The following is a 57,671-nucleotide window of genomic DNA, read 5'->3' as shown; positions in this document are numbered from 1 at the left end:
TGGAGACGTATGGTAAGGGAGAGATGACTGGCAAGGCCGGCGGAGGCCAGTTCGCTGGTAAAGACCAGACGGATAGTGAAGACATAGCGAAACGTAAAGTCCGCGCCGGCACTGAGAGCAATCTGGATGCGCAAGCCGGAGGGGACTGCCCGAAGCGGGAAGCGGAAGAAGGCCGCAGGATTAATCTTCACGGCCGCGTTGGCCGCAGCCCCAGTCACAGCAGCAGCGGCTTGCCCGAGCCAGCGGCGATGCTGCTCTACGCCGCGCAGCTGCTTGTGCAAGCAGGCGCCTGGGGCGCCCTGCTGCAGCTGGTTCAGGCGGGCCGGCTGGACCTTGCCGGCCCCGAGGTGCCGCAGCCGCTGCTGTGCGGACTGCTGCGGGCACCAGCTTCCACTCGCGCGGCGCTGGCAGGCGCCCCGGCGGGTGCACACTCGGCAGCGGCCGGTGCGGAAGCATCCTTGGCCGGGCTGCTGCTTCGGGCCGCACTCGCAGAGTCGTGCGGCCGTTATGGGGCAGCTGCAAACCTGCTGACGCTTGCTGCCACCCTCTACCCGGGCCGGCCCGAGCCACCGGCTGGGCTGGCCTGCTTGCGGCATGCGCAGGCCAGCCGCGCCAGCGGGCGGGCCGCGGATCTGCCGCAGCCGCAAATGACGCTGGCGCTGCTGGCAGCGGCATGTGCGAATCCATCAATAAATGGGACTATCTTATAAACGAGTCATTTTCCAAGGAAGGATATTTCGCCTGATGCAGAGTAGGCGTATACACCTCCTGACTGCACGGCTAACGAATCATATTACACGTTAAATCTGCAAATTTGAGGCTCTTGTACTTGACCAATGCTACGATGTTTAATTTGTCCTCCTAATAGAGGAAGGGGTGTCCCGAGTCAACATGACTCATTGGACACCCCTGCCTAGATAATAATGAACTAATTAAGCCCTCATTACTACCTGATATACACCTGCTCCAGCACGTACCTGGAGCTTCCCTCTTCTTCTGCACTGAAGACGAAGTTAACGTACGTCGTACTGAATGCATCCCATCCTGGTGGCTGAATCGAATATTGAAAGGTCTGGAAGTATTCATTCTTTTCCCCCACATACGACACTTCCACACCGCTCAGCTTTACTTTCCGAAGCGCAGCCGCATAACTCTTAGATTTTGCAGCACCATTGGCTTCTCTGATGCCTTTAACCTGATCGGCAAACATCTTTTTGTAATATTCCTGCCCGTACAGGAACGAATCCGCAGGCGGGTTATACGTATATTTCTCGATATAAGCGTTAAAGGTATCGTACTTGTTCGTCTCCAGCGCCTTGGCATAAATATTCGCCACCTTCAATGCCTCGGCCTTCATCTTTGCCGTCATGACCTTATCGCCGCCCTTAAGCTCGATCAGATAAGCGGACTGCTTAGGCTTCACTGGCGCGGACGCTGCATCTTCCTTGGCTGCTGCTGTCGCTCCTTGACCAATAAACATCGTCTTCGTCGGGTTGCTCCAGCCGATCTCTGTTCCTACCGCGTCTGCAACCGCGCGAGCTGGAAGGTAAGTCGTGCCGTCATAGGTGATTGGCGTGACCTTGGAGCCGTCAGCGTTACGGGGTGTCCAGGAGCTGCCGTTCAGCTCAAACTTGATGTCATGGTTCAGGTATGCCGTGATCTTCTGTAGTCCCGTCGCGCCAAAAGCGCCCACTGCGCCGCACACGAGGCTCGTCGCCAGGACAGAAGCCACGAATACGGATTTTTTCATCTCGATAAACTTCTTCACGTTGTTTCCCTCTCTCGTAAATGATTCATGAATTAAGGATGGGACTAATTATTTCAGACTGTAGTAAATGAAGGATTCTTCATACTCTAGGTCTGGAGTCGTTTTGCGGAATGCCAGCACGCTCTGCTGACCTTTTGGTACGCCTACGATTGCCTTGCCTGTTACTTCGTAAGACTTCTTCTGCCCTGGAGCCACCTTCACTCCAACGGTTTGGTCACTATTATTACTGCTCAATGAGCCGTCAAAACCATAATCCTGTACTCCAATGACTGAACTTGAGTTATCAACAGCCCGTGTTCCCCAGATACTCGGTCTGAACATGCTTAAATACATATCCGTTTCCTCGCTGCCCGCTTTAAACCAGGCATTGCTGATCTTCATGGTAAGAGTCACCAGTTTATAATCCACTTCGTCGAAATTATCCGGGCTGGTCAATCCGAGCTTCTTGAATCCGTCGGCGGAGAGGGAAGCAACCTTGTTTAACGTAATGGTGTAAGTGGCGCCGTAGGAACCGTTAACCTCAGGCTTGTAGCTGTAAGTATCCGTGTAGGTATAGCTTGTACCAATCGCAATTGGATCGCTCAGCGAACCCTTATTCTTTGAAGTCCCTGCCGGTGCAGTGCCTGTGGAAGGACTAGCAGACGAACCAGCAGACGAACCAGCCGAAGTCCCTGACTGCGAACCGGATACCGCTCCTGTAGAACCGCCCGTAGAGCCTTCACCAATCGAAATGGTCTTCGTGCTGCCGTTCCAGCCGACTTCTGTACCTACCGCATCCGCGATGGCGCGGGCCGGAAGATATGTCGTGCCGTTGTACGTAATTGGCGTAATTCTGGAGCCGTCCGTATTGCGGGGCGTCCATGCGCTGCCGTTCAGCTTGAACTGAATGTCGTGATTCAACTGCGCCGTAATCTTCTGAAGTCCTGTTGCGCTGTAGGCACCCACCGAACCAAACACCAGGCTGGTCGCCAGAATGGTAGTTACAAATACAGACTTCTTCATCCGAATCTTCTTCATTTGACCTCTGATCCCTCTCTCTGTGCAATAATCAAGACAGTACATAAGGACTAATCAACGCTGCCGTTCAAACAGTGAAATCCGCCCAAAGCACTACCCATTACCAAATTATCGGTAGGTTTCCATGGGAATTTTATACTTACATGAAAATAAAAAAAGCCTGTTCCTACCCGCGAACGGATAGAAACAAGCTTTGTGAACTTTAATACACTAATTAACTGAAATACACTTGTTCCAGAATATACTTGGAGCTGCCGTACTGCTCCGCGCTGAAGACAAAGTTTACGTAGAAGGTGCTGAAAGCGTCCCAGCCCGGCGGCTGGATACCGTACTTAAAGGTCTGCGAGAACTCATTCTTCTCACTTACATAAGTCACGTCTATGCCGCTCAGCTTGACCTTCTTGATCGCTGCCGCATAGCTCTTCACCTTGGCTGCGCTGTTGGCTTCCTTGCCGCCATTGACGTACTCCGCGAACTGCTCCTTCAATTTCTCCTGGCCGGTGATGATCGGGGAGTTCGGAAGAGCTTTGGACGTGTACTTGTCAATATAGGCGTTAAAGGTCGTGAACTTGCCCGTCTCCAGCGCCTTGGCATAAATTCCTGCCAGCTTCAGGGCTTCGGCCTTCATCTTGGCCGTCATCACCTTGTCGCCGCCTTTAAGCTCCATGAGATATTGAGACTGCTTGGGCATGACAGGGGCTGCTGCCGCGTCTGCCTTGGCTGCTTCTGCTGCCCCTTGTCCGATAAACACGGTCTTCGTCGGGTTGCTCCAGCCGATCTCGGTGCCAACCGCTTCCGCAACCGCACGGGCAGGCAAATAGGTATTGCCGTCATAGGTAATCGGCGTAGCTTTGGAGCCGTCCACATTCAGCGGCGTCCAGGAGCTGCCGTTCAGTTCAAACTTGATGTCATGGTTGAGGTATGCCGTGATCTTCTGCAGTCCCGTGGCACCGAAGGCGCCTACTGCACCGAATACCAGACTCGTCGCCAGGACAGAAGTCACGAATACGGATTTTTTCATCTCAATAAACTTCTTCATTGCTGCTGTTCCTCTCTCTGTATGAATTAGGGAAGCCGGTAAATCTGTGGACTATTTCAATTTAAAATAAATGAACGAGTCATTGTATTCAATCCCCTGCGCTTGCTTACGGAATGCCAGCAGGCCCGGCTTGTCCTTAGGTACGCCCACAATAGCCTGTCCCGTCACTTCATAAGACTTCTTCTCACCCGGGGCCACCTTAATCCCGACGGTTTGCTCCCGCTCCTTGGTGTACAGCGAACCTTCGAAGCCTAGATCATTCGAGCCGATCACACTCTCGGTGCCATCCGTGCTGCGGGTACCCCAGATATTTGGCCTGTAGATATTCAGGTACATATCCTTCGCATCGGTGCCCGCCTTGAACCACGCATCCGCAATCTTGATCGTCAGGTCTACCAGCATGTAGTTAACCTCGTCTGTATTATCCGGCTGCTTAAGGCCAAGCGCTTCAAATCCGGCAGACGTGATTGGAGCGGCCTTGTGCACTGTAATCGTATAAGTAGCGCCGTAAGAACCGTTCTTCTCCGGCTTGTAATCCGATTTATCCGTATATGTATAACTGGTGCCAAGGGCTATCGGGTCTGACAGCGATCCCTTGTTCTTGCTTGCGGCAGTGCTGCCTGTTGTTGTTCCTGTCGTTGTGCCTGTGGAAGGAGTTGTCGGTGTACCGGTGACAGCCCCTGTGGAGGAACCTGCTTCGGCATCCGCCGCACCCTCGCCAATCGATATGGTCTTCGTGCTGCCGTTCCAGCCGATATCCGTTCCTACCGCATCCGCGATGGCACGTGCCGGAAGGTATGTAGTGCCTTCATAGGTGATTGGTGTGATCTTCGAACCATCTGCGCTACGTGGTGTCCAAACGCTGCTGTTCAGGTTAAACTTGATGTCGTGATTCAGATAAGCCGTGATCTTCTGCAGTCCTGTAGCACCAAATGCGCCCACCGCACCAAACACCAGACTTGTCGCCACGAGGGTCGCCGCGAACGCGGACTTCTTCATGCGAATCTTCTTCATTGCTTTCCCTCTCTCTCTTCATGTTGAACAATAACCGGCCTTAAGAGAAGATGTCGAACCTCTCAAAACCAAGCCAATTATACCACCGCATCCAAACCTTTACATGGGAATGATATCCTAGAAGCAAGCAAGGCCCGCTTTCTCCGGCACGGAGAAAGCAGGCCTTTTGACACTAATAGTTGTCGATTATTGTAATTTCACATTCACCTTCTGCGTCGTCACCAGCTTGCCGCTGTTGTCGTAGGCCTGCACCGCAATCTCAAGCTTCTTGCCCTTATAGGCGCGAAAATCAATCTCTGCCGTCCATGGCGGGGCAGATGCGGTTCCGACCGTGCGGCCGCCGATCTGGTAGCTTACCTTGGACAGCGTAGGGGCCCATGTCTTCACATAGCCGGACAGCTTCAGCTTGCCCGCCTGTATGGTGCTGTTGTTGACCGGCTTGTAGGAGACTGGCGCCTTCTCGCCGATCGAGCCCAGGTAGAATGGATGGGCCACGGATTCCTTGTATGCCTTGAGCAGCTGCTCGTTAGCCGACAGCATATAGTATTTGATCCGCGCTGTGGAATCGCCATTGCTGTCAAACCAGAACACGCCCTTTACCTTCGGATAGACCATTGGGAGGGAAGAGTAGAACTCCCGCAGCTTGTACACGGCCCACTTGGTCTTGTCCTGGCGCTTCTCGGGATACATGTAGGACACACCACCCTCCGAGATGAACACCGGCTTGCGCGCGGCATAGGTCTGATAGATGTGGTCGAACTTGTCCAGATGGCTCGATCGGTCTTCGCCCTGCTCCAGCGGATCAAGAGACGGATCGAAGATTGTGTACAGGCTCACGCCCACCCAGTCCACATAGGCGTCACCCGGGTAATACGATTCAATCGTGTAGGTCGGGTTCGCTCCGGGCGCCCAGACCATCGCAACATTGTCCTGCGCTTCCTCGCGGAACACCTTCGCAACGAGCCGGAACTTCTCAATATACTTCTTCGGATCGCCGTGCCACTTCACCCACCCGCCGTTCATCTCATTGGCGAACCGCAGGAACACGGGTGCCTCCGACTCCCCGATTGCCTTCGCCAGGCCGCGCAGGTAAGCATCATCCTTGACCTGATCCAGACCCTTGATTGGCTGCACGCCAATTTGCAGAGCCGTTCCGCTAGCCTTCGCCCGCTCCAGATGTTTTGCCAGCAGGGCCGGATCACTGCCATAGTTAAAATACAGCAGGTATGCCGCATGCTTCTTCCCCGTAAGCACCGGGAACTGCTCCGTGAAATACTTCCCCTTCTTCGGATCGTTAACCGCCTTGTCCAGCTCTGCGTAAGCGCCGATTAAAGCCCCGTTAGCCGGCACAAACTTCGTCCCGCCGTAAGTGGTTCCCTGCCCGGCCGGCTGCTCCACATACAGCTTCGCCGAGCTGCGAAGCAGGTTGGCCTTGCGTTTGGCCGCAATGCTTACTTGCGTCTGTTTCGCCTTACCCGAATATTCCGCCTCAAGATCCCAGTTCGCAACGGCTTCATCATAATGCTTCAGCCCCTTGTAGCAGTCGCCAATCCGGCGGTACATCTGCGCAGCGTTGCCATAGTCCTTATCCTTCACGAACACTGGCGCAATCTGCTTATATTGGGCTATCGCTTCGTTGTATTTGCCCCGCGCCTCCAGCTTCTGCGCTTCCTTGTAGACCGTCCACACACTTGCCGCCTGTGCCTTGCCCTGCTGCATAACCGGTATGCTCATCAGCAGTATGATCAGCACAAGCCCTATCCTTAGCGTCCATCCTGCTCTGTCCGTTGTCCTCTGTCCTTGCTGCACGCTGTCTCCCCCGTCTCCCCTGCCCGCAGGCAGAACTTGATGAATATTGTAGAATTATGTCATGTAAAGCAGGATTATTATACCAGCACTTACTTCCTAAGAAAATAAAAAAAGAGAACCGTAAAAGAGCGGTTCTCTTAACAAGCAGCAGTCCGCTTAGGACTTGCCGCAGCATTTCTTATATTTTACGCCGCTGCCGCATGGGCATGGCTCATTGCGTCCGATCTTGCGCCGCTCATCCAGCTGGATAACCTTGCCGCCAGCCGCTGCACCAGCGGCTGCACCTGAGGCCGCCCCCTGTGCCTGTCCCGCCGGTACCGGCTTCGCTTCAGGCTGAGGATTCAGCTCCAGCGGGGTATACCCCTTCAGGAACCACAGCCGGGTATTGTTCATCAGCTTCATCAGCAGGTCGATCAGCTGCCGGACCGCCAGCTCGTCTCCAAGCTCGAAGTCCCGCTCGATATCCTGCATGATCTCCGTAAGGGGATCGCCGAGCTTGATGCTGTAGGCCAGCATATCCACGGTATCTTCCGCGTCCGCACGGCTCAGCTCATAGTGATGCATGAAGTAATGGACCAGAGCCTGGAACTGCGGTGTCCGGTCGATGTAGTCCGGGTCTGCCGCCTGCACCACCTGCTTCTTCGTCAGCGGGTAGAAGCCGGCATCCTGTCGCAGCCCCTGCTCCGTGCGCACGCCTGCAATATCCGTTACATCCGCATGGGCAACCAGCTCATCCTGAACCTGAACAGACGCATCGTAACTGGCCGCATCCTCAATCACCTGACGGTAACGCTCTGTATCCAGCGCCTCCTCCGTGTAGAGAGGAATCAGCTTCGCCAGCTCATCCCAGGTCAGCACACCATTATAGTAGAGAATGCCCCGGGTCAGCTTGGCAAGCTCTGTATTGCGCTGAACACTGGCTTTAAGACCGGCTGTATCAGCCCGGCGGAAGCTCTCCAGCACTTCCTCCGGCATGACCAGCGTGTTAACGCCGTCCACCACGCCAGGGAACAGCAGTCCCAGACTGCGGAAATAGACGATTTGTTCATATATTAAGTCCGGCTGCTCCAGCTTCCCGTTCTTCCGCTCGGCTGCCTTCAGCAGATTGTACTTCGATTCATCCAGTGAATGCCACACGCGTTCCAGGCCTTCCGGCATCTGAGCCGCGATCGCCTCGCAGAGCTCCTGCTTCTTAAGGGTGCTTACACCCTTCACCTTCAGCTGCAGACTTGTCCGAACCCGGGTCAGATCATCCTTCGTCAACCGGCCCAGCGCCTCTGTAAGCCCTAACGGATAGCTGATTGCCGTCCACAGCGCGGCCTCTTCCTTCTTCCGCTTCGCAATCATGCGTTCCAATTCCTTCTTCTTATCTGTCTGCCCTTGCACTGCCATGCTACTCAACTTGTATAACGCTCCCTTCCAGACATCCGCACTGCGAGGAGGATGGCGGCCAAGCCGCCTCCCCTGCTGCTGTGCGATTTCCCTGCAAACCGCAGGCCCGCTTCGGCTGTATGAATCCGAGCAGGACCTGCCTTCTATGTAAACTCCTATGAGTATACCAGAATATTCTCCCCGTGCGGTAAAATGGGAACATTTTCATCAATCTATTCTGACCCTATTGACCCGGCTGACTCTCAGAAACCTCCATTAGAAACACCCGTTCGCGGAAGCCGCCGCGCCTCTCTTCCTTGTCCTTGCGGATCGCCTCCAGCTGCTCCGGGTCCGACCCGTGTACCGCTGCCAGAGTGTGCATAAGCTCCAGAATATCCGCCAGCTCCTCCACTGCGCTGCTGTCATCTCCCGCACGCATGTACTCGTCCAGCTCCTCGTACAGCTTCGTGCGAAGCTGCGCGCGGTATTCCGCTTCTTCCAGAATGCGGGTGCTGCATGTATTGCCGCTCTCTGCGATGATGGCCGGGATCCGGTCCCGCACAAGCTTGTTATAGGTAGGCATAACGTATTTACTCCCCTCTCATCCGCTTATTCAATCTCAGTGTCTGCAACGATGCACCCTTAAGTTAGCTGCCAAGCAACCTTAACGGCCTGCGTGTCGTCATATGATTATCTATCCGGTCAGTCCTCTTGGAATCATGATGAAGAAGCAGAGGTGAAGCCAGATGATCATCTGGATTAATGGCGCGTTCGGCTCAGGCAAAACACAGACTGCCTACGAGCTCCACCGGCGGCTGCCCGGCTCGTATGTGTTCGATCCGGAGAACGCCGGTTATTATATCCGCAAGAATGTCCCAAAGCAAGCAGCCCATAGTGATTTTCAGGATTATCCGATGTGGCGCGAATTTAACTATGCCATGCTGACTTATATCAGCCGCAGCTTCGACGGTCCCATCCTTGTGCCGATGACGGTGGTGAACCCGGTATACTTCCGCGAGCTGGTCGGGCGGCTGCGCCTGGACGGTGCCAGTATTCATCATTTCACCCTATTAGCATCTCCGGAAACACTGCTGAAGCGGCTGCGCAGCCGGGGCGAGGGGCCAAGCTCCTGGGCGGCGCGGCAGATTCACCGCTGCACGGAGGCGCTGACCGACGACCGGTTCGCGCAGCACATCGTAACAGACCAGCTCACTGTCGAAGCTGCGGCCGAGGCCATCGCTTCCGCGCTGGGGCTGACCCTGATGCCGGATCACCGGGGCAAGCTGGGAAGGATGAGGGACCGGCTGGTGACAAAGCTCCGGAATGTCAGGATCGGCGGCTGAGGCGATAAAGGGCAGGCCCAATGGGCCCGCCCTCTTCTCTTTCTCTTAATCCCAGTTACCCTTACCCCGACTGTCTCTTACACCAAATCCAGCACAAGCACGCTTACCGAATGCGCCGGCAGTGTGAGAACGGCAGATTTGCCATCAATTGTCACGCTGGACTCTGCTGGCTGAACCTTCTCGTCATTCTTCTTGTTGACGTTCGGGATGTTCAGCAGTGACTCGTCCCCGGTGAGCGTGACCAGCTTGGCCGCAGCAGCGACGTTCAGGTCCTTCAGCTCAAGCTCGGTTGTCTTGTCGGTGCCGTCAGCGTTCACAAGCTTCACATAGACATGCTTGTCATCCTTCGTGACGGAGCTGAACACATCGCGGTTGTATGCTTCCAGCTTGTAATCCAGCACCAGGCTCGATTCCTTGCCGTCTGTGTACGAGCAGACCAGACGGTCGCCTGTCCCCCCGCCAAAATTTACCGTAATCGCATATTCCGCGCCTTCGGTCAGCGGCTCATAGCTGCAGGCACGCAGGTTGCCGGCAGCGGAGCTGGAGGAGTAGTCGCCCAGCGTGTAGCCTTCGATGCCCTGCTTGTATACCTTCACGCCTGTCGCATTGCCGTTGTAGCCGATCGCGTATTCGATAACATCCTTCTTCTCCGGCGTGATGTCGGTCAGCCCGGCACCAACGAAGAAGCCTTCTGTACCCGCGCCCTTCACAGCGGTGACCTCTACCTTGTAATTGGTCCACTCGTCGTTCAGGATGTACAGGCCGTTGCGGCCGCTGCTCTGCGCCTTCAGCACAAGGCCGCGCTCTGCATCAACCGTATAGCCCGCCGAACCCGGAATAACCTGCCAAGCGGCATCCAGCTGCTGCGTGAAGTCCTGATCCAGCAGCACGCGGCCATCCTCATGGGAAGTCACCTTGACGCGCTTCACGATAACCTCCGCATTGCCTGCCGCGATCTCGATGCCGCCGCGCGGGATGAGCTCAAGCGGCTTGCCGCTGCGGTACGTCCGGAACGATGTGCCCAGCACCTTCTTGCCGGCATACTTCGCGAACAGCTGCTGTACATAATAGTTCGGCGTGAACCATACCGTCTCGTCGTCGAACCAGATGCAGTCCGGCGTCCAGCGGTAGGTGCCGTCGGTGAGCACCTTGTTGAACAGCGGCGCGTACGCGGTCAGCAGCACGACGTCAGCGTTATTTTCGAAGCCGGTCATCATCGCTGCTTCCGCAACCGCACCTGCCAGCGTGTTCTTGTCCGTGGACGCATACTCGCCGACGAATACCTTGGAGGTCTCGCGCAGGTTCAGGCTGCCGTCCTGCTCATAGGCCCGGTAATAATAGTTGTAGCGGTCCACGTTGTTCAGCAGGTACTCATTGGAACGGTAGTAGTGCTCATCCGCAATCGTATCCATGTAGTTCGGCTGCTTCTCGTACCAGGTGATCGTCTCCTCGTGGCTGTGCTTGCCGTCCGTGAAGCTGACCTTGGCTTCGCCCTCCAGGCGTCCGCTCAGGAACTTCCAGCCTTCCTGGTACGCATCGTCATCCGCCTGCGCGCCGACTGTCGAGATGATGTGAAGCTCATGATCCGGGTAAAACTTCGCCATATGCTCGTCGATCGCAGCCTTGAACACCTCGAAGTTCGCATAGAACTCCGTGCCCCAGTTCTCGTTGCCGACACCAAGGTAGCGGAGATCGAACGGCGCTTCGTGGCCCATCTGGCGGCGCAGTGCAGCCCATTCGTTATGCTCAAAATCCATACTGATCGCAAAGTCGATCAGATCCGTAAAGTTCTTGATGTAGTAATCGCGCAGTGCTCCGCCCGCCGGGTTGCAATAATCCGAACGCGCCTGGCAGAGTACGCCGCAGGCCATAACCGGCAGCGGTGTCGCGTTCAGGTCCTCGGCCAGCTGGAAGTATTCCATATAGCCAAGACCCATCGTCATCATGTAGCCCCAGACGTTGAAGTTCTCCTTGCGCAGCTCGATGTCGCGGACCGATTCCTTCCAGTCGTAGACGTTCTCCCAGATATGCGAGCCTTCGGAGATACAGCCGCCGGGGAAGCGCAGGAAGGTCGGGTGAAGGTCCAGCAGCGCCTCGACCAGGTCTCTGCGGAGACGGTAGTTCGGGTTGCCGGTATAGTTCGCATGCGCGCTTGCCGAGCGCGGCTCTTCGCGAACGCCCCATACCTCTTCCGGATAGAGCGAGACCATATCGATGGAGATGTCGCCGCTGAATTCGAGTGCCAGCTGACCAAGCACCGTACGGGAGCCGGTCAGGACGATTTTCGACTCCGCGCCATACTTCTTCCACGTGCCGCCGCCTTCGACTTCAATGACAGCTGAATCGCTGATGTCCCCGCCGTCCGGGTCCTTCAGCTGGATCGTGATGGTGCCCGGCTTGTCCGCCTTCGCCCAGATCGTGAACAGGTAGCGCGCTCCGTCGCGGATCGCCATCGCACAATAGCCGTTCGTATCGTTAAATCCGCGGTTATAAAGCGTCGCGCCGTCTGCCACTGTGACATAGTAAGCATTCGCTTCCTTGTCCTCCAGGCCAAAATGGTCATTCAGTCCGCCGGTATTGTGCACCTTCACCTTATCGGTGTCGCCGCTCCAGGCTTCCAGCGCATTGTGATTGCGGCCGGTGGAGACGCCATTTTCCCCGGAGTGGTGGTTGTAGGTGTCAAATGTGAACGCTTCGAACGAGCGGTTGCGCACCAGCTCCGCATAGATGCCGCCGTCCGCCGCATTGTTAATATCCTCATAGAAGAGTCCATACATCACTTCGCTGACGTTCATCAATTCCTTGCCGCCCTCGATGGTCAGCTTATACGGAGGCATGCCCTCCGGCATCACGGTAACCGGATAGCTCTTCTCAACCGTATAGCCTCCGCGCTTCAGAACAGCGGTCAGAATAACGCCCTGCGGCGCTTTCAGCTCCTTAACCGCACCTTCTCCTGTCAGTACCTCAGGATGGCTGGATTTCCAGCTGACTTCAACCTTGCCGCCCATGAGAGCAGATGGAAGTGTCAGATCCTTCGTTACAATGGAGGCCGGGAACGACAAGTACTTGTCGCGGGCCAGGTGGACGATCTGCTGATCGGTCAGCGAGTCGCACATGACCTCAATAACCTCGTCCTGGGACAAGCCTGCCGCATAGATGCGGAAATCGGAGAACGAGCCGGCAAAATCCGCATCCGCGTCATACTGCGACCGTCCGATGTAGTTGTTCTTGTACTGGGCCGCTTCATTAAACGTGGCGAACCAGGCGCGCAGCTTGGCATACATGCCGCTGGAGGTCTGGCTGATCGAGCCGTCCGTCGCAACCTCGCCGTTCACATAGAGAACCGGACCCGCGCTGCTGAGCGTGCCGTTCTTCGTGCCAATAACCGACATGGCAATATGCATCCACTCGCCCGTCGGGTAGGATTTGCCCGGATCAGCGACAATGTCGCCCTCCGCATTCAAGGTGGCGCGCATGTTGCGCGTCAGGAACAGGTAAGGGCCCTCAGGTCCTTGGCCAAAATCAAATATCCGCTCCCACACATTCGAGCCCTTGTCAAAATAAACCCATGTCGACACCGTCACGCCGGACTGGTCGCTTACACCTTCCAGCAGACCTGCCGGAAGCTGTATGTAGGATGTGCCGCTTGCTCCGCCAGGCAGCGTAACAGCCGGTCTGCCGCCAACGGTTGATGCCACAGGCAGCTGCCTGCCCGCCAATTCCGAGTCGTTGCCCTTCCCGGAGCTGTCCTTGCCGATTCGCTCAGCATTATCAAATTTGTACTGCGCAATCAACCGTTCTTTGAATGGTACATCTTCAAATTTCATCGAATGCGTCTCCTGTTTTCTAATGATTTTTTGGTAGTGTTGATCGATACGATCTCATCAGGCATGGTCGTGCTCTGGCTGTTCCAGCATGTCATGATAACGCTTTTATAATAACATATCTGTGAATCAATTAACAATTACGTAATGGATGTATGGCAGCGGGATTGGCTCCGCCGAAGCGCATTTTGCCCAGAAACCAGATAGATACCATAAATGGAAACAATAAAATTTGCGCAGCTATCACATTATTGTCGAAAGATGTCGATAACAACTATTACACAGATAATGAACAACAAGGAGAGACATCAATGAAAAAAATGTTCACGAGCTTGAGGTTCAAGCTGACGATTATTATCCTGATTCTCACACTGGCCCCTCTTGTCAGTCTTGCTGCGATCCAAATGGATCAATTCAGAAGCCAGCTTACCACCAGCATTAACGAGAAGGAGATTGCACTTGCAGAGAGTAATGCGGCTTCCACAGACCGCTGGCTCGATTCGAAGATAAACGCTGCACAGAAGCTGCTGACCGGCATTCCAAATTTCCATGAGCTGGACGTCCTTGGGCAGTTCACTGCCGCACAAGCGATCTTTAGCACAGATCCGGAAGTTGCGATGACGATCGTCGCCAATGCGGATGGTCTCATTCCGGCAGAGGACGGAACATTTACCGATGTATCGGACCGTCAATATTTTAAGACAGTCAAAGAAACGAAGGAGCCCGCTATAAGCGACCTTCTCGTTATCAGAGGCTCTGAAGATCTTGGGGTTACCGTAGCCGTGCCTTTCTTCGATGAGCAAAATCAGTTTCAAGGCGCCGTTATCAGCGTGGTATCCGTTGAAGCCCTGAAGATGTCCTTTGAACACATTAAGATAGGCGAGACCGGGTTTGGTGTTCTCTTGTCCCAAACCGGACTTCTGATGTACCACCCTGCAGAAGACAAGATCAACAAGACCTACCAAGAAACGTTTAAGAACGAGAGTGCCCTGCTGATGTTTGATAAAATGATGACGGAGGAGCGCGGCCTGGCCACCTATGCTGATGATGCAGGCATAACCAAGGTTGCTGCCTATGCTACCGTTAAGAAGACAGGCTGGAAGGTCCTCGTGACCGTCCCGGAAAATGAAGTATTCGCTGGACTTCGCAGCAACATCGACAAAACTATGGTACTGCTCGTTTCCGTTATCATAGCAGTGTTCCTGATCGCGATCTTAACTGCAGGATTCATTGCCAAGCCGATCAAGCGGCTGTCTGATTTTGTCAACGTTATGGCAGGAGCAGACTTCACCCACTCCCTGCCGGCCAAGATGCTGAAGCGCAAAGATGAGATCGGACAGCTTGCCACCTCAGTCGAACAGATGTCCGACTCCATTCGTGCGGTGCTGAGCCAGGTGGCTGACGAGACAGCGAACGTCAAAGTGACTATTGGCGAATCGACATCCAGCATGGGCGCGCTGGCCTCGCAGGTCGAGGAGGTATCCGCAACTACCGAGCAGATGTCAGCAGGCATGCAGCAAACGGCAGCAATGGCCCAGCAGATGAATGCTACCTCGAGTGAGATTAAGGATGCTGTAAATTCAATTGCGGTTAAGGCACAGGACGGCTCCTCCATGGCAGATGAAATTGCAGAACGTGCCCAGCATTTGAAGGAATCCGCGGTATCCTCCCGGAATTCCGCGCAGGACATGCGCAATGCCATCGACAGCGAGTCGAGGGCTGCCATTGAACAGGCGAAGGCTGTGGAGCAGATCCACATCCTGACGAACTCCATCCTGCAGATCACCGCTCAAACGAATCTGCTGTCTCTTAACGCAGCGATTGAGGCTGCCCGTGCCGGAGAAGCTGGCAAAGGCTTTGCTGTCGTAGCCGGAGAAATCCGCAAGCTGGCCGAAACATCGGCCCAGACTGCCAGTGAAATTCAGAACGTGGCGGGCCGTGTCATGGATTCGGTCACCGCTCTGACGAGAAGCTCCGAGAAGACGCTGACCTTCATCGATGAAACGGTGATCCAGGATTATAACGCGATGGTTGCCAATGGCGAGCAGTATTACAAGGACGCCGAGTCAGTTCAATACCTTGTGACAGATTTCAGCGCAACGGCTGAGCAGCTGCTGGCATCCATTCAGAATGTAGCGCAGTCCATCCAAGAAGTGACCGGCTCTAACAATGAGAATGCTGAAGGAACACAGAACATTGCTGAGAAGACAACGGAAATGCGTGTCCAATCCGAGCAGCTGGCCCAGCTCATGCTGCAGACAGAGGAGACAGCAGCCCAGTTATTAGCAGCTGTGTCGAAGTTCAAGGTTTAAGAATATACGCCCATAATGAAGAGGGAGCAGCTGCCGCATGCAGTCTGCTCCCTCTTATGTTAAACAATTAACTCTATTCCATTTCGTCCCCCGTCTCCTCAGACCAATAGGCCTGCTGCGCAACATGAATGGATTCCAGCTTGTGCATACGGAACAGAAAATCCGGCTTATGCTTGATCATGCTGCTTCCCAGGTCCAAGGAGCGCAGGTTCTTCAGCTTCTCCAGCTCAGCGGGCAGCTCTTGGATGGAGCTGTATTGAATCGTTAGCTGCTCCAGCTGCTTCAGCTCCCCAATCTCGGGCGGAATACGGTCAAGACCGATCTCCTCCTTCGGCTTCGGCCGCCAGCCGGGAGCGGGACGATCCGAGCTGCCGCAGCTGATGCTGAGCTCTCTAAGATTCTTCAGCTTGCCAATGGATGCAGGAAGGCCCTCCAGATCAGCGGTCATGATCCGCAGGCGCTCAAGCTTGCTAAGCTCAAACACCCCCTCCGGAAGCTGATACAAATCCTGCTCGAAAATCTCCAAATCACGAAGCTCGGTGAGCTCCCTGATTCGCTCCGGCAGCTCTGTCAGCCGATGACCGCTTACATACAGCCGGTCTGTCTGGTGCTTAATGGCATCCTCCAGCAGACAATCCAGGTCCCGGTGTGCCTCCAGCTCCAGGAATAGCCCTGTAATGCGTTCCATTAACACGACGGCTTCTTCTTCCGTTATATCCATCCCATACGTATCTTCATGAACAACCGAATACAGATAATCTCCCCCGCCCTCTCTCAGAAAACACAAGTCCTCCGGCAGATCAGGATACACCCAATCCGACAGGCGGTTGGCGGCTTGCTTCAGCACGGCTCCGCTCTCTTCACAGCATGCATAGATGTAGTAGGTTCCTTCAGTATAAAAGGCACTGCTGTACGTCTCCATCATCTGTCTGATTTCTTCCCTATTACTGCCAGGAAGCTTGATCGTCTCCACCAGGTAGGGCTCCAGCGCCTCCAGTATAGGATTGTACCGGCGCCACCCGCCATCGGCCGGAAACCTTCCTTTTTCCCCAAGCACAAACCGCTCCGAATTCCGGACAGCCAGATCAATGACCTGCCTGTAAGCTTCGCCCCTTGGATCTGTGTACATTCTCAAACCGTCTACTTCCTTCCTTCATGCAGATAGATCTTACTTGCCTGTATTATTTTCTAACGCTGACATACTGTTGTCACTGGGCCTCCCATATACTGATTATAGATCGTGAATCCGAAAGCCAAAGGAGATGTTCCTATGCCAAGCTGCGTAACCATGTACGAGTATCATGCCTGGGCCAACCAAACCATGCTCAACCGGATCGTTGAACTGCCTTCAGGGGTATACAATCAGGAAGTGAAGAGTATTTTCCCCTCTGTCGCCAAGGTAATGGCCCATATATACACAACAGACTGGACCTGGCTGACCATCATGAAAGGCACGCCGATGACCGAGGCTATGAAGCTTGCGGGACCCCATGAGGAAGAAGCGCTGAAGGCAAGTCCCCAGGAGCTCTCGGAGCTGTTCAAGCTTCTGTCCGCGCGATACCAAGAATTCTTCAGAAGAGAGACGGATCTTAATCGGCTGCTCCTGCTCGATAACCCCTACACAGAGGTGAAGGAAATCAGTCTGGACCAGATGGTCATGCAGGTGATGAATCACGGAACCTATCACAGGGGAAATGTCTCTGCTATGCTGCGTCAGATGGGCCATGCCTCGGTAATGACGGAATACGCCCTGTTCTGGTACGCTGGCGGAACGCCGAACGCTGCTTCGGCTGTCGGCGGAGGCCAGGGAGGTCATACATAAATTATAAGTGATTAGAATATAAAAGAAAGGCCGATTCAACCCTATGCTAAGTAACAGGGGATGAATCGGCTTTGATCAACGTAGTGTTTTAAGCTGCTTTAAGTTTTATCCCAGTGGAGGTTGTTACAGGCAGGGGGTTGTGAATAAAAGCCTTAGTTCCCGTACCCATCTGCCCCGAATCGTTGCTCGAGCCTTTTACATACAGCTTGCCGCCTATAATCCAGTACATGTTACTGTCATGCGCTTCTGCATAAGCAACATTTAAATATAATTTCTCAGCCTTAAGCGCATAGGAGTTGAACCCCATAACCAGCATCTCATTGCTGCTCGTAAGTAGCAGCGCACCGTTACGAGACGCCGTTATCGAACGATACTTCAGTTTTTTTCCAACACTCGTATATTCACTGTCAGTAATTCGGGTCGGTTCATTCGTAACATTGGTCGGAACGGTTAACTTACTTTTAACTTTCATGCCGAGCTGTCGTGCGGTATTGTCACCCCAGGCCCATACATCCCCGCCTTTATCCAGTGCAAGCAGGTAGTCACCATTCGCTCTTGCGGCAGCAAGAGTCGTTATGTTACGAAGGCCATTTAGCTGCTTTGCAGAAATTGGATCACCAACTGCGGTCTTTTTCCAGTACGATACCGTGCCATCCTTGCGCAGCGCATAACCATATTGACTGCCCATGGCAATAGAAGTGGCATCTGAAATTTGGCCAACGATGCGAACACTGCTTTGCTTAGTGTCTGATGTCTTGCTGCCTGCAATATTAGTCACCTTATCAATCAGATACACTTGTCCTGATACACCCAGCACAGCTACATTGCTTTCAAAGACAGATATGTCCTTAATGTTCTCCGGTATAACTGTGATCTGCTTTGGTGCTCCAGCTGACTCAATGCCAAACTGCTTCAGGTTGCCCCAGCCATACAGCGTCCCTTTCTGGTCCAGATATAGCGAAAACCCTTCTCCCGCAGCCAGTTTCTTTACACCCTGTGTCATAATGATATGTGTTGGACTCAAAACTTCCACACGTCCACTACTATCAATCTGTTTGCTCTCATTGCTGCCCCAGCCGTAGATAGAACCTGCACGGTCCAACGCGAGGACGTGCTTGCTGCTTGTCGTGACACTAACAGCATTTGATACCTTGCTGATCATTACGGGAGAGGAAGGAACAGGCACCGCTGCACTGACACCCAGCTGCCCGTGGTGATTGTTGCCCCAGCTTACCAAGTGGCCTTCAGCGTTCACTGCAAGTATATGGTCCGGCGAGCTGAATCCCGACTCCCCGCGTACGACTGCCTGCATTCCAGTCATTATGGATACCGGCTCAAAACTAAATCTTCTGCTCTTTTCTGTCCATTCATGATAGTTTCCGTTGTCGGCCAGTACATACGGGCTGTTATTAAACACAGCAGCAATACCTATTTCGACTAAGGCCGCCTCTACGCCTGAGCGATCCTCTTTAGATACATATGACCACAATTCCGCGTCATTACTCACCAGCAATGGATAGTTACTGTAAGTTGCAATTTGGCGAATAGGCGGGAATTCTTTGAGCTGCTGGGGCTTGTCCACTCTGCTAGAGCTGCCAATATTACTCAAATCCCCCCATGCCCATACCTTTCCGTTATTCTGCAGAGCTAGATATAAGGGTCTGTACAAGTTGGGATTCGAAATCTTTATACTTGTAATGCCCGATAACCCAGGAATTTTCTTGATGGTGATAACAGGGGGCGGATATTCACCGTTTACTTTGTGTACACTGCTGTTGACAGTCCAGCGATAAAGGGTGCCATCCTGCTTTAGAATGAGCCCATCACCAAATTTATCAACCGCAATTTCCCGTACACCCGACATTTTGCCGATTCGGACAGGGGCACGATCAATATTTAGGGGGTTCCACTGCCATATTACCCCTTGTTTAGTAAGAAGCGCACCGCACATACCAGTAGCGTCGATCTGGATAACATCAGGGATGGTAGAAATTACTTTAGGCTGTCTCCATGTGACATACAGGTCATCGGGGACCGATTTGTCAAACATCCCCGGCACATCCCCCCAGCCCCACAGCTTTCCTTTGCTGTCGAGGAAAAAAGATACCGAATTACCGGTAGCGAGACGCTTGGCAAGCTTTTCGGCTTTCTCGCCCATTTTCCGGGCAGTCTCAGTCGAGACAGCAAGCTGGGTTTTGTCCATACTTCTTGCGTAACTGTCGTTACGAGTAAACAAAGCAGGGTTATCCGACTTTAGCTCAATCGGGAGATCATAAGTACGTGCTGGTTTATTTCCGTATTTGTCCTTTACCTCAATACTCAGTCGATTATCTTTTAACTGCTCCGATTTAACTGGTGGTGTTCGCAAACGAAAATATCCATTCTTATTCACCGTTCCTTTAATTTCGGATAACTTAGTATCCACATATACCTTTCTTCCTTGCACTATAGTAAATTCCCCCGTGCTCAGTTCAACCGTCACTTCTTCTCCCGTTACTACGGGATCTCCCAATACACCGTCAACCGTGAGGGTGTTGTCGTCATGCTGGATTGCCCTAAAATTAATATACCTCCCTCCTTTGCCCTGGACGGAAGCCTGGCCGACCGGGATAACTAATAATACAGCTGCCAATAAGAGGGATAGCCAACCTTTTCTCATACTTTCACTCCTGCGCTCACAATATTTACCTACGGAGTTATTATCGGCACCAGGGGATAGATTCTGAACCGGAACCGATCTCACCTCATCACTCTGCCTGCAACCATTAGGCACAGATATAGCGAGTTACGGATAATACAGCATCTGTCATAACCGTTAGAGTAAAACTTGCACAAGCTGGCTATGTAATGGAGAATGCATACGCCAGAAAAATGAAAGTTCCGCCCACTAAAGTGAGCGGAACTCTCGTTTGTACCCAGAAGTAGCCTTATTCCTTGCGGTCCACGTAGAAGTTCTTGTCTCCGATTACCAAGTCCTCACCCTTGGCCCGCTTGGTGTTCTCCAGCACCCCGAAGAATAACTGCTCCCGCCTGCCGTCATTGAACGCCAGAATAATCGTGTTGCCCGAGATACGGTAGGTTCCCGTGCTCTCATCGCCCGATGCCGAATTGGTCACCGCTGATCCCGTATCAAGTGTGCCGAGCGAGAGGTCCTCGCTCTCGAATGTACCATCCCGCTTAAATACTAATAGTTCGGTCCAAGCGGTAGAATAGGTGGTTATCCCCACCATGCCCGAGTACCCCTTATGGACATACTCGCCGCTTAGCGTCATGCCCTCCTTGACTGGCTTGACCGGGTCCATCACGACATCGTTAATCTTGAGCTTTCCATCCTTTGAAATACTGACGGAATAGGTCTCGCCGCCGTTAACCTTCATCTTGCCATCTTTGATCGTGTACGTCTGACAGCCGTCCCGCTTGCAGTCAATCGTCTCGGGTCCGCCATGCGGCGGCAGCCCGACGAACACCTTACCGCCTGAGAAGAACGTGAACATATCGATACACAGGCCGCCGCATTCATAGCCATACATGTCGGCGCGCATACCGGTGTACATCCCCTGCAGCTTGCCTAGCTCGGGCTTGCCGCTTGCGGCCTTGTACTCTCCACTGCCATACTCGGCCGGCTTGCGGCCGTCCGGCTTAGGCGTCGGAGATGCCGGAGTGTCCGCCTTGCCTTCTGGTGAAGCGCCTGAGCTGTCGCTGTCACTTGGCTTTGGCTTTTTCGTATTATCGGGCAATTCTGCAGGCGTGGCATCTGGCTTCTTAGCCTCATATTCGGACAGCTTCGCCATCATCTCTTCCTTTGTTACGCCAAGCATCTCCAGCATCTCTTCCGTTATAATTGTAATTTCACGGTGGACACCATCCCAATAGACGATGGCCCCCGTCGCTTCCCCGATAAACCGCAGTGGAACCATTGTGCTGCCATCGATGATTGAGGCCGGCTGCTCAAGCTCCACCGCCGAACCGTTCACCACAGCTGTCTTCTTATCAATCTCCAGTTCTATGGTAAGACCAGGCTTCGTTCCCGTCACGAGCTTCCGGCTGCTATCCCATGCTACGTCGATTTTCATAGCCTCAAATAACGGGCGGAACTGAACGAGCGTTGTGCCCTTTACGACAACCGGCTCCACATCAAACTGAACCTGTGCCAAGTCAACGAAGACCGTGATTGGCGAAGCAGCCTCTGCCCGCTTAGGGATGAACAAGGATAAAGCACCATAAGTCAGCACCAGAACGATCAAGCATGCGATAAGCCTCTTCCACAGCGGCCCGCCCATTTTCCCGGTAAAATTTAAATTAGCAGCCTTCACAACCGACAACATCCGCATCCTCCTCTGCATGTTCGCAAGTTAAGATGCTACTATCGTACACAACGCTTCCACTCGCTGCCAGTTAAATCTTCTTAAGGTTTCATTAATACATTCTCTGTCCACTCTATTTCCTCAATTCACCCGCTCGAAAATCCACTGCTGCACTGTATTGTTCAGGTCTGACCACTGCCCGACATTGACGCCGTCCTCCAGGCCGCCGTTCGTGACATCCAGATTCTTGCCGCTGTTGCGGTTGCGAATCTCGAAGTACTGATTGTTCGTGGAGATGAAGCTCCACTGCTGGTTCAGCCCGCTGTTGTCCGTATACTGCGCAACATTCGCACCATCGGCTGTTGACCTGCCTGCCACATCCGCTACCTTGCCGCTATGGCTGGCGCGCAGCTTGAAGTAGCCGCCGGCCACCGGATCAAGCGCCCAGCGCTGGTCACCCGAACCGTTGTACGTCCACTGCAGAATGTTAGCCCCATCCGCCGTCGAAGCATTGTGGATAGCCAGCACTTTGCCGCTGTTGCGGTTCCGGATACGGTAGAAAATATCCCCCGTCCCTTCGCCAGAAGGACGCGCAATAGCTGTTGCCGGATTAACCGGCGCACCGAACACCGGCGTATCGCCGTTCCAGTTCACCTTCTGAATCCGGGTTGTCCGCTGGTCGCCGCAGCCTTGGCCGGAGCCGTCATTGGCGTGGTAGACGATCCAGTCTTCCGTGCCGTCCGGCGATTTTACGAAGCTGTTATGCCCCGGGCCGAACACGCTGCTTGTTTTCTGAAAGACAGGGTTCGGATTCTTCGTCCAGTTGCTGGCTACTGTCAGATCCGCATTGATGTTGGCCGTCAGCAGTCCGAGCTTGTAATCGTCGGTCCAGCAGCCGCTCGCCGAGAACGTCATGTGAACCTTGGAGCCGTGCGTAATGAAGGCCGGTGCCTCATTAACCTGCCCGCCGGATGTTTCCCAAGCGTTAGTCGGCGCAGAGATCATCGTGCCCCGTCCCTGAATCGCTGTCGGGCTGCTCATCTTCGCGATCATGATGCGCTGCGGCTGACCCGGCGCAATCTCGGACCAGGCGATGTACAGCTGTCCGTTAATGTTCGCCACCGTATGGTCGATCGACCAGTATTCGGCGGTATCCCGCAGCTTGATTGGTGCCGACCAGCTGCCCTCCAACGGATTTGCGCTTGTGTTGCGGATGACCCACATCCGCATGTTGGCATTGTTCGGCTCGCTGCTGCCCGCGGAGAAATAGAGATACCAGGCCCCGTTAATGTAATTCAGCTCAGGCGCCCAGATATTATTGGAATAACAGTTCGCTCCCGCGCAGTACGACTGGTTCTTGGTGAAGACCGTCTTGCGGGTGCCATTCCCGATTCCCGTCAGCGATGAAGAGCGGACGATATCGATTTTGTCCCAATTCTGCGACGTATGCACAAAATAATAATAGCCGTCCGTATGCCGCATGACATGCGGGTCAGCCGATGAATACGGCGCCACCGGATTAATGAAGGTCGTTGAAGCCGCGCCCGCCTGCAGCGGAAACACGCCAAGCCCAAGAACGAAAGCCAATACGAGCATCAGCATCTGCCTGCTCTGTCTTCTCATTATTTTATTCCTCCCCATCATGTTCTTCATCTGTTCAGCCAGCCTAACATGCAGACCAGCATACTGTACGGCCAGAACCATCCAAACCGCTACAGCAGGTTAACTGCCCTGTTCAGCTGTTCCCTTTCTGTTCAGCTGCCTCCTTTCTTATTTTTGTGAATACGCTTACATTTTTGTTACAGTTATATTATACCGGACACAAGAGGAAAATCAACCAGGAATTAACTAATTAATGCTTTTGCTAATCTGATTGATTGGCCTCTCATTTCGAAAACCTGCAAATGTGCATCTATATACCTGCTAAAGTAAGTTCAAGCGAGAAATGCCTGCGAAAGTGCATCTTTTTCGAGTCCCCAAATGCCTGCCTATCTCCTCCCTGGCTGAATTCCTGCACATTTGCAGGCTTTGCGTTTCCCTTCCGACGATCTATATTAAAGCCTGCACAATCGCAGGTTTATTTGAGGCAGTGGCCTGTGAAGGCTATCAGCTTAAACCAAGCCGCTCTCAACACTCAACAATTCATGCCTGCACACAAATAATGACGGCCCTTCTTGCATGTCTGGTCAATTCACACCCCTGTCTCGGTCTCCAGATCGGTCCGCAAGCCCGTTCTGGTATTCCAGCTTTGCCGCCTTATGGTTCCGCGGAACATAATATTTGCCAGCAGAAGTATTGGAGCCATCACGAAGAGAATGAATTTGAAAGCACCAGACAGACCAAAGAGGTCTGCTAGAAATCCGTACGCCGAATTACTCAGCATGCCTGTTACGCCGACCATAAAGTAAACAAACGATAATGTTGACGACCGGTATGCAGGTTGAATGGACTGATTGAGCAGCGAAAATTTACTGGCCGTATACATGCTCATGATCAGCGTGGACAGCAGGAAGAAGATTAATACGAGCCACCCACGGCTCGACACAATGCCATAAACAGCACCTAGAGCGAGGAAGGGGAGGATAGCGAGTACCGCTGCACCTGAAAGATAACGGCGAATTCGAGGCAGAATGAAATAGGTCATAAAAGCACCGGCAATAAAGCCCATCGTTGCAAAATAACCGATTTCTTCATTCGAAAACCCGGCGTCCTTCAGGAAGACAGGCAGGAAATTTTCGAGAGGAATATGTACCGCATCAATAGCAAAGCCGAGGATAACAAAATAATAAATAATCCTGGAAGCAAATATAGGCCTTAGATTATGAAGAGGATGCTTCCTCAGCAAGCTGGGATCCGCGTTCTGCTCCACGTTCAGACCTTGAGGAACCGATACGAACTTCCAGAGAAGAACGAGCGACAACAAACATGTAAAAGCACTGCTGCAAAAACAAAAGGCATAGCCGGCAAACGCTGACATCAGACCGGCACCGAGAGCAGATAAACCCAGAGCGATTCTGTAAAACAAGCTGTACAGCGCACTGTACCGGTCTTCATAGCCTGCGGGAATAGAATCGAAGAATAGAGCATCAATGGCCCCGGAGATTAAGCAGTAGCCGACCGTATGAAGGATAATGACCCCAACGACAACCTCGGCGGAATCCATATATAGAGTAAATATGCTGCAGCGGATAACCCGAGGCCGATCATCACGATGTTCTTCCTGCCCCAGCGGTCTGCAAGCAGTCCTGACGGAAATTCCAGCAGCATCTTGCATGCACTCCGTACCGCAAAGGCCAAGCTGATGGTAACGAGCGACAGGCCGCTTTCCGCCAGGAATACGGCAAATATAAGTGTGAAAAAATTGAGTTCATACAAAAAATCAATAAGTATAAGCCAGCGTGCTTGGACAGTCTGTTTATTGATCATAGACGTTGCTCCCCCGGAAAGATGGTTGCGTTAGTAAGGCACTGCTCTATCAGTTGTTTAACAATTACTCCAGTATTATACATACCTGCACCTAATAGGTTTGTTAAAATAATCATATCCAGCAAAAACAGCCCGCCCCCGGATACACCCGGGACGGGCTGTCTCTTTTACATCTATCAGCTAAACACTGCCTACACCATTACCTTGCAAATATCGTTCGTGAACGCCACCGGGTCCTGGATCGGCAGGCCTTCGATCAGCATCGCCTGGCCGTACAGCAGGTTCGTGTACAGGCTGAGCTTGTCCTTGTCGTTCGCATACGCTTCCTTCAGCGACTTGAATACCTCATGGTTGACGTTGATCTCGAGGACCTTGTCCGCCTTGATTTCCTGCGAATTCGGCATCGCGTTCAGCACCTTCTCCATCTCAATGGACAGATCGCCTTCGGTGGAGAGGCAGACCGGATGCGACTTCAGACGCTTGGACGCCTTGACCGCCTTCACCTTGTCCGCCAGGATCGACTGCATGTGCTCGAACAGCTCCTGGTTGTCCTTCTCCTCCGCCTCGTTCTTCTCCTCGCTGCTGTCGGGCTCGATGCCAAGATCGCTGCTCTGGACGGATTTGAATTCCTTGTCCTTATACTTCATGATCATCTTGATGGCGAACTCGTCCACATCGTCGGTGAAGTACAGGATTTCGTAGCCTTTGTCCGCAACCAGCTCGGTCTGCGGGAGCTTCTCGATCCGGTCAATCGAATCGCCTGCAGCGTAGTAGATGAATTTCTGGTCTTCCGGCATGCGCGATACATACTCGTCCAGCGTAACCAGCTTCTTCTCCGCAGAGGAGCGGAACATCAGCAGATCCTGCAGATCGTCCTTGTTTGCGCCATAATCGCTGTACACGCCGTACTTCAGCTGTCTGCCGAATGACTGGTAGAACTTCTCGTAGTTCTCGCGCTCGTCCTTCAGCAGGCTGAGCAGCTGGCTCTTGATCTTGTTCTTAATGTTCTTCGCGATCAGCTTCAGCTGGCGGTCATGCTGCAGCATTTCCCTGGAAATGTTCAGCGACAGGTCCTCGGAATCCACCATACCCTTGACGAAGCTGAAATAATCCGGCAGCAGGTCGCCGCATTTGTTCATAATGAGAACGCCGTTCGAATACAGCTCAAGCCCCTTCTCGTACTCCTTCGTGTAGTAATCGAAGGGCGTATTTTCCGGAATGAACAGAATAGCATTGTATACGACAGCGCCGTCCGCGCTGATATGAATATGCTTCAGCGGCTTGTCGAAGCCGTAGCGCTTCTCGAAGTAGAAGTTCTCGTAGTCCTCAGTCTTCAGCTCGTTCTTGTTCTTGCGCCAGATCGGCACCATGCTGTTGACCGTCTCTTCCTCCACGTACTCCTCGTATTCGTTCTCCGCGCCTTCCTTCTGCCGGGACTTCTTCACATCCATCTTGATCGGGTAGCGGATGAAGTCCGAATACTTCTTCACGATGGAGCGCAGACGGTATTCATCCAGATATTCGTCGTATTGGTCGTCCTCGGTGTTCTCCTTGATCTTCAAAATAATATCCGTACCGACTTCAAGCTTCTCGCTTGGTTCGATGGAATAGCCGTCCGCGCCTGCGGACTCCCACTTGAACGCTTCGCCGGTGCCTAGCGCACGGCTGATGACCGTGACGACATCCGCAACCATGAACGCGGCATAGAAGCCGACGCCGAACTGGCCGATGATGTTGTGGCCCTCCTTGGCCTCGTTCTCCTTCTTGAAGGCAAGCGAGCCGGATTTGGCGATTACGCCGAGGTTGTTCTCCAGCTCTTCCTTCGTCATGCCAATTCCAGTATCAGAAATGGTCAGCGTGCGATTTTCCTTGTCCGCCTTAATGGTGATATAGTAATCCTCTTTGTTGAAAACAAGACTGTCGTCGGTCAGCGCCTTGTAATAGATCTTGTCAATGGCGTCACTCGCATTCGAGATGAGCTCCCGCAGGAAGATCTCCCGCTGCGTATAGATCGAGTTGATCATCATCTCAAGCAGACGCTTGGATTCGGCCTTAAACTGCTGCTTAGCCATGGTTTGTGTCCTTCTCCCTTCACATTGGAAAATAAGACGACGTTAGCTGCTGGGTTACGCTTGTCCTATGAAGCCAGCCTTCTGGGCTGGTGCTCTATGCTATACGTCTGTTAGCACTCTACTATCCAGAGTGCTAACCCTTCCTTTTATATACCATAACCCAAAAAAAGCTGTCAACCGGGTTTCTATCCGAAATCGGTGGCAGCTTGTTTAACTAGCAGGAACACTGGTATGTGGAGTGGCGGGACGGATTACGTAAGATGAACAAAGGTACTCGGGTTGGAGCGAATATAATTGGCGATCCTGGTGTGGCTTTGCTCGGATACTGCAAGAAAACGTTCATACAGACCATTAATCTTACGGTTCAGCTCTTCGTTTGCGTCCAGATCACTCATGGAGACCTGCTGCAGGGTAATTCCCCGGTGCCGGCATTCCGCCTCCACCGCAGCCTTGGACTCTTCCAGCAGCATCAGCATATCCTCATCCGTGAAGAAACGGATTCCGCTCGTCACCCCATCCCAGTAACCCGGGGTGTCCAGCAGATGGGCGATCCATCCGTAATACTCGGCAGCCGATGGCTTGGCATGATCATACAGCACCCGGAACATGCATGCCGCACGCTGGGCATCGCTTAGCTGTCCCATTGCCTGCTTCTTGACCTTAGCATCCCGGCCCCGGACGAACATCAGCGTCTGTTCCACGCACAGCCAGCCCAGGCGCTCATCCTCAAGCCGGTCAAACTTTTCCCTTGTCATCGTTACGATCATATTCGCGCATCCCCTCCACCACTAAGGTTACCTTAGTTGGAAGGATTGTGCAATTGATACAGACACTATTCTATCCCGCCTGCTCTCAGCCCCTGATACCAATATAAATGCTGACAACCGCTTCATCTGGTGTCCACTTGCTGAAATCATACAGCTCGTAATCGCCCGCATATGTACGCTGCTCTACTTCGGACTGGTTGAAATAGGACCAGATATCCTGCCAGGCTTCTGCTGTGACCTCCCATATTGGCCCCTTGCGCGTAGTAAATTCCATGTAGCTGCCAGAGGGAACAGACACTCTTGCCAAGGCGGGCAAAGACGCCGTCTCCTTCGGCAGCTCCTGCAGCAGTTCGGAAGACTCATGCCCGATCAGAACAGTGTAAGCGCCGCTAGCATCACTCTCGTAATCCGTATACAACGCGTACACCAGATGCGGATTGTCCACCGCCGCACCTCCCAGCTGTCCGCTTTCCAGATACTGCTGCCACAGCTGAGGGAGGCGGCCACTGCCGGCTGCTTCCTCTGCGTTCGTTGTCCTTGCCGATAAACCGATCAATGTCAGGGATGCTCGTTCAACATATTGGGTGTTCATTAATGATCTGCCCTCTTTCCTCTTGTTTACGAACAGTATAAAGGAGCAACACAGACAGCTTTATGTCCAGTTTGCAAGCAGCCAGCCGAATCTTCGCAAGTCATCGCAGCGCAGCGGATAGTCCCTTTATTCATACTGCTGCAGCATCAGGATGGCCTGCTGCCTTATTTCCTCCGCTAGCGAGGGCGGATGCAGCACCTTGACCTGGGCACCGAAGCTGAGCAGCATGGAATGAAACCAGTCATCCACAGGTAGACAGGCCTGCACCCGGCAGGAGCCGTCTGCTTCATAACGGATCTGATCCGGGCGGAAAATATCCAGAACCCGGTGTAGAGCTTCCGGCCTGTAGCAGAGGATAACCTCTATCTCAGTATGTCCAGACCATTCCCGCTTCCATCCGATTGTTTCCAGTTCAGGAGGATTCCTCATTATGAATGTCTGCTGTTCTAGCACGGGTTCCATTACCCGCGACAACCGGAACAGACGGTAGTCCTCGCGTAAGGTGCAGTATGCTTGAACGTACCAGCTGGACCCTTTCATAATCAGCGTATATGGCTCAACTGAGCGGAAGCTCTCTTCCCCGCTTCCATCGAGATACCGCAGTCTCACCCTGCGCCGCTCCCTGATCGCCTTGCGAAACAGAATAACTTTATCTCTATTCAGCGGCCCCTGGCCCCACGGGTGAAAATCAAACACCAGTTCAGCCGAATGCTTATCTCCGTCCTGCTCATCCGTCTTCGTGAGAAGAGCCCTGATCTTCTCCTCCAGACTGGCGAATGTCCGGTCATCAAGCGCATAATGCATCCCCTTCAGGGCCGCCAATAGAGAAGCAATTTCCCTGCCTGTTACAAGCTGTCTATCCAGCGTAAACTGCTCCATAATTTCGTAGCCGCCCGCCGCACCTTGATGCGAAACAATCGGCAGCCCCGCCATGCCCAGCGTCTCCATATCGCGGTAAATAGTCTTCATGGTTACCTCGAACCGTTCAGCCAGCTCTGCCGCCGTCACACGCTTTCGCCCCAGCAGCAGCACGGTTATAGCCAGCAGCCGGTCGATCTTCATTTCCCTTCGCCTCTTTCTGTATGTAAGCATGACAAGCAGGTCTCCCTCTCCGGTAAACCCGCTTGCCTGCCGCTGTTCTGCAGACCAGAGCCTAATGTATGCCTGCCGGGATTTGGACAGCCGTTGTTACGCACCGCTGCCCGGTGGGGTTTTTGTTCTCCGAGGAACCGGTTCAGGCAGATTGAGCCGTGCTGAGGAACCAATGATGTAGCTGGAGGTTCCGGCAGTTGCTGAGTTTACGTCTCGGCTTGATATCAAAGTCATCCTTGTGAATGTAAGTATCAACGCTCCTCCTCATACTGTTCGATCGCAGACCGCAAAACACTCCGTATTATCGACTCGACCACCAGAAAAAGCCTTGTAGGACAAGGGATGCCGGCATTTTCTAATAAAAATGGTTCGCATAATATATTGTAATACGAAAAGGCCACCATCGCTCTAGATCCGAAGGTGGCCTTTCATGCCGATATGTAACTGATTCCCAAGTTTAATATTCACCTAGCAAAAAAAGAATACCTGATTGGACGGTCTGTGGATAACTTGGCGTATGCTTACAGATTTTCGGGGATAATTTACGGAAATGTCCCATATTTGCTGGGGTTCGGGGGAATTCAAGCTATTAAGAATACCCTTGTGTTCCTCCGTCAATTCCATTCGCTGTAAGATCGTACCAGCGACAGAGCGAGAATCGATCAGATGAATGCGCTGGAACAGATTTCGTACATCACGCCACATCCTGCCTGTTTTGTTCTCAACGATTCGGATCAGCATCAGTCCAGCCAGCAAAGAATCACATACGAGCGAATACGATCGTCTTTTCGATGGTAGACGGGGCCAGCGACTGCTTTAGCGTTCGAAACGCGGCTACGACTTTGAGAAGCTGTTTGTAGCCGAGCACGACATCCTCAGAAGAGAGCGTATCGTCTGATGTCTGGATCAGATACTTCCCGCCTAGGCGTTCCATGGCTTTGACGGCCTGCTTGTCCATTCGCAGCTTGCGCACCTCTCCATCGCCGATTGTAATATCTTTGGCGGAATGAACAAGGGCTACCTCGACCGTCGGTTTGCCGGAAGACAACTTCTCGCCAATGATGTAATGACCACCGGACTACTGGAAAATGCGGAGATTCGCTTCAGACGAGACCCCGCGGTCTGCCACTGAGATGACTCGCCCGGGCTTCCAGCCGATCAGATCCTTCTTTACCTTAGGCACCACGCTCATGTCTGCGGTGTTGCCTGCCCAGGCCCACCAGCGGACAGGAATGCCATCCCGCGTTACGGCGAATCCAATGACAACTTGTGGCAAGTCTGACCGATCCTTGGAGTAGAGCCATGTTGACGAAGTGATTCCTCGTCCGTCTCCTCGGTCTCGAAGTAGGTGGATGTTGTGTCAAAGAAGCGTAGATCGACTTCGAGATTCAACAAGTCAGCAACGGAATGAAGCACTTCCCGTTGGATGTCCCCATCTGACTAGACGAGAAAGTCCATCGCACGATTAGCCTTGTTGAACATCGAAAGTTGGTGATCCAGGAATGACGACCTCTTGGACCCCTCTCTTCCGCAGCAAGCTTACTTGATGCCGCTGGTTGTAGGCTTAGATAAAAATAAAAGATATAAACCAACCCCCAATTTAACCGCACCATCAGCGATACCGAAATAAATGAAAGGAATGCTCGCCATGATCATTCCCACAACAGAAATAAAAGAACAAAGTGTGCCGACTACGAGCATGGATTTTCCATGGACATAGTAAAAAATGAAAAAATGCAGCCCTGTAGCAAGAAACGCTCCCAACCAAACCATTCTCCAATTTTGTCCAGGGATAAATGGACCCGCAATCAAAAAAATCAAAATTCCAAGGAAAATAACCGCGATTATTCCGGTTTTATCCTGAAACAGGGAGCTGTCCCCTTGCGAAAGTTTGTTCTGAATATACCGATTCCCAAATGAAACATAGTAACCAATTATATATCCTGGAATGAAAATTAAAGGATTCACCTGAAAAGATCCGCCAAAAGTAGTAGCCATAGTAATCACCAAGCCAATAATTATAAACCAAAGTCCGCAACTACGCTTCTGGTTGAACGTTAGGACGGCACCTCGACCATAACCTAGTTTTTCAAGCATCAAATCCTCCTTTCCCCCCGCTTCTACAATTCCACATTTATAACCCCGTATCGTTCGAACCAGATCTCAAGGATCAGTATTACGTATTTGCGGATGGGCAAAGGCTTTATATATCTCTTGTGATCATCGACTGGTACAGCCGCAAAATTATCGACTACGAGCCCTCTAGCACATTGGAGAAGGCCTTCCGTCCTGAAAGGCTTGGAACGTGCACTAGGGCGCTGCCAGCCCTAGATCATGAACAGCGATCAGGGCAGCCATTTTACGAATGCCGATTACTTAGATTTGTTGACGAAACATCAAGTGAAAGTGTCCATGGTTGGTAAAAGCCGAGCGCGGGACAATGCCGTACTGAACGTTTCTTTCGTTCGCTCAAATACGAGGAAATCTATCTGAACGAATACGAGAATCCCCGCGCCTTGCGTAGAGCGATTATGGTCTATCTACGATTTTACCATATGGAGCGTCCCCATCAGTCACTTGGATATGCCAAGCCGGATGAAGTGTGTATACGCAGGCCGCTTGAATGGCCCACCACCCTATTACAATCGAAGGAGCTTATTTTTTTCGAACTTGTGTCTGACAACGGGGGCATTACAAATAACACCGAACCCCAATGGAATTCCAATATATGCGTATGTGTTTCCCATCAAAACCTCCCATCTCATTTTCGCCATACCTAGTGTCTTAATCTAAGTAAAACCGAACTCATGCTCGTTCGGCGATTACAAATACACGATAATGCGCTTCGGGATCCACAAGCGGGACAGTTAGGTCTTCAACAGATGTGAATCGTACATTGACAAAACCTTCATTCTGCAAATACTGCTTCACTTTCAACAAATCGAATGTTGTGTTGTATACCGTCTGATCAAACCGGAAATACTCCTCACTGCCTTTCATTCTCATAAACCCGGAATACCTTGTAGATCCCTTATCAAAATAGGAGTGGTATTGTCTTTTCGTAATCAACAACTTATGATTATCTTCATTGATGGTCATTCCATCCGAATGCATAAGGCCTGAACGGGTATTCAGATCAAATATAAAAATCCCTCTCTGTTCTAACGCCCTACACACACTTCTGAAGCATTGAACTAACGCATCATCATGCTCCAAATGATTCAGCGCATCATAGGTAGACACAACCATTCCAAACCTCTCGTCGAGTTCAAATCGGGTAGCATCACCTACCATAAAACAAGCCACGCCGGTCTTGATGTAGTCCTTGGCTTTGTGCACCGCATAAGACAGCATATGTTCCGACAGATCGATACCGGTTACCTTGTATCCTTGGTTGAGAAAATGAAGGCTCAGTTGTCCCGTACCACAGCACAAATCAAGAATTGCAGCGTTAGTATCGTGGATAGGCTGCCGTTTGAAGCAAGCTGCGATTCGTTCGAATATGGAGTCCGAGAAGTTAGCAAAGTATGTATTATACACTGCGGCAAAATGCTTCTCGTATTTTTCCATTGCCTCACGCCTCCTTTAAGGCTGCATGACTGCAGCATTTGCACAACGGGTCTAATACCATTTCAACGACGCTGGCTACCCCTTCGGCACAGTTCAATGTCAGTTCAGTTCCGAGGAAGACGGAATAGTTAGTTCCGAATTTGAAATATTCGTCAAACGTTACATTCATGATCTCATCGATCAGGTCATTCTCAAGCATGTTTTTCACCGCTTCTGCAAAGCTCATCCAATCATGCTCAAACTTCTGCCGCTTCTCATAGCCGCTCCTTCTGGAGGTCTCTAAACACTCTAGGCACCCTACTTTCTCAGGAATAATCACAGGACCGAATACGACGGTTTCATTAGTAAAATCCACTCGGATTCGCAACATCCTTAGCTTACGCCGCACACACTCTTGTTCCATCAGTAGTTGATTCTCTTCTGTCCATCGTCCATCCAAGTTGATCACAAACAGCCAATCCTCAGTAGACAAAGCGTCTAGAATTGCTTCTGCAGCGGGATGATCGTCTATTGAAGCCACTAATACCTGCTGGAAGGGAAATTTCTCGATGATGGAAATTTTTTCTGCATCAAGCCCCCTCTGCAAAACACCCGCCTTGCTGCTTGCAATGCGGCCTGTTACCTGGTCAACCATTCGTGCTAAGTTAACTGCAGGATATTGCTTATAAATCGTAACAGCCCTCTCTTTGGCAAGCGTCAGCAGAATCCCTTGCGTGCATCCCTCATATAACAGAATTTCACCATATAGAGATTGGACGATTTTCTTCAGCCCATTTTGTACAGTGACCGGATATTTACTGATGATGTCCTCAACCCGACCACGATTCGGACCTGTCAGCGCAGCAATAAAATGCTCAACGAATCCTCCTGATTTTCCCATTACAATCTTTCTCTTGATCCTACCATCCACTACATTGACGAATGTGAGCGTCTGATCCGTCACCTTCATTTCATATAATGGGTTTAGCTCCAAGTAACCATAAAGCATTCAAATCACCTCATTAGCCAAGTGCTATTATGTACAGGCAGTTCTTATGAGCGGGGTCCAGCCCGAGGAAGCGTTCTACCGTATCCTCATAATATCCGCACAGCAGTGCCGTCTTCTTGGACAAAGCCGTCGCGCACAGCTGTATGTTCTGACCGATGTGTCCCGCTTCAAGTAGAGCTAATTTATACGCAAGTAAACCATATTTCTGCGAGGAATGTTTATAATTAGACACCATGAACATCAATGCCTTCACCTGATATAGCGATTCAGTATTAACATCATCCTTATATGTAGTCATCGGAAAAAACGCTTCCAATTGGTGGTCGTCGATGGGATCGGCTTCCCTAGACAAAACGCTTGAATCGGGATGGAATCTATAGAGCCCATCCTCAATCCCATCAATTCCTCTACTGTAAATATAATGTTCGATCGGGTAAATACCGCCCCCTGAGGGATATGCTCTATGGTTAAGTACATAGTTGTAAGACTCACCCGGTGTAGGAAAAAAAACAATCTCCTTCGCCGCGGTAACACCAAGCGCATGATGTAACAGGCTGAACAAATCAAACTTGGTCCAGTCCGAATTCATCTCACGGAATAGGCTGCTTCTACGTTCAGCGAGGACCTCACTCAGCAGCTTTCTCTCGATGCTGCAGTTCGAATCCATGACATAAACCGTTTCGCCAGAAACCCGTTCACCCATCATATCCTCATCATCCAGATCAAACTGGGAGCGGCTCTTTTGTTTTGCATATAAGACACTGTTCAACTTCATCCGGCTGTGAAATCTGTTTGCTATACCAAAGTTAAAATAATCGCTCTGGAACGCCTTCATAAACCTACTTATCTTCATTATGCACGCCTCTCTACCAACAGTTGACCCAAATAATCGCTGATGAAATATTCGTATACAGGGGGAATGCCTAGCCTATTATTGGTCATATGAATATGCGAGGCCACAATATAATCCATATAGTCATCCTGTACAGAGGATCGAATCGTCTGTAACTCACTTTGTATCTCGGATATAAATCCTTGCACTGACTCGGATGCGAGGAGTATTTGCGACGCTTTCTCTAATGCAACTTCATTCTTGTGCAAAAAATTCATGATTTTTAAATCCTGGCCCCTCCCGTCAACAAAGCTACTCCACATCTCCTTGTAGAAAGTATAATAAGCCTCTGAATTAGAACAATCGTAGGCGCTCCTTAACTGAATAACAAGTTGGCTGGTCAACGCGCAGGAAAATAATAACTTTCGAAAAAACTCACCTTTGGACATATGCAGGAGTTCCACGCACAATTTGCTCGAGCACATAAACATATTTTCATTATGGTCCATTACAGCTTCCCCGCCGTATCGATCATACTCGGGCATGTATTCATAGGAAACGATCTCTCCATCTTCATGCCATGCGAGTTGATTCTTATCCAATTCTTCGCCATCAAACTTATGATTAGCATAATATTCATCCCTAGACCATTGCGTCAAGCTCGGATGAATTGCCATAAACGCCCGAGCCTTGCTCAACAACTCGTCAACTATTAACATTGGGCTTGGGTTCAGCATCCGGACTCGGAGATGCGGCCCCCCCTCCCAATATCGGATAAAGAACCACTTGTTCATGCTGCCCGACACCCGATATCGCTCCAGATGTTCTGCCAAGAGTATCAGCAACTCATCATACTTCGAAACATTGTGATAATAAATATGGTACGCAACCCACATGATATACACATCCTCTCATTTTAAGGGAACGGGTGAGGAAAGTGATTGATCTCTTCTTCTTCGATAGGCGTAGAGGTTCTGCCTGCCTGCACGGGCCCCCACAGCACTCGCTCTTTTACAATCCTTCTGTATTGATGACCGAAACTCATCGTCAGCATTCCGGGCACCAATACTTTAACACAATGGAGACCCGAAACTTGCAGTAACTCACCTGTCAAATCCGCGACATACACATCCTCGTAGTTGTAGAGTACCGCTTCAAGCAGTTGCTCGATGTCATCCTTCAAATCCTGGTTCTGATACCGGCATTCCTTATACCATTCAGGATACAACTCATACAGAGAGCGCTTGCCCTTGCTATTGTCAAACAGAAACTTAAACCGTTCGAGGGCTTCAGGGTGTGAATACAAAAGAACATGATCCTGGAACTCCGTCACTTCTGTGTCATCCCTGAACATTCTCTCCCGTCTCTCCAGCAGCTCAGGCTGAGTGAACACCGTCTCATAAACCGGCATAGAAGTCACAACTTCAATTAAAGCACCCCGTAACGCGTTCTCGGGATTAAAATGAGCACCTGCCGCGCTGTACGTTCTAACAACCGCTTGGTTTTGTTCATTAATAATTATTCCCCAGATACTAGGGATGCGAAGTTCCATTGATATGTCAAAAAAGTGAAGTCGGTATCCTTGAGACTCCAAATAAATCTTAATTTCAAGGATGTCCATAATCCCCGTTGCTTCGAGATCAATTTCCGTTAAGGGCAGTTTGTTGTACCACGCAACGAGGAAATTGTCCCGTTCGATCATCTCAAGCAGTCCATACAGCATAGCTTCATCCTGAGTAGAACCCAGCGCACATCCATTCGAGGTTTCGTATACGAATCGGTTCGTAGATTCCTTGACCAGGTTGTCCCCATAATAAATCATTTGCTCAGGAATCAGAATAGGTCGATTTTCCTTCACAGACCAACCCCAAATCCAATAAAACTCCAAATCATCTGTATATTCGAGAAATGAAAATCCTTTTTGTGTTGTCTGTTCTTTCTGGTGGAGCCCAAGCTTTCGGGGATCGATGGCATTTTCCTTCAATCGCCGATAGGAACCGAAGATCATACTTCGTGATTTCTTACTATTAATATTAGAATATCGTTCAAGCGATTCTAATAGCGCGAACTGCTTGGCTGATTCATAGTTAAAGCTTCGTCCAAAGGCTCGGTCTATATTAAAATGCCTGCCGTAGCTTTCTGTTCCTACAAGAGGTATGTACTTGGACTGCAAATCCTTGTATATATGCTTGTACTTACCGGTTTCCATGTCGACAAGCAGCAACTTAAGCAACTCCGCTTGTGGCACATCTTTTAAACGGTGATTAACGGGGCTGACTTTGCGTCCACCAGCAATAGTGATTGATGCCTTCTCCGGTGAATCTTCTTCTAAGGAACTGCACATCGAGCAATATTCATCTTTCAGTATACGATGTGCTGTAATTTGGAGCGGATACTGTTTAATGGCAAGCACACGATTTGACAGCCTAGAGTTGCCTGTGGCTTGAAGCTCTTGAATGGTGTCCTTTATCTTTAAGTACAACAAATTCGTAAAGTACGCACTCCACGGTAATTCTTGGTACTTGTTTCCGGTCATGTTGTTCATCAGAAGCATCGGGTGCTCTGGATTGTTGACAATCAGAGTATTCTTCATACATTCGGTGCATGGGCTTCCCTTGTGGATTACCGGCCCCAGATAAGCCTGATCCAGAACACACAAACAGCGAATGTAGGTCAACCTATCCTTGCAATGCTTCACCAGTTCCGCTTCAACGTCATATATAAAAAAATCATACATGCCTATCAGTATGGAACCGCTCGGAACACCCCTATAATCCACAATCAACGTATACGTCAAACCATTTGCATCCAACCTGCTGCACAGTCCTTGAATTAGCTGACAACCGTTATCCAGAATATAGATGTCCATAATTCTCCTCCATCTGCAGCTTAACTTTGAAGCACTTGATTCCCGCGTCCTTGAGTAGCAGATTAAAGCGCCACTCTCCGATAACAACTCGGAAGCCCATTTTCTTCACCAAATTGTTGAGCATGTCCATCCACTTATCACCACTAGAAGCTAGCGGGACTAGTCTTGATAAGTCGCAGACATCTTCATACCACTGAAGTTCGATTTCTGGGTCCGCAGCGTCGCAGCCTTCCACATATATTCCTGGGTTCTGGAATACCAGGGAGTAAAGCTGAATTAAGCATTTCTGAACGGCCTGATCAATGACACAGCTGTAGCAGCTGTACACAGAGTTCCTTCGCTTACGGTCATATATCATTACCATCATCATAGAAGTGTCAGCAATTCTATGTATCCTGAGCTCAAATTGTTCGATACGATCATCCTGATATATTCGCTTCATTATTCGGACTAGCACATGATCCAAATCTGCAACCTTCATTTTGGTACGGATAACCCGATCCCTCTCCCCTTGTTCAATTAGCTTGAACACGATCGGCAATACTCCATTCTGAAGAATATCCTGTCTGGATTGCGCAGCGACCCATTGATGCAGTGAATTGCACTCCGGTTCCAAGCCTTCCAGAATGTATGGGATCCCGGCTTTGAATGCCTCAATATATGCCTCTTGGGGAGTACTTCCCCCTATATAGACTCCGATTCTCCTATTCTGGATATGTAACGAAAACTCCCCTAGTTTGAGAGGAACCTGTCTGTGTTCCCCAAGACCATAATAATCAATGTAGTAGGGAACTTGATTTGCAAATCTCTCCAGACAGAATATTGCGGCATGGTAGCTATCCGCTGGCGGAATCTCCACACTCTCGATTGAACGGTATTCTGTTTCTCCATGTTCAAGTTCTGTCGTAATCCATTCCAATCTCTGTATACTCACAGCAGCCTCACTATTAATGAGATATAAGTGAGGGTTGTCTGTAAGATCCCCATCCGCCAATGATATGATCTTACTTACGGCAGCATCCAAGTCTTCGTTTCGGATTTCCCCCATTTCACAACTAGCTTGCGGGAAACAGGCCTCGACTACCTGATAATCGGCAACACTCCCGATAAACAGCAACAGTCCAAGCTCCAAGGAGCGTATGAGACGAATCTGCCGCTCATCTCCTCTATCCGCCGAGTTCGGCAAACACTCATGATTTCCAGAAAGAAGCACGTAAATAACGTACAGATTGTCAGGAACATCCGAATTCCTCTTCACGGTAGCAACCTCATAGCCATACCTCTCGGCCAGTGTCCAACAAACCCCGCTAGCTGAATTCGTTTCTGGAACCACGAATAGAATGCTCCGATCAAGCTGGGAGGGGGGCCTAACTTGCTTCGCGAAGATATGATTCATCTGATCAAGCACTGCCAGTAGCTTTGAATCTGTTGATGTCGCGCTCATTTCTTCCAAACTTGCCGGCCGCTCACTCAGAATTGGAACCTTGTTCTTAAACAACCGGATCATCGGATCATTCGTGATTTTGTAAAATTTGTCCCAGTTTCTGATGTATAGTGCCTGATCTCTTAGAATGACCCACGTCCTATTCGTACTCACATGCTAATCTCCTTTCAACCAAATTCCTGCATGACTTCCTTGTGGTCAATATCGAAATAACTTTCAACTGCTTGTACGACATATTTGCATAGCTTATGCTTACGTAGCGGCGACACGCCATACAAGGGCAGCATCCTGTAAAATGAATTGACTGCAAATCGATACTTCATGAACTGCGTCCCTTGCAGAAAGGCATTGAGATCTTCATTTTTCTGAATATCCTGGTGGAACTCACTCAGTTCTTCTTTGTTCTGCTCAAAAAAACGGTTTAGAGTCTGAAATTCGTTCATTTTCACCTTATCCAATCGGATTGTCTCTCCGTAAACGTCAATCATATGATCAATTAGTTCCTTCCACGCGAGAAGCAGAGACTTGTCCGCTTCCTCGTAATCTTTAAATCCGCTTCGTAAGCTGACAAAATACGAGTCAAATTGCTCCTCGACGAACCTCAGTATGGCAGGCGAATCTTCTTTAAGTTCCTCTAATATTTTTGTGTTGCCTTTGCTTTTAACTTGACTTAAGAATCCCTCATAGTGAGATTTATATGTTAGATAACCATACCTGATGCCTCCTTCCGCGGGATCATTTCCCTTCTCACGGATATCGGTCAGAATTGTCATCAGCTTGACTAAAAAAATTTCTTTCCTATGCTCGTCCAGCGAATGATAGTAGCTGTAAGCATCCAAGAAGTATTCGGTCTTTCTGCTCTCAATCTCAAGATAGATGTCCGTTTCAAAAATACTTTGAATCTGGTTCTCGTCAAACGGTCCCGACTCTACCGTCAAGTGCTTTTTTAACGGTAAATATTCTCCTTTGTAATTCTCAAGAAGCGCAACAGTTGATGTGATTTTAGCTTTCCGTTCATAGTCTACTTCTATCGTGACCTTCTCGTATTCCGTCACGATTTCCCTTATGTATTGAAAAAATTTGTTCCTATCCGTGGTCCCTGATTCATCCGCAAGACTGATAACTTTAAAATGCGGACCGTATACCCACCCCTTTTGGATGATGAATTTCCCTCTGTTGGAAGGATATTTATTCAATAATTGCACGGTCTGCGCCAAGACATGATTCAACATTTCACTATCATATATGTATACTGTCACTTCATAAGTGTTCCTCAATGTCATCATATCTGCTCTCACCTCACTTTATGCTTGTAATGCAGTCATTTCAAATACATATTCCTGAACATGCCCACTGCTACGATCCGATTGATCCGGAAGCACTTCTTCAATCACAATATAAGGATGTCCCTTAACTAACCGAATGAACAGATCAACAAGTATCGGACTTGAAAAATTGACATACTGAGGCTTCTCTGCATTTACATCATTTTGAGCCGCCTCATCATTGCCAGAGAGATAGGGGAATACAAACGCATGGAGCGGTATTCCGTATTGCAACAGGAACTGGATGAGGCACTTATTCATTTCATACCCTTCAAGTTTTACGATCTCCCTCAAATGTTCAGTTTGAATCAGCCAGCGTTCTCGTGACAGAATCAAATTACGATTAAATACAATTCTCGGCACTCTCTTAACAACAAACGGTTCATCATTGCCTATACAATGCTCCAAGACAGCGTATCCTATATCTTTGGTGAAAATTGCATTAAAGGATAGCAGATGCAGACTTGCCGCTACCGAAGGTATAAGCCTAGTCATTAGTGTGCCTAAAAAGGTAACATGAATCCTCTCATTCTCCACGAATAACTCTATTTTCTTAGTGAGAGGATTATATTGGAATTCCAACTGCTCCCAGGAATGGGTTGTTTGAAATGACGTTTCGTCTACATTGCGATTGTTAGGTAACTGGATCGTGCGATCAGTGATTGGAGGCCGTATATTCGCATTGAAGCCGTAACTCAAATAAATATCAGTCATGTTTCTCTTCTTGATTGCATTCTGGATATATGCCTCGACCTCCGGATGAGTCAATGTGTCTGGAAGGTTGCTGATGAAACGCAGGTAAAACACCAAGTACCCCGTATAGAATTGGTTGAGTACAACTTGTTCGGGATGAGCATCTGCCTTCTGAATGAAAAAACTATTCGATTGCTCATGCTTTCTCAATATCTGCGGAAACTGATCTATATAATCCTGGATCGTGTCTTCATCTAGATGGATCTCAGTTTGAGAGAAAATCTCAGTCTTAGTTATTGAATCCAAAAATTTGTTCTTCAGAACGTTTAACGTATCCACTTCGTGAATTCCGTATGAGGTATCATGCTTCCTTAACTGGAGCTGCCATATATCACGATGGGATATAATCTCCTGCAGGACGACATCCAGAATTTCGTCGCCCTGCATACTTACTTTGACTCTCCTTTCTCCAAAATGGTTATGGAATGCCTGAGCAACGATCATTTGCAGTTGAAACGATATATCAAACATCTTGGCAAACTGCTGAAACTTCTCCAAAGATCGTAGAATCAACGCCCAGCGATCGGTGCTCAGCTCAATCCTGTCCCTAGTCATCCCATCCTGATACAATAGCTGCTTCGAATCCATATGCTTTAGCTGCAGGTTATCGCACAATTCAATAAATAACTGCTCGATCTGTCGATAACTCTCATATTGATCTTTTCCTCTGACACGGTCAATCATCACGAGATGATCCTTAATCTTTCGAAGTCCCGACAGCACCTCATTAATTAACGGATTATGCTCCTGTATATCCAGTAACTCGATGGTTGCTATACACTCTTCAACTATGCATTCGGACTGCTGCCTAATATGTGTTTTCGTGACGATAAACTGTCTTTCGTACAGGTTGTCGAACAACGATTCAAGTTTATCATCAGGATACGACATATCCTGAAAAAACCGAAAAAAATCTTCCATACTAAACTCATTACGGTCTTCAAATGTTTCATAGAAAGACTTCAACAAAGCGGAAGCGTTTACAGTAACTAAACTGTCCGTCGTTCTATATATTTTTTTTCTGATTTCCGGCTGGTCAATCAGTACTGTCCAGTAGAACTTTTCATTCAACAGAACCAACGTGTCAGCCAAGCGGTATTTCATTACTTGCTTGAACTCACGCATATTGCGTAGTCTATCAAACAGTCTCAAGATATAAGCCTGATTAAATCGTGTTACTGTAAAGCGGTTGTCGTGATCATATACCTCATAATCCTGCTTTCCTTCGTGCCAATACCCTACTCCTACATAAGTTAATGTACTGAATGGGCTTGTCTTATGTGAGGCTCTTGTCAACACCTTGGCTAAGGTTGAATCCAACTTTCTCAGCTTAGCAGTATGTTCTTGGATCGGTGTTCTGAGATAACCTCTTAATTTATCCATTATAGTTGGATGAATAAATTTAAGCGCGTCGAACAGATCTGGACGTTCGTAAACTGAATCCTGAAGGATGGTTCGATCAGTGATGATCATATCTTCATATTGTTGCTTTAACACCTCTTCCTTCTCCACACTTAAGCAATATGTCCGCAAAAACTGCCGCAAAGCCTTGTCCAGTTCGTATTTGCACCACACTTCATGGTGGCTTTCAATCACATGGACAAGTCTCCTACGCAAATTATGTATATCTCTCTTTAAATTAATCATGAGCTTTCTATCCTCATCGCTCTCAGCATATTTCACCTGCTCTATGATTAACTTTGTAACCAAACTCTTTTCGTTCTCCACAGTTTCCATTGCTCGTCCCAATTCCTGAACGCCTTGATAATAGCTGATGTTGCCCAATCGATAGCTATATGATGCAGGCAGTGCCGTCTGCCTAATCAGAATCATTGGGGACCGTAGTGTTCGCATGAATAGCACTCCTACTCTCATCTTTTATATGGGAAGACTTACTACAACAAACCAAACTCCTTTCCCGAAGACAACATGAACTTTCCGCCTGTCGGCTGTCCCCTGCGTGGAAAACCGCGTCCCAAAATCAGTTATATGATGTCATGTAGATGGACCTTAACCCATCCTAATTAAATTTAAAAAAGCGAAACCCAAGTATGCCGAATATGCTTGTAGCAAGCACAACCACTATGAAGTGATAGTCAGCAAACAGGTTTGTACCATTCCATGCAAACTGCAACAGCTTCACCGCATGTGTCGTCGGAGTCACATACGAAATATACTGCATGAACTCCGGCATCATTTCGATCGGAAACGTAAAACCCCCAAGGAATACTAAGGCGAAATAAACAACCATTGCCATTGATTGAGATGTCTTCGGGTCTTCAAATATACTTCCAATCAACAATCCGAGAAAATAACACATTAAAAAGTTCAAAAATAAAATGGAAAAAAACATAAATAAATTCCGGTCGGTCAAGTCGACTGAGTAAACAGTCACGACTACAATGAGCAAGACGAAAGTTGTCAGTATAGCCATAATCAACTGCACCAAGAAATTTGCAAGAATATAATCAGTCTTTTTGACAGGCGTCAGTCTTAGCCTTTTCAAAAATTTTATTAACCTTGTGTAGGCCATGCCAATGCCTACATTGCCAACTCCAAGAACTGCAATCGACATCATTGTGAACATCGGCAGAGCCAAATCGACAATCGACACTTCTGTTTCCTGAAAGCTCACCATATTACCAATTATTTCTGTCTGCATGACCAAAAAGGCAATTGGCCCCAATATTCCAAATATCAGGATTATCGGCTGTTTCAACAGCAACTTCAGTTCTATTTTGAATAATCCTTTAATCCTGCTTACGTTGGTACCCCGTCCTACCACCGTACTCTGATGTGCCGTCTTTGTTTCAGCTCTCATACCAAGCACCTCTCCGCAAATTGCTGCATCGTCGAACATTCAAATCTCTCCATCAACTCCGCTGGGGTTCCATTTGCAAAAATCACTCCGTCTTTAAGTGCACATACCCTATCACATAAAGTCTCGACTTCATCCATGTAGTGGCTTACCATGAAGATCGTCTTTTTTCTCTCACGGTTCAGCATTTTCAGAAACTTTTGTACTTCTGCTCGGCTGATAGCATCCAAACCAGTCGTCAACTCATCCAATATAACCAAGTCAGGATTGTGAATGAGTGCCAGCAGAATATTTAGCTTTTGCTTCTGCCCCCCTGACAGCGTACCCGTCCCTTGATGATACACTTCCTTCAAATCTAGCAGTTCTAGGAGCTCATCAACTCCTTCACATTTACCCGGGTATATGTGCTGCCAAAGGACACAGATGTCTTTTACTTTCAGTCTTGTATCAAATTCCGCATTCTGCGTCTGAACACCGACATGCTCATACATCCTTTTTTTGTCAAAATCGTAATTTATACTTCCTCCTTCCGCCTTCTTCACCTGACATATGAGATCTACCAGTGTTGATTTGCCGGATCCATTCCTGCCGATCAAGCCTACAAACTCGCCGTTTTTTATAGTCAAGTTTACGCCCTTCAGCACATCCTTAGAGCCATACTTCATTTTCAAATCATTAATATAGATCATATAACGATCATCCCCTCCTAGCTATAGTCATCGTATTGTCCATCCGCCGTCTATCATCAAGTTGTGTCCCGTAACCATCCGGGCTGTTTCTCCATTAAGGAACACAACACCATTCGCCACATCAATCGGAAGCGCATATTTTTGCAACGGGATATTCGCCAACGCTTCCTTCTGAAACCACGAGTTCTCCAACTTGGACCGATTCCTCTCCGTTAACACAAAGGTCGGGGATACACAGTTTACTCTTATACGGTGATGAGCCAATTCCAGCGCAAGAGCTTTAGTAAGTTGGATGATCATTCCTTTACTTACGCAATAAGGTACCCGCTCATAATTAGCAACGACGCCATGTTGAGATGAAATTAATACAATCGACCCTTCAACCTGCTTTTGGATCATGAGTTGAGCCACCTCCTGGGCCAGGAAAAAACTACTCGTGGCATTGATTCTCATGACCTTCTCCCATTCTTCTAATCGCCACTCAAAGAAGTCCTTCATAATATTAATACCTGCAACATGAATCAGACTATTGATCGTATGCCTACCTTTAATCTGATTTATGAAGCTAGAAATAGATCCATCTTGTTCAAAATCTAGTTCATAGACCTCAATGAATCCGTATTCGGGACTTTTCAAGCTCTCGGCATATTGTCTAGCTTCTTGTATCAAATTCAATGTCTCAGTAATAATAATGTTATAGTTGCGACTGTGATAGATTAACCGGATGATCTCTTGGCCAATTTCACTGGCACCTCCTGTAATTAAAGCTGTAAATTCAGCCATCCCCGATGTTCACCAACTCTCCAAAGAATTGCACTAATATATCTATGATATGATCCACTTCTTGATACTCGATAATATATGGCGGCATTATCATTAACCCTGCCGAGTACTTGGAACTGAATGGATAAACCAACAATCCCTTATGTTTCAAGACTAGCATCATCTCCCACACTTCTTCAAAACGAAGTGTTTCCGATTGCTTTTTTATTTCAATCGCAATCATTAATCCGTGAATTCTGATATCCGTAATGATCGGAAATTGCTGTTCCAAAATTTTTAGTTTGCTGCGAAAGTAGATCGATTTCTCCTTAACCACCGTTTCATAGTTCCCCCGCTCCAAAATGTCTAATACTTTTAGAGCAGCCATACAGCAAGCAGGGTTACCGTTTTGTGTCGACAGGTGGGCGAAAGCTTCATGCTCAATGACCACGCTGATCTTTTTGCTCAAAAGCACTGTTCCGAGTGGGAGATACCCACCGCTAAGCCCTTTTGATAAACAAAGTAAGTCCGGTTCGAGTCCCCTATACGATTGATAATTGAAAAGCGGTCCGGTTCGGTATAACCCAGTGGACACTTCATCCAAAGCAAGGATGACATCGTGCTTCAGGCACAGCACCTGCATTCGCTGAAAATATTGTTCCGGAATTGGTATGACTCCTGCCGATCCCAATACGGGTTCAACTATGATCCCACCCAAGCGGTGCCCATTCTCTTCAAAGAAATGTTCAAGAAAAAGGAGATGCTCAAGTAGTGAGTGTCTATCCTTACGAGTAAACGGCACGGGCAAATAGATAAAGCCTTGAAGCATAGGGCCAAGCGGCTCAAAATGCCCCCTTTCCAACCCTGTTGCAGTTAACGATCCATAATACCCGCCATGATACGAAGAATCAAAAACTGCTATGTATTTTTTTTGACGATTGCCCTTGTCGTAATGGTATTTACGAATCAACTTGATCGCCAACTCAATTGATTCCGATCCCGAACACGTAAACATCACCTTATTGAAGTTGCCCCCCGCAGCCGACAGCAATCGATTGGCTAAGCGAATCGTCGTCTCGTTCGTACTGCACCACATGTTGATGAATGGAACCATTCTCATCTGCTCGTAAATCGATGTTATAACTTCTTCGTTCTGGTAACCAAGAATCATATTCCACAATCCGCCCATGGCGTCGATATACTGCTTACCATCCGAGTCATATACATAAATGCGTTCCGCTTTAAGGATATTCGTTAATATATGCTCATCTTTAGAAGCTAAGAATGGGTGAATGATCGGATTATCTATCATCGCTCCTCCATGACTATCATGACATATATATGGGTAACGACAGTTGTAACTTCTTATTTAGTTCATCTAAGATGCGAACGAGTGTGTCTCGATCAATAGGATAATCCCCGCAAATCCATCGCTGGACATCTACGATATTGTCTGTAAAATGGAACGCTTCCAACAAAACGGCAGCAAGACGGTTGATTCTGAAATATTTTAGGGCGTCTTTGTTGTACACGTATTGCTGCTGTCTGAATTCAAATATCAGAAATCGTCTGGAGATATAATGATGTTCGTTGCCTTGAAGGCGAACCCAATGAGTTCGATCAGGAGTTGTAAACATCAATTGTTCATCGCGCTGCGTCTTACCACCAAACGAGTATATAAATGCTTTCATAATATTTTTGACCGCGATATACTCCGAAACATATCGATTATTCCTTCGCAACTCACAGAAGAATTGTTGAATGATGGAATCTTCAAGAAATGTCACACATTTTGAGCACGTATCCCGAACACTACATCCTGCGCAATTTCTTTGAATAAAAGCCTCCTGAAGGACTTTGGTTCTCTCCTTCTCGCTCAAGGGTTTGCTATTGCCCTTGGATGCGTCATAGCATACCGGGGTACCGAAAAACTTCTCATCTATCTTAAAGGAGACGCGAATACCCTCAGTAAAAGTGCACTCACTAGGTCCCCTCCACATACATTCATCTTTTAAAAGGACCTTGGAATCAAGCTCAAGCATCAGGCCGCTTTTCTTGATGTGCCTTACATGCTGATCAAATGAGGAAAAATCCTCCTGCGAAGAAATCGTTAAAAGGATTTCCTGTCTATCCATTTCAGAAGTGTCCCAAACTTCACTGTAGTTCCGATATGAATAAACCGCAAAATGTTTTTTATCTGCTTTGCCCCAGGCACTCATCTCGACTGCATGGCGACCTTCTTCAAGACACACCTTGGTAGTGACTACTCCCTTGAACCCTCCGCCGACAGATTCATGCCAGATGACTCCCGAGTTCACACTCTGTTCCAGTGCATATTGATCCAGTACCCTAGAACTTCTTTCCAAACTTGGTTCTACATAAATATGCTTAATACCGTTATTTCGAGCTTGGTCCGGATATAATCCGGAGACAAAACAACGAAATCCGTTCCAATAGGTTTCAAACGCAGTAAAGTTCTGAGGCTTATTTCTAAGAACGGGATGATAGGAAGGAATTTCAACCAGGTCCGCTCTTATAGATGGAGCATAGCTTTCTATCAACCTCAACAAAGTCTCTGCTACTTGGAGACCTTGCCCCGCCGCTAGAATCACCGTCTTATCGGAAAAGGACCGTTTGATCATTCGCAGCAAATCATAATTTGTTCTGATCGGCTGTTGTTTCATCTTATTAAACACTTCAAACGAATCCTTCAATTCACTTTCGTCGCATAGAAAAGTGCTTATATTGAGTAATCCATTGTCTCCTGGCACTATCGCTAGATATAACTTCCTACAAGTCAATCTAGTCATCTCCTCGGACAACAAGGCAGTTATCCAAATTATTTTAGAAATAAAGAGCCAATGCAACACCAAGGATTGCACCAGCCCCTTACTGATTCACTATGTCTACATTTTATGGAAATATGTGTTACTATAACTAAACCAATTAATTGAAGATTAATGAATAAAGACATTGTTCCGACACTGTCAAAACAAATTTTAATGTCATATCTGTTAATTAACCAGATACTAGGTTAAGAAGGCTCAACAAAAAAAACGTGCTATTCCAACGCTTTAGTCATAGCGATGATCCATTCGACTTGTAGATGATTATGCCCTATCGTTCCGTGAAATGGACGAACGGCATGATCGTGCAAGGGATAATGGACGATTTTGAATGATCATACAGCCATTTTAGGATTACGTAAGTCAGATTGGTCACGACCCGGATTTGATTGTCGTCATTAGATACCTTCTTTTGGATAATCAACAGGCGTGTTTTAATGTAGTAGTTTCTCGGTGAGGCGGTGATCGGAATGGAAAACAGAGATATCCTGACTGGAGTGTTTGATGTTTCTGCTAAGCAGTCTGGCTTTAAGTGCAAGAAGAACAGGATGAGCAAGAAGATGATCCACAAGTAGAGCAAGTGTCACTGCTGGAACTACCACTGGATGCCGCCGTTTCTGGAAGAGCAGTCACGTCATCTAGCTCAATAATTTCGAAAGTAAGATCATCCAATACACTTACCGTTTTAGTATTTTCCACAAAAACCAACCTCCCTCTTAATCTTAAATTCTTGATCTACTACGTGCAACAAGATGAGCAAGAGCATGAGCCGCAAGTAGAACAAGTATCACTGCTAGAACTACCACTGGATGCCGCCGTTTCAGGTAAAGCCGTGATGTCCTCCAGTTCAATGATTTCAAATGACAACTCCTCATCCACCAATGCAGTCATGTTTTTTTCCATATGCTTTCACCTCCTAACATTTCATTTAGGAAATCTCCACTAGCAAAAGTTGACATCTGACAGTTTCCAGTTTAAGTAACTTATTGTAATCTGTCAACCTACTTTTACAAAGATTTGTAGTATCGCTATAAAAGTTTGTCGCGGGCTGGGATAATCTCATGAGATATACTCTGGGAAAATGTCACTATGAGCAGATCTAACTTGCCGATGACCTTAACCAAGCCAAGCTCACCCGCAACATAGACATACCAATGTAGCTCGATGCGCACTTCATGTTACAAGCCGTCATTGGCGATACTAGTAATTAATCATGCTACTAGTAACAATGTTCTGCTTTGATGAAAATTGTGATGATAATTAACTTCCTAATCAGTGCGGAACATCAGAGCCTTTCAAAAAACTCTTTTTCTCGCCAAACACCCATAGAAAGCGCACCTTCGCTCTTGACTTTGAGGGCGGACTTTCTTGCTGATTTGTTCCTAATTCCCATATTTTTGAGTTTTACCTCGTAAAAAACAGAATACCGGGTTATTATGCACGTACGTACACTAGCGTTGTATAAAACTTTGGCAGACAATTCAGACAATTAGTTTCTTCCATTAAAACCAAAAGGTCGAGCAGCCATTAAAGGTAGTCCTGTACATTTGGTGATTTATGTATAATCACTTGGCTTTTGCATCACACAACGCATTTCGGGCCAGCTTGGTTACGTGGGTTCTAACTGTCTTCGTCCTGCCGACTTGCGGCTCGGTTTTCGCTTCATCCGCCCGATCCCCTGTGCATAAAGCTTCCAAATCAGAGCTTTCAGCCATCTCTGGATCTGCAGACGGGAGTTCGCTACATTCGCGTCCAGTTTGGACAGCATAAGCAGGCAAAAAGCAATAAGTGTCAGCCAAACCTGGTTGTGCATGGCCTGTTCGCTTGTTCCATAGAAATGCTTAATCTTCAGATGCTGCTTCATCCATTTGAAGAAGGTCTCAATGGCCCAGCGGCTGCGGTACATCTCACTGATTTCGTCGCAAGACAGATCGAAACGGTTGGTGAGCAGAATGAGCAAATTGTCTTGGGAGTCGGTGGTTTCCACCATCCGAAGCTTGTGCTTCATCCGCTTTTATCCGGAACCGACCAGCACAGCACCCATTCATCCATGGTGACCTTGCTGCCCTCTGGAATTTCAAGCGATTGGAGCGGTTCAATCACCGCGTTCTCCTTCAAGCGAGTCACGAAGTATATCCCGTCCGAGCAGTAGCGATCAAATATCCTGTAGTCCACATATCCGCGGTCAAACACATACGTGATCCCTTCTTCGTCGATGAGATCGTCCATCTGTGTCCGGTCATTTTTCCTGGCTGTCGTAATGGTCGCCTTCTCTGGCAGGGCCTCATGAGCATCTGCAAAAGCAAGTCGCAGGTGAAGTTTTATCCCGGCCTTTGTCTTTCGAAAGTCGGCCCACTTGTACCGCTGCAAGCAAAGGGCAACGGTGGTCGAGTCGATAATCCGAAGTGCTTTGCGGTCTGCAAACGAACAGCCATGCTTGGACAAAATCTGCTTCGCCAGCCGCTCGAAAATCTGCTGGAGCAGGTCCGGATCTACCCGACTATGCTTGCGGCATAACTGCGCTGCAGAGATCGATTCCAAGCCCAATTCCCGCTGAAATTCCTTACTCAGAACGTCGTCGGCAATCTCTCGCAGCCCTTCGCGCTGCTGCAGCTGAGCATGCAAGAATAACTTGACGTAGGCGAGGGTGGTAAGCTTCTTTACATACTTGTCCTGACCGGATTTCGCTATCTGGTTTTTGAACATTTTTGAACAAATTGGCGAAAGCCATTTACCAAATGTAGAAAATAGGGTATCCTTTTCCATGCGCTATCCTTTCAGTGGATTATGGACAGGGACTACCTTCCGTTTTCATTGTAAAGGATTTTTTTATGCTCTAAAAGCCCGATAACTGAAAGTTTTGAAGATTTTGGTAATATTAATGCAACGCTAGTGCTTCCCCAACAAAGTGCTAATAACATAGTAACTCCAAGTTATGTAGACGGATATGGTCCATACACTCCTTTAGCAGCACAAGCTCAAGGAGTTGCTGCTGTAAGAACTGCAGGGCTTTATATGACTGAGTCTCAATTAGCTTCAAGACTAGTAACATTAGGAGCAGCAGCACAACTGGACGGTCCTTTGCCAGTAGCAGATTTTGTTTAGTTTTAGGTGTAGCAGTATTGGGAAGTTATATTGCAGGTAAATTGATACAAAACCAAAGAGTAACTCAGCTCCTGAGCACCCGCAGCAGTACGGCCGCTGCCTCCGCCCGGGTGGTAAACGCATGCGGTTCAAATCTCCCACCGCTGCGGCCCTCCATAATCCCGTGCTGCTGAGCGGCAGCGGATGCGTTCTTCGCCCACGCTGGAATGCTCGCAGCGTCCAGGAAATCTGGCTGGCTATCGCCTGCTTCCGCCAGCTGCCATGCGCGGACAACCATCGCTGTCATCTCCGCTCTCGTAACAGGCTCATCCGGCCGGAAGGTGCCATCCGGATAGCCACCAGCAATTCCCATTTCGGCAGCAGCGGACACATAAGGCTGTGCCCAGTCCTTAATGGAGTTGTCATCCTTGAATGACACCTTGCCCGCCCGAGGTGTATCCGCCCCGCCAAGTGAACGCATCAGCATAACGATAAATTCAGCACGAGTTACGGATTTATTCGGCTGATAAGTACCATCCGGATAACCCGAGACGATCCCCTTGGCTGCGGCTTCCCTGATCAGCGCTTCCGCCCAGTGGCCTGCCGTATCACGGAAGACGTGCTCAGGCTGAGAACCCGGCGATGACTCAGGCTGCGGCTGTTCGTCTGCAGGCTGGACCTTATCGGGGACTGCAAACACAGCAAATTTAGTAAAATGATCCACTTTTGCCACATACTTAGTCCCCTCTGCCTGGCCCTCTACCTCTATCCATTTCCTGGACTCTTCATCATAGTAGAACAGGCCGGCTCTCTGCCCCTCTTGCAGTTCATCTGCCCGGAAAGCAAAGTGCAGTGTGACTGGCTGCTTAAACGCACGATCCGGGTTCCTAAGCAATTCGAACACAGGACTTATCAGCTTCATAGAATCAGGAATGATGATTCCGGGCGGCAGGCTGATTTTCTCAATAGAAAGAATGAAATCGCCATCCTTGGCAGCTTCCGGTACCTCAATACGCACCTCATGGCCATAGCTTATCGTACAGGATACGCCCACACATGCTGAGGAAACCAGGTTCGGATTAGAGGGTGCGTAGCTTACAGTTCCTGATCCAGAGCCTGATCCTGAGCCTGTACCAGGGCCAGCTTCGGCTGCCTGCACGTTAACGGGGATTTCCGCCTCATAGCCCTGATAAGAAGCCGTTATTAATGCACGGCCCGGAGAACGGCCCGTCACAAGCCCGTTAGCCTGTACATCGGCAATCTTCGTATCAGAAGACCGATAGACAGCTGACTCTCTGTCAATCATCTGACGGCTGCCATCCGAATATACCGCAGACACAACCGTCTGGTAGGTCTCGCCAATTTTCAGCTGGTAGGATGAAGCTTCGGCTTCAATCCCTGTCATGGTCATCGCCGGTGCTTCCGGTGCTTCCGGCTCTTCCGGTGTTTCCGGAGCTTCCGGTACTTGCGGCTGTTCCCCCAGGATAACCCGTACCGATGGCAGCACATCTAACCAGCCCATTGTCCCTTCCGGCAGCCTTGGTATGCCTGTAAATTGATACTCGCCCGGCTTGCTCGGATTATAGACCGGTTCCTCGTTCTCCCAGATTACTACATCTACCATCAATCGCCCGCCGTCGGCAAACGTCACTTCCGCCTGCTCGGGCAAGGGAAGCTCGGACAGCGGCGTCCCGTACGGGACATCAATATCCGGCAGAGCGCTAAAGGATTCCACCACTCTGTAGCTGACCCGGACAAGAACAGACGCCTTCAGATTCATCGGATTGCTTACCCCCGCCGGCATCTCCACTTCCCCGGTGAAATTATAGAACCCAGACCTTAGCGGGTTATAGACCGGCGATCCCTGATCCCATTGCACCGGCACATGCACGGTCGATCCATCACTCAGCTTGACATCTACGGAGGCAGGAAGCTCTGCAGCCGATAATGGAGCTCCGTATCCGACCAAAATCTCCCTAAGAGGCAGAATGCTGGCTGCTGTAAGCGGGTTTTGGGTAAATGTATAGGAGGCCGGGACGCCTGCTTCAAATCCGGCTGCCGGGTCCCGTTTATACCGGACCAGCACTACCTGATCACCCGGGAACAAAGGCTCCGCCGCCGGGTTGTACGCTTGGTATGCAGCGCCTCCATCAAGCGAATATTCCATGCGGGTATCCAGGCCGTATAACCGGTTCAGGTTATCATCGATCGAGAGTCCATTCGGCTCGCCAACCCACAGACTGTATAAGCTGCCTTGGTTCGTCCCCCCGGCCAGCCGAAAGCTGCCGTCTGGAAGCTGCAAAGCGGTATGCAGATTTCCTGTGCCCGGAAGATCCTTTTCCCACTGCTTGACGCCATTCTCATCCGTCTTTACGACAAAGCCTGTCTGGTTGTTGTTCCCCCCCGCAATCAGATAGCCGCCGTCTGCTGTTGCTATGACATCGGAACCCAGCTGAGCTCCGGGCCTGTCGTATATGTTCAGCCAATCCGTATCGCCATTAAGATTCATTCGAAGGAACAGCATATTCTGCACCCCGCCAGAACTCCCCATCACATTCCCTGTCACAATATATCCGCTGTTCTGTCTGTCATAACGGATGCCTTGCAAGGTAGTGTAACGAAATTCTGAGGTTCCGTCCCCTTCGGTTGCGACGATTTCCTTCTCCCAGTCAACCATCAAGGAAGCGGTCAGCTTCTGTATGAAACCCTTTGTGACCATTCCATCCCCAGTCGTCCCGACCAGTATCATGCCGCCATCCGAAGCAGGAAGCGCATCATATACGTACTGCCGCCCAGGCTTTACGAAGGTATGCGCGATACTGCTGCTCGCATTTTTGGTTACAATTACCACATCGCCGCTATTACCAGTCGTGTAGCCTGCAATCATGAAGCTTCCGTCCGCAAGCTCACGGATTCCCAATGCTCTCCCGCCCGGAACTTTCTCTTCCAGCCACACGATATTGAACCCGCTGTCTAGTTCCCCATAGAGCATCTGGTCATCTCGTGTACCGGCAAACAGATACGTCCCTCTGGAGGTTTCCCGTACATAGTGGATAGCCGGCAATCCACTTCCTATAAAGTCCGTCCGTATCCTTTGCGAATGATCGCTCCCGATCATCGAGATAAAAGCAGCCCCGGACAAGTCTGCAACCTGATAGCCTCCAGATGCAATATAACCTCCATTAGCGAGAGGCTGATAATCCAGGTATGCTCCCTCATACGGGGAAACCTGCTGACTCCCGGTCAAACGGTCCGCTGCTCCCGCCGGTACGGCATACGCGGTTAGCAGTATCGCTATAATAAGCGTCCATATTATTTTCTTTTGATAAATTAGTCTCGCCTTCAACCTTCAACCCCTGCCTTCCGCACAATGAACAAATATTAGTATGCAAGAATTGTATATTAATTTTGTCACACTGAACAGCCCGCAACCGAATATAATAGAACATTGTTGATCACGTTGTAGGGCTCCGACAGTTAACGCGTACCACCAAGAACCCCGGCCGTTCATCAGGGAACGGGCCGGGGTTCGATAACCGCAGCTGTTCATTATTCAGGGGTCTGAGCCAATCATCTTCCAGATGGTTAGTTCATGGTTCTAGCAGCTTAGATCGCGGAGAAACCTTGAACCAATTATCTGAACCAATTTGGGCTAAGATCCGTTCCTTATCGGTAGTATTCTGGAAAGCCTCGCTATACTTAAATTCCTTAATATAATCATTTCCCTCCGAATCAATGATGTACATATAGTATTCAGCGGTCGAGGTGCCGTTCATTTCATAATCATACTGAAAAATATAAATACGATCGATATTCTCTACTAAAGGAAGTGCAGCAGCAACACTACTTCCCTTCCAGTCGTTCACATGCTTTAGAATTCTCTCATCACTCTGCACCGAAAATAATTCGGGCTGTGATTTATTTGATCCCGACTTATAAATTGATATATAAGCTATTGTAGGAATCTGCTTAGTTTCACTTAAACTTGATTCGCTTTCAGTGAAATTCGAATGAGTACTTGCGGGTTGGTTTTGGGTCTTAACCCCGGAACAAGCTGTTAATGTTGAAACTAGAATATATGTAATTAATAAGACTTTCGACACTTTCATAAAATAACCCCCAAAATAAAATCAGGTAAAAAAAGGAATTAGTAGAGTTGTATATAATTACCAGTATAGTGAATTATAACATATAAAAGGAAGGTGTATCATGGTTTGTGCTGATTTATTATGTAACCAGCAGCGGAATGACATATTTTAAGGGTGACACAATAAATGCAGCATCATCAATTGCTAGTAGTGCGAAGAGTGAGGGAATCAACCCTAAAGTTATTCCCACCACTTTACAAAAAGAATCATCACTGGTTTCAGCAAAGCCTGGGGATGTATCTTATTCTAGTCGGCGTTTCTATTACGCTATGGGCTATGGTGCTGCTGATAGCGGAGACGATTATACAAAAGCTGGTTTTAACATTCAGGTTTCTGGGGGCACAGCCACTTTGAAAAAACGTTATAATGAAGCTCCAGCAACTGGGTATCCTAGAAAGTTACCTGATGGCACTGTTACTAGTATTAACTTTGGCAAGACAGTAACATCAAATGGTGTAACTTATAACAATTATGTCTGGGTAAAAAATAAAGCTACCTATTCTTTATATAGATATACTCCTCATACAATAGATACAGGTCTATTGCCCGCTATAGGGGGCGGAAACTACCTCTTTGTCAGCATCGCTAAAGGCTGGTGGGGTTCGACATTGTGGAATTAAGATTGGGTAATGCAGTATAATTACAATCCTTCTAAAATTTAATAAGCGGTTCCCTGAATGGGACCGCTTATTTTTTTAGCTCACCGGGGTATCAGCTCATTATTTCGAGTCAGAACTCTCTAAAGCTATTGAAGCTGCTATCTAAACTTGGAACTACATGAACATACAAGTTATCCAGCTACTATTTTCTTTTTAATAACTCTTTTGCACTCGTAAGCTAATTGTTATTTACTGAACAAGAAACCGGTTCAAACAAATCGCCCCATGCTGACGGACCTGAATGATATAACTGCGGGTTCCGATCGTCTTCTCGATAAACTGGGCGTATGCCCGTGCTTCTTCTACTGGCAGTATGGTCAGAATGACGCCTGCGAATCCTCCGCCATGCACACGGCAGGCTCCTGTGCCGAGCTTCTGCAGATAATTCTCCGTAATTGCAAGCGCAACCGTAATGCCCTGATGGCGCACATCCGACTCCCGGTAGCAGTTCTGCAGCCACTTCCAGGAGGAGTTGCCGGACTCCTTGATCAGCTCAAGAAACCGGATCATATTACCCTGCTCCAGTGCCTGCGCCTCTTCATCCACCCGGTCATTCTCCGCGAAGAAATGCAGCGCCCGCAGCACCGCCCGGTCTCCGCACCGCTCCCTGAGTGCTTCCATATTGCGATATACATCCTCCGGTGTCAGGCCGCGCAGCATATCCCTGCCGAGCATCTGCGCCACCTCCCGCATCTCACCCGGCACCGCCGCGTAGTCCTCCGTCAGGTCGGCGTGGTTGCCGCCTGTGCTCACGATAACCAGCGAATAGCCGCTGCCGCGAAAATCATACGGAACCCCTGTCACCGCTGGCTGTGCGGGGTCTTCAAAATCAATGGCGACCAGCCCGCCATAAGCGCAGGCCATCTGGTCGAGCAGACCGGACGGCTTGTTCCAGAAGCGGTTCTCGGCATATTTTCCAATCTGGGACATGGCCACCGCATCCAGCGCGCCTTCATTATAGAAGGCACTCAGGATCGAGCAGACCAGCATCTCGAAGGACGCAGAGGAGCTGAGGCCTGACGCAGACAGCACATTGCTGGTCACATAGGCGTTGAAGCCGCCGATCTTATAACCCGCCTCTACGCAGCCTGCCGCTATGCCGCGAATGAGGGAACAGGTAGGTGATTCGCCCGCGGCCGGTTCAAGCTGTCTCAGGTCAACCTCGCATTTGCCTGGATAACCCTCCGAGATGATCGTGATCACCGGCTCTTCCACCCTGCCCGCTGCCGCGATCGTATCCAGATTGATGCTGGCCGCCAGCACCTTACCGTGATTATGGTCGGTATGATTGCCGCCGATCTCGCTGCGACCC

The 57,671-nt window shown here is 49.3% G+C and carries 42 protein-coding genes and 3 pseudogenes (2 of these 45 cut by a window edge); 6 read left to right on the top strand and 39 right to left on the bottom strand.

Translation table 11 applies throughout. The features are described from left to right. Positions 1-710, top strand: the final stretch of a protein-coding gene (locus DNH61_RS25365; RefSeq protein WP_111149751.1) for a glycosyltransferase family 2 protein. Its footprint begins 1,525 nt before the window's first position; only the last 710 of its 2,235 coding nucleotides appear in the window; its start codon lies beyond the left edge, outside the window; its stop codon occupies positions 708-710. Positions 711-946: 236 nt separating this feature from the next. Here DNH61_RS25365 and DNH61_RS25360 read toward each other — a convergent pair whose 3' ends face one another. The 7 genes from DNH61_RS25360 to DNH61_RS25330 all read right to left on the bottom strand — a co-directional run bounded on the left by DNH61_RS25360 (position 947) and on the right by DNH61_RS25330 (position 8,601). Further along, complete coding sequence (locus DNH61_RS25360; RefSeq protein WP_111149750.1) at positions 947-1,768, bottom strand: stalk domain-containing protein; 822 nt, start codon at positions 1,766-1,768, stop codon at positions 947-949. Positions 1,769-1,816: 48 nt separating this feature from the next. After that, complete coding sequence (locus DNH61_RS25355; protein WP_181438879.1) at positions 1,817-2,785, bottom strand: stalk domain-containing protein; 969 nt, start codon at positions 2,783-2,785, stop codon at positions 1,817-1,819. Positions 2,786-2,999: 214 nt separating this feature from the next. Then, complete coding sequence (locus DNH61_RS25350; RefSeq protein WP_111149748.1) at positions 3,000-3,824, bottom strand: stalk domain-containing protein; 825 nt, start codon at positions 3,822-3,824, stop codon at positions 3,000-3,002. Positions 3,825-3,875: 51 nt separating this feature from the next. Next, on the bottom strand, positions 3,876-4,838 hold the full coding sequence (locus DNH61_RS25345; protein ID WP_111149747.1) for a stalk domain-containing protein: 963 nt from the start codon (positions 4,836-4,838) through the stop codon (positions 3,876-3,878). A gap of 186 nt (positions 4,839-5,024) precedes the next feature. Next, positions 5,025-6,647 (bottom strand): glycosyl hydrolase, encoded by a 1,623-nt coding sequence (locus DNH61_RS25340; protein ID WP_245948326.1) that lies wholly within the window; start codon positions 6,645-6,647, stop codon positions 5,025-5,027. A gap of 156 nt (positions 6,648-6,803) precedes the next feature. Beyond that, a complete protein-coding gene (locus DNH61_RS25335; RefSeq protein ID WP_111149746.1) occupies positions 6,804-8,039 on the bottom strand; it encodes a YecA family protein in 1,236 nt (411 codons plus the stop codon). 223 nt (positions 8,040-8,262) lie between these two features. Then, positions 8,263-8,601 (bottom strand): nucleoside triphosphate pyrophosphohydrolase, encoded by a 339-nt coding sequence (locus DNH61_RS25330; protein ID WP_111149745.1) that lies wholly within the window; start codon positions 8,599-8,601, stop codon positions 8,263-8,265. Between the two features lie 163 nt (positions 8,602-8,764). On the opposite strand from DNH61_RS25330, the gene DNH61_RS25325 reads away from it, so the two are divergent. Next, positions 8,765-9,361, top strand: coding sequence for an AAA family ATPase (locus DNH61_RS25325; protein WP_111149744.1), 597 nt, complete (start codon positions 8,765-8,767; stop codon positions 9,359-9,361). 77 nt (positions 9,362-9,438) lie between these two features. Here DNH61_RS25325 and DNH61_RS25320 read toward each other — a convergent pair whose 3' ends face one another. Beyond that, entirely contained in the window at positions 9,439-13,188 is a 3,750-nt protein-coding gene (locus tag DNH61_RS25320) for an alpha-L-arabinofuranosidase C-terminal domain-containing protein (protein ID WP_111149743.1), read from the bottom strand. A gap of 308 nt (positions 13,189-13,496) precedes the next feature. Here DNH61_RS25320 and DNH61_RS25315 point away from each other — a divergent pair, with 308 nt between their 5' ends. After that, complete coding sequence (locus DNH61_RS25315; protein ID WP_181438878.1) at positions 13,497-15,497, top strand: methyl-accepting chemotaxis protein; 2,001 nt, start codon at positions 13,497-13,499, stop codon at positions 15,495-15,497. Between the two features lie 73 nt (positions 15,498-15,570). Here the strand turns inward: DNH61_RS25315 and DNH61_RS25310 are convergent, their stop codons facing one another. Then, the gene (locus DNH61_RS25310) at positions 15,571-16,626 is read right to left on the bottom strand and encodes a leucine-rich repeat domain-containing protein (protein WP_111149741.1); all 1,056 of its coding nucleotides are present in this window, start codon (positions 16,624-16,626) and stop codon (positions 15,571-15,573) included. 141 nt (positions 16,627-16,767) lie between these two features. Between DNH61_RS25310 and DNH61_RS25305 the strand changes: the two genes are divergently transcribed. Next, positions 16,768-17,319, top strand: a complete 552-nt coding sequence (locus DNH61_RS25305) for a DinB family protein (protein WP_111149740.1) — start codon at positions 16,768-16,770, stop codon at positions 17,317-17,319. An 88-nt stretch (positions 17,320-17,407) separates the two neighbouring features. Here DNH61_RS25305 and DNH61_RS25300 read toward each other — a convergent pair whose 3' ends face one another. The 10 genes and pseudogenes from DNH61_RS25300 to DNH61_RS25250 all read right to left on the bottom strand — a co-directional run bounded on the left by DNH61_RS25300 (position 17,408) and on the right by DNH61_RS25250 (position 31,669). Continuing rightward, the gene (locus DNH61_RS25300) at positions 17,408-19,978 is read right to left on the bottom strand and encodes an RCC1 domain-containing protein (protein ID WP_111149739.1); all 2,571 of its coding nucleotides are present in this window, start codon (positions 19,976-19,978) and stop codon (positions 17,408-17,410) included. Between the two features lie 268 nt (positions 19,979-20,246). Continuing rightward, positions 20,247-21,644, bottom strand: coding sequence for a copper amine oxidase N-terminal domain-containing protein (locus DNH61_RS25295; protein ID WP_245948325.1), 1,398 nt, complete (start codon positions 21,642-21,644; stop codon positions 20,247-20,249). A gap of 120 nt (positions 21,645-21,764) precedes the next feature. Next, on the bottom strand, positions 21,765-23,246 hold the full coding sequence (locus tag DNH61_RS25290) for a family 43 glycosylhydrolase (protein ID WP_245948324.1): 1,482 nt from the start codon (positions 23,244-23,246) through the stop codon (positions 21,765-21,767). A 568-nt stretch (positions 23,247-23,814) separates the two neighbouring features. Beyond that, positions 23,815-25,049: pseudogene (locus DNH61_RS25285) on the bottom strand (MFS transporter). Positions 25,050-25,240: 191 nt separating this feature from the next. Then, positions 25,241-27,121, bottom strand: a complete 1,881-nt coding sequence (htpG, locus tag DNH61_RS25275; protein WP_111149735.1) for a molecular chaperone HtpG — start codon at positions 27,119-27,121, stop codon at positions 25,241-25,243. Between the two features lie 251 nt (positions 27,122-27,372). Continuing rightward, positions 27,373-27,888 (bottom strand): hypothetical protein, encoded by a 516-nt coding sequence (locus DNH61_RS25270; RefSeq protein WP_111149734.1) that lies wholly within the window; start codon positions 27,886-27,888, stop codon positions 27,373-27,375. 85 nt (positions 27,889-27,973) lie between these two features. Further along, the gene (locus tag DNH61_RS25265) at positions 27,974-28,480 is read right to left on the bottom strand and encodes a GyrI-like domain-containing protein (protein WP_111149733.1); all 507 of its coding nucleotides are present in this window, start codon (positions 28,478-28,480) and stop codon (positions 27,974-27,976) included. A gap of 126 nt (positions 28,481-28,606) precedes the next feature. Next, the gene (locus tag DNH61_RS25260) at positions 28,607-29,542 is read right to left on the bottom strand and encodes a helix-turn-helix transcriptional regulator (protein WP_111149732.1); all 936 of its coding nucleotides are present in this window, start codon (positions 29,540-29,542) and stop codon (positions 28,607-28,609) included. A gap of 835 nt (positions 29,543-30,377) precedes the next feature. Further along, positions 30,378-31,003 (bottom strand): annotated as a pseudogene (locus DNH61_RS27295) (IS1634 family transposase); the annotation flags it as partial. 108 nt (positions 31,004-31,111) lie between these two features. Continuing rightward, positions 31,112-31,669, bottom strand: a complete 558-nt coding sequence (locus tag DNH61_RS25250) for a DUF6609 family protein (RefSeq protein ID WP_111149731.1) — start codon at positions 31,667-31,669, stop codon at positions 31,112-31,114. Between the two features lie 362 nt (positions 31,670-32,031). On the opposite strand from DNH61_RS25250, the pseudogene DNH61_RS27290 reads away from it, so the two are divergent. Beyond that, a pseudogene (locus DNH61_RS27290) lies at positions 32,032-32,352 on the top strand (hypothetical protein); the annotation flags it as partial. A 25-nt stretch (positions 32,353-32,377) separates the two neighbouring features. On the opposite strand, the gene DNH61_RS25240 reads toward DNH61_RS27290, so the two are convergent. The 19 genes from DNH61_RS25240 to DNH61_RS25155 all read right to left on the bottom strand — a co-directional run bounded on the left by DNH61_RS25240 (position 32,378) and on the right by DNH61_RS25155 (position 55,661). Further along, positions 32,378-33,142: a class I SAM-dependent DNA methyltransferase gene (locus DNH61_RS25240; RefSeq protein ID WP_111149729.1), complete on the bottom strand. Its 765-nt coding sequence runs from the start codon at positions 33,140-33,142 to the stop codon at positions 32,378-32,380. Positions 33,143-33,146: 4 nt separating this feature from the next. After that, positions 33,147-34,130, bottom strand: a complete 984-nt coding sequence (locus DNH61_RS25235) for a hypothetical protein (RefSeq protein ID WP_111149728.1) — start codon at positions 34,128-34,130, stop codon at positions 33,147-33,149. Between the two features lie 13 nt (positions 34,131-34,143). Next, positions 34,144-34,983 (bottom strand): SagB family peptide dehydrogenase, encoded by an 840-nt coding sequence (locus DNH61_RS25230; protein WP_111149727.1) that lies wholly within the window; start codon positions 34,981-34,983, stop codon positions 34,144-34,146. Then, entirely contained in the window at positions 34,983-35,858 is an 876-nt protein-coding gene (locus DNH61_RS25225; protein WP_111149726.1) for a thiopeptide-type bacteriocin biosynthesis protein, read from the bottom strand. The genes DNH61_RS25230 and DNH61_RS25225 overlap by 1 nt, the downstream gene beginning before the upstream one ends. Positions 35,859-35,878: 20 nt before the next feature. Continuing rightward, positions 35,879-37,831, bottom strand: a complete 1,953-nt coding sequence (locus DNH61_RS25220; protein WP_111149725.1) for a TOMM precursor leader peptide-binding protein — start codon at positions 37,829-37,831, stop codon at positions 35,879-35,881. Further along, entirely contained in the window at positions 37,809-39,428 is a 1,620-nt protein-coding gene (locus DNH61_RS25215; protein WP_111149724.1) for a hypothetical protein, read from the bottom strand. The genes DNH61_RS25220 and DNH61_RS25215 overlap by 23 nt, the downstream gene beginning before the upstream one ends. Positions 39,429-39,442: 14 nt before the next feature. After that, complete coding sequence (locus tag DNH61_RS25210) at positions 39,443-40,561, bottom strand: hypothetical protein (RefSeq protein WP_111149723.1); 1,119 nt, start codon at positions 40,559-40,561, stop codon at positions 39,443-39,445. Between the two features lie 18 nt (positions 40,562-40,579). Beyond that, positions 40,580-43,207 carry a lantibiotic dehydratase gene (locus tag DNH61_RS25205; RefSeq protein WP_181438875.1) on the bottom strand — a complete coding sequence of 876 codons (2,628 nt, stop codon included), beginning with the start codon at positions 43,205-43,207 and terminating at the stop codon, positions 40,580-40,582. A 166-nt stretch (positions 43,208-43,373) separates the two neighbouring features. Next, positions 43,374-44,213, bottom strand: coding sequence for an ABC transporter permease (locus tag DNH61_RS25200; protein ID WP_111149721.1), 840 nt, complete (start codon positions 44,211-44,213; stop codon positions 43,374-43,376). Next, positions 44,171-44,860 (bottom strand): ABC transporter ATP-binding protein, encoded by a 690-nt coding sequence (locus tag DNH61_RS25195; RefSeq protein ID WP_111149720.1) that lies wholly within the window; start codon positions 44,858-44,860, stop codon positions 44,171-44,173. The genes DNH61_RS25200 and DNH61_RS25195 overlap by 43 nt, the downstream gene beginning before the upstream one ends. A gap of 27 nt (positions 44,861-44,887) precedes the next feature. Beyond that, positions 44,888-45,643, bottom strand: coding sequence for an SDR family NAD(P)-dependent oxidoreductase (locus tag DNH61_RS25190; RefSeq protein ID WP_111149719.1), 756 nt, complete (start codon positions 45,641-45,643; stop codon positions 44,888-44,890). Further along, a complete protein-coding gene (locus DNH61_RS25185; RefSeq protein ID WP_111149718.1) occupies positions 45,636-46,934 on the bottom strand; it encodes an aminotransferase family protein in 1,299 nt (432 codons plus the stop codon). Before DNH61_RS25185 ends, DNH61_RS25190 begins: the two co-directional genes overlap by 8 nt. 16 nt (positions 46,935-46,950) lie before the next feature. Beyond that, a complete protein-coding gene (locus tag DNH61_RS25180; RefSeq protein ID WP_146241156.1) occupies positions 46,951-48,306 on the bottom strand; it encodes a hypothetical protein in 1,356 nt (451 codons plus the stop codon). 690 nt (positions 48,307-48,996) lie between these two features. After that, positions 48,997-49,101, bottom strand: coding sequence for a thiopeptide-type bacteriocin (locus DNH61_RS26900; protein ID WP_245948332.1), 105 nt, complete (start codon positions 49,099-49,101; stop codon positions 48,997-48,999). 105 nt (positions 49,102-49,206) lie between these two features. Then, the gene (locus DNH61_RS25170) at positions 49,207-49,371 is read right to left on the bottom strand and encodes a thiazolylpeptide-type bacteriocin (RefSeq protein ID WP_111149715.1); all 165 of its coding nucleotides are present in this window, start codon (positions 49,369-49,371) and stop codon (positions 49,207-49,209) included. Between the two features lie 706 nt (positions 49,372-50,077). Next, a complete protein-coding gene (locus DNH61_RS27090; protein ID WP_281272437.1) occupies positions 50,078-50,476 on the bottom strand; it encodes a transposase in 399 nt (132 codons plus the stop codon). Continuing rightward, entirely contained in the window at positions 50,473-51,234 is a 762-nt protein-coding gene (locus tag DNH61_RS27085; protein ID WP_281272436.1) for an IS4 family transposase, read from the bottom strand. The genes DNH61_RS27090 and DNH61_RS27085 overlap by 4 nt, the downstream gene beginning before the upstream one ends. A gap of 403 nt (positions 51,235-51,637) precedes the next feature. Then, positions 51,638-54,898: an S-layer homology domain-containing protein gene (locus DNH61_RS25160; RefSeq protein WP_111149714.1), complete on the bottom strand. Its 3,261-nt coding sequence runs from the start codon at positions 54,896-54,898 to the stop codon at positions 51,638-51,640. Between the two features lie 244 nt (positions 54,899-55,142). Further along, positions 55,143-55,661: a hypothetical protein gene (locus DNH61_RS25155; RefSeq protein ID WP_111149713.1), complete on the bottom strand. Its 519-nt coding sequence runs from the start codon at positions 55,659-55,661 to the stop codon at positions 55,143-55,145. Positions 55,662-55,768: 107 nt separating this feature from the next. Here DNH61_RS25155 and DNH61_RS25150 point away from each other — a divergent pair, with 107 nt between their 5' ends. Beyond that, complete coding sequence (locus DNH61_RS25150) at positions 55,769-56,320, top strand: hypothetical protein (protein ID WP_245948323.1); 552 nt, start codon at positions 55,769-55,771, stop codon at positions 56,318-56,320. 228 nt (positions 56,321-56,548) lie between these two features. Here DNH61_RS25150 and DNH61_RS25145 read toward each other — a convergent pair whose 3' ends face one another. Continuing rightward, positions 56,549-57,671 carry the 3' portion of a galactokinase gene (locus DNH61_RS25145; protein WP_111149712.1) on the bottom strand. 173 nt of this gene lie beyond the right edge of the window, so 1,123 of the gene's 1,296 nt are visible here — the last part of the coding sequence; its start codon lies off the right edge, out of view — the gene reads right to left on this strand; the stop codon is at positions 56,549-56,551.

This window comes from Paenibacillus sambharensis (assembly GCF_003233845.1).
Classification (GTDB): Bacteria; Bacillota; Bacilli; order Paenibacillales; family Paenibacillaceae; genus Paenibacillus_I; species Paenibacillus_I sambharensis.
This window is presented reverse-complemented; position numbering and strand designations above follow the sequence as displayed.

What these genes read in the sequence shown, in the direction of transcription:
- DNH61_RS25355 (WP_181438879.1), bottom strand. Translation starts at nt 2,785, where the DNA reads ATGAAGAAGATTCGGATGAAGAAGTCTGTATTTGTAACTACCATTCTG.
- DNH61_RS25350 (WP_111149748.1), bottom strand. Translation starts at nt 3,824, where the DNA reads ATGAAGAAGTTTATTGAGATGAAAAAATCCGTATTCGTGACTTCTGTC.
- DNH61_RS25345 (WP_111149747.1), bottom strand. Translation starts at nt 4,838, where the DNA reads ATGAAGAAGATTCGCATGAAGAAGTCCGCGTTCGCGGCGACCCTCGTG.
- DNH61_RS25335 (WP_111149746.1), bottom strand. Translation starts at nt 8,039, where the DNA reads ATGGCAGTGCAAGGGCAGACAGATAAGAAGAAGGAATTGGAACGCATG.
- DNH61_RS25330 (WP_111149745.1), bottom strand. Translation starts at nt 8,601, where the DNA reads ATGCCTACCTATAACAAGCTTGTGCGGGACCGGATCCCGGCCATCATC.
- DNH61_RS25325 (WP_111149744.1), top strand. Translation starts at nt 8,765, where the DNA reads ATGATCATCTGGATTAATGGCGCGTTCGGCTCAGGCAAAACACAGACT.
- DNH61_RS25320 (WP_111149743.1), bottom strand. Translation starts at nt 13,188, where the DNA reads ATGAAATTTGAAGATGTACCATTCAAAGAACGGTTGATTGCGCAGTAC.
- DNH61_RS25315 (WP_181438878.1), top strand. Translation starts at nt 13,497, where the DNA reads ATGAAAAAAATGTTCACGAGCTTGAGGTTCAAGCTGACGATTATTATC.
- DNH61_RS25310 (WP_111149741.1), bottom strand. Translation starts at nt 16,626, where the DNA reads ATGTACACAGATCCAAGGGGCGAAGCTTACAGGCAGGTCATTGATCTG.
- DNH61_RS25305 (WP_111149740.1), top strand. Translation starts at nt 16,768, where the DNA reads ATGCCAAGCTGCGTAACCATGTACGAGTATCATGCCTGGGCCAACCAA.
- DNH61_RS25300 (WP_111149739.1), bottom strand. Translation starts at nt 19,978, where the DNA reads ATGAGAAAAGGTTGGCTATCCCTCTTATTGGCAGCTGTATTATTAGTT.
- DNH61_RS25295 (WP_245948325.1), bottom strand. Translation starts at nt 21,644, where the DNA reads ATGTTGTCGGTTGTGAAGGCTGCTAATTTAAATTTTACCGGGAAAATG.
- DNH61_RS25290 (WP_245948324.1), bottom strand. Translation starts at nt 23,246, where the DNA reads ATGAGAAGACAGAGCAGGCAGATGCTGATGCTCGTATTGGCTTTCGTT.
- htpG (WP_111149735.1), bottom strand. Translation starts at nt 27,121, where the DNA reads ATGGCTAAGCAGCAGTTTAAGGCCGAATCCAAGCGTCTGCTTGAGATG.
- DNH61_RS25270 (WP_111149734.1), bottom strand. Translation starts at nt 27,888, where the DNA reads ATGATCGTAACGATGACAAGGGAAAAGTTTGACCGGCTTGAGGATGAG.
- DNH61_RS25265 (WP_111149733.1), bottom strand. Translation starts at nt 28,480, where the DNA reads ATGAACACCCAATATGTTGAACGAGCATCCCTGACATTGATCGGTTTA.
- DNH61_RS25260 (WP_111149732.1), bottom strand. Translation starts at nt 29,542, where the DNA reads ATGAAGATCGACCGGCTGCTGGCTATAACCGTGCTGCTGCTGGGGCGA.
- DNH61_RS25250 (WP_111149731.1), bottom strand. Translation starts at nt 31,669, where the DNA reads ATGCTTGAAAAACTAGGTTATGGTCGAGGTGCCGTCCTAACGTTCAAC.
- DNH61_RS25240 (WP_111149729.1), bottom strand. Translation starts at nt 33,142, where the DNA reads ATGGAAAAATACGAGAAGCATTTTGCCGCAGTGTATAATACATACTTT.
- DNH61_RS25235 (WP_111149728.1), bottom strand. Translation starts at nt 34,130, where the DNA reads ATGCTTTATGGTTACTTGGAGCTAAACCCATTATATGAAATGAAGGTG.
- DNH61_RS25230 (WP_111149727.1), bottom strand. Translation starts at nt 34,983, where the DNA reads ATGAAGATAAGTAGGTTTATGAAGGCGTTCCAGAGCGATTATTTTAAC.
- DNH61_RS25225 (WP_111149726.1), bottom strand. Translation starts at nt 35,858, where the DNA reads ATGTGGGTTGCGTACCATATTTATTATCACAATGTTTCGAAGTATGAT.
- DNH61_RS25220 (WP_111149725.1), bottom strand. Translation starts at nt 37,831, where the DNA reads ATGGACATCTATATTCTGGATAACGGTTGTCAGCTAATTCAAGGACTG.
- DNH61_RS25210 (WP_111149723.1), bottom strand. Translation starts at nt 40,561, where the DNA reads ATGATGACATTGAGGAACACTTATGAAGTGACAGTATACATATATGAT.
- DNH61_RS25205 (WP_181438875.1), bottom strand. Translation starts at nt 43,207, where the DNA reads ATGCGAACACTACGGTCCCCAATGATTCTGATTAGGCAGACGGCACTG.
- DNH61_RS25200 (WP_111149721.1), bottom strand. Translation starts at nt 44,213, where the DNA reads ATGTTCGACGATGCAGCAATTTGCGGAGAGGTGCTTGGTATGAGAGCT.
- DNH61_RS25195 (WP_111149720.1), bottom strand. Translation starts at nt 44,860, where the DNA reads ATGATCTATATTAATGATTTGAAAATGAAGTATGGCTCTAAGGATGTG.
- DNH61_RS25190 (WP_111149719.1), bottom strand. Translation starts at nt 45,643, where the DNA reads ATGGCTGAATTTACAGCTTTAATTACAGGAGGTGCCAGTGAAATTGGC.
- DNH61_RS25185 (WP_111149718.1), bottom strand. Translation starts at nt 46,934, where the DNA reads ATGATAGATAATCCGATCATTCACCCATTCTTAGCTTCTAAAGATGAG.
- DNH61_RS25180 (WP_146241156.1), bottom strand. Translation starts at nt 48,306, where the DNA reads ATGAAACAACAGCCGATCAGAACAAATTATGATTTGCTGCGAATGATC.
- DNH61_RS25170 (WP_111149715.1), bottom strand. Translation starts at nt 49,371, where the DNA reads ATGGAAAAAAACATGACTGCATTGGTGGATGAGGAGTTGTCATTTGAA.
- DNH61_RS27090 (WP_281272437.1), bottom strand. Translation starts at nt 50,476, where the DNA reads ATGAAGCACAAGCTTCGGATGGTGGAAACCACCGACTCCCAAGACAAT.
- DNH61_RS27085 (WP_281272436.1), bottom strand. Translation starts at nt 51,234, where the DNA reads ATGGAAAAGGATACCCTATTTTCTACATTTGGTAAATGGCTTTCGCCA.
- DNH61_RS25155 (WP_111149713.1), bottom strand. Translation starts at nt 55,661, where the DNA reads ATGAAAGTGTCGAAAGTCTTATTAATTACATATATTCTAGTTTCAACA.